45 protein-coding genes and 1 pseudogene (1 of these 46 cut by a window edge) are annotated in these 42682 nt (G+C 42.5%); 4 read left to right on the forward strand and 42 right to left on the reverse strand.

What is annotated here, in order from left to right:
• The 26 genes and pseudogenes from PGU50_RS00760 to eno form a co-directional block, all read right to left on the reverse strand.
• Positions 1-80 carry the start of a hypothetical protein gene (locus tag PGU50_RS00760; protein WP_270245963.1) on the reverse strand. It extends 103 nt beyond the left edge of the window, so the window shows 80 of its 183 coding nt (coding positions 1-80); the start codon lies at positions 78-80; its stop codon lies beyond the left edge, outside the window.
• Between the two features lie 204 nt (positions 81-284).
• Positions 285-2159, reverse strand: a complete 1875-nt coding sequence (locus tag PGU50_RS00765) for an AAA family ATPase (RefSeq protein WP_270245964.1) — start codon at positions 2157-2159, stop codon at positions 285-287.
• 38 nt (positions 2160-2197) lie between these two features.
• Entirely contained in the window at positions 2198-3925 is a 1728-nt protein-coding gene (mobQ, locus tag PGU50_RS00770; protein ID WP_270245965.1) for a MobQ family relaxase, read from the reverse strand.
• Positions 3925-4290, reverse strand: coding sequence for a DUF3847 domain-containing protein (locus tag PGU50_RS00775; protein ID WP_270245966.1), 366 nt, complete (start codon positions 4288-4290; stop codon positions 3925-3927). Before PGU50_RS00775 ends, mobQ begins: the two co-directional genes overlap by 1 nt.
• Before the next feature lie 151 nt (positions 4291-4441).
• Entirely contained in the window at positions 4442-7900 is a 3459-nt protein-coding gene (locus tag PGU50_RS00780) for an ATP-binding protein (protein ID WP_270245967.1), read from the reverse strand.
• A gap of 322 nt (positions 7901-8222) precedes the next feature.
• Positions 8223-11024, reverse strand: a complete 2802-nt coding sequence (locus PGU50_RS00785; protein ID WP_270245968.1) for a DNA methyltransferase — start codon at positions 11022-11024, stop codon at positions 8223-8225.
• A gap of 15 nt (positions 11025-11039) precedes the next feature.
• The gene (locus PGU50_RS00790) at positions 11040-11246 is read right to left on the reverse strand and encodes a helix-turn-helix domain-containing protein (protein ID WP_005341250.1); all 207 of its coding nucleotides are present in this window, start codon (positions 11244-11246) and stop codon (positions 11040-11042) included.
• A 146-nt stretch (positions 11247-11392) separates the two neighbouring features.
• Positions 11393-11803 (reverse strand): single-stranded DNA-binding protein, encoded by a 411-nt coding sequence (locus PGU50_RS00795; protein WP_270245969.1) that lies wholly within the window; start codon positions 11801-11803, stop codon positions 11393-11395.
• A gap of 23 nt (positions 11804-11826) precedes the next feature.
• On the reverse strand, positions 11827-12126 hold the full coding sequence (locus tag PGU50_RS00800; protein ID WP_270245970.1) for a hypothetical protein: 300 nt from the start codon (positions 12124-12126) through the stop codon (positions 11827-11829).
• A 687-nt stretch (positions 12127-12813) separates the two neighbouring features.
• Positions 12814-13095 carry a hypothetical protein gene (locus PGU50_RS00805; RefSeq protein ID WP_270245971.1) on the reverse strand — a complete coding sequence of 94 codons (282 nt, stop codon included), beginning with the start codon at positions 13093-13095 and terminating at the stop codon, positions 12814-12816.
• Positions 13096-13109: 14 nt separating this feature from the next.
• Positions 13110-13457 (reverse strand): TnpV protein, encoded by a 348-nt coding sequence (locus tag PGU50_RS00810; RefSeq protein WP_270245972.1) that lies wholly within the window; start codon positions 13455-13457, stop codon positions 13110-13112.
• 73 nt (positions 13458-13530) lie between these two features.
• Positions 13531-13692, reverse strand: coding sequence for a Maff2 family mobile element protein (locus PGU50_RS00815; RefSeq protein WP_055298248.1), 162 nt, complete (start codon positions 13690-13692; stop codon positions 13531-13533).
• A 121-nt stretch (positions 13693-13813) separates the two neighbouring features.
• Positions 13814-15673, reverse strand: coding sequence for a VirD4-like conjugal transfer protein, CD1115 family (locus PGU50_RS00820; protein WP_330672427.1), 1860 nt, complete (start codon positions 15671-15673; stop codon positions 13814-13816).
• A gap of 23 nt (positions 15674-15696) precedes the next feature.
• On the reverse strand, positions 15697-16188 hold the full coding sequence (locus tag PGU50_RS00825; protein WP_055057305.1) for a PcfB family protein: 492 nt from the start codon (positions 16186-16188) through the stop codon (positions 15697-15699).
• Positions 16189-16270: 82 nt separating this feature from the next.
• Entirely contained in the window at positions 16271-17065 is a 795-nt protein-coding gene (locus PGU50_RS00830; protein WP_270245974.1) for an ATP-binding protein, read from the reverse strand.
• Entirely contained in the window at positions 17065-17883 is an 819-nt protein-coding gene (locus PGU50_RS00835) for a replication initiator protein A (RefSeq protein WP_270245975.1), read from the reverse strand. The genes PGU50_RS00830 and PGU50_RS00835 overlap by 1 nt, the downstream gene beginning before the upstream one ends.
• Before the next feature lie 9 nt (positions 17884-17892).
• Positions 17893-18771 carry a replication initiator protein A gene (locus tag PGU50_RS00840; protein ID WP_117579928.1) on the reverse strand — a complete coding sequence of 293 codons (879 nt, stop codon included), beginning with the start codon at positions 18769-18771 and terminating at the stop codon, positions 17893-17895.
• Positions 18764-19156: a hypothetical protein gene (locus PGU50_RS00845; RefSeq protein WP_055060295.1), complete on the reverse strand. Its 393-nt coding sequence runs from the start codon at positions 19154-19156 to the stop codon at positions 18764-18766. Before PGU50_RS00845 ends, PGU50_RS00840 begins: the two co-directional genes overlap by 8 nt.
• 13 nt (positions 19157-19169) lie before the next feature.
• Positions 19170-19568 (reverse strand): single-stranded DNA-binding protein, encoded by a 399-nt coding sequence (locus PGU50_RS00850; protein ID WP_005344165.1) that lies wholly within the window; start codon positions 19566-19568, stop codon positions 19170-19172.
• A 13-nt stretch (positions 19569-19581) separates the two neighbouring features.
• On the reverse strand, positions 19582-19980 hold the full coding sequence (locus tag PGU50_RS00855; RefSeq protein WP_044921493.1) for a hypothetical protein: 399 nt from the start codon (positions 19978-19980) through the stop codon (positions 19582-19584).
• A 129-nt stretch (positions 19981-20109) separates the two neighbouring features.
• Complete coding sequence (locus tag PGU50_RS00860) at positions 20110-20421, reverse strand: DUF6050 family protein (protein ID WP_022068206.1); 312 nt, start codon at positions 20419-20421, stop codon at positions 20110-20112.
• The gene (locus tag PGU50_RS00865; protein WP_165853758.1) at positions 20411-20578 is read right to left on the reverse strand and encodes a hypothetical protein; all 168 of its coding nucleotides are present in this window, start codon (positions 20576-20578) and stop codon (positions 20411-20413) included. The genes PGU50_RS00860 and PGU50_RS00865 overlap by 11 nt, the downstream gene beginning before the upstream one ends.
• A 4-nt stretch (positions 20579-20582) precedes the next feature.
• Positions 20583-20717 carry a hypothetical protein gene (locus tag PGU50_RS00870; RefSeq protein WP_015524546.1) on the reverse strand — a complete coding sequence of 45 codons (135 nt, stop codon included), beginning with the start codon at positions 20715-20717 and terminating at the stop codon, positions 20583-20585.
• Entirely contained in the window at positions 20714-21619 is a 906-nt protein-coding gene (locus PGU50_RS00875; RefSeq protein WP_270245976.1) for a ParB/RepB/Spo0J family partition protein, read from the reverse strand. The genes PGU50_RS00870 and PGU50_RS00875 overlap by 4 nt, the downstream gene beginning before the upstream one ends.
• Positions 21609-22394 carry a ParA family protein gene (locus tag PGU50_RS00880; protein ID WP_118142723.1) on the reverse strand — a complete coding sequence of 262 codons (786 nt, stop codon included), beginning with the start codon at positions 22392-22394 and terminating at the stop codon, positions 21609-21611. Before PGU50_RS00880 ends, PGU50_RS00875 begins: the two co-directional genes overlap by 11 nt.
• A 295-nt stretch (positions 22395-22689) precedes the next feature.
• Positions 22690-23157, reverse strand: a pseudogene (eno, locus tag PGU50_RS00885) (phosphopyruvate hydratase); the annotation flags it as partial.
• Between the two features lie 218 nt (positions 23158-23375).
• Here eno and PGU50_RS00890 point away from each other — a divergent pair.
• Positions 23376-24218, forward strand: a complete 843-nt coding sequence (locus PGU50_RS00890) for a YitT family protein (RefSeq protein ID WP_270245977.1) — start codon at positions 23376-23378, stop codon at positions 24216-24218.
• A gap of 103 nt (positions 24219-24321) precedes the next feature.
• Positions 24322-25035, forward strand: coding sequence for a GTP pyrophosphokinase (locus PGU50_RS00895; protein WP_243006456.1), 714 nt, complete (start codon positions 24322-24324; stop codon positions 25033-25035).
• Between the two features lie 77 nt (positions 25036-25112).
• Here the strand turns inward: PGU50_RS00895 and PGU50_RS00900 are convergent, their stop codons facing one another.
• Both PGU50_RS00900 and PGU50_RS00905 read right to left on the reverse strand, forming a co-directional pair.
• Positions 25113-26114, reverse strand: coding sequence for an asparaginase (locus PGU50_RS00900; protein WP_022220814.1), 1002 nt, complete (start codon positions 26112-26114; stop codon positions 25113-25115).
• Between the two features lie 29 nt (positions 26115-26143).
• Entirely contained in the window at positions 26144-26680 is a 537-nt protein-coding gene (locus PGU50_RS00905; RefSeq protein WP_008371469.1) for an HD domain-containing protein, read from the reverse strand.
• 156 nt (positions 26681-26836) lie between these two features.
• Here PGU50_RS00905 and ymfI point away from each other — a divergent pair, with 156 nt between their 5' ends.
• Positions 26837-27571, forward strand: a complete 735-nt coding sequence (gene ymfI / locus PGU50_RS00910; protein ID WP_270245978.1) for an elongation factor P 5-aminopentanone reductase — start codon at positions 26837-26839, stop codon at positions 27569-27571.
• Positions 27572-27574: 3 nt separating this feature from the next.
• On the opposite strand, the gene PGU50_RS00915 is transcribed toward ymfI, so the two are convergent.
• From PGU50_RS00915 to PGU50_RS00955, 9 genes are all read right to left on the reverse strand, one after another.
• Positions 27575-28330 carry a hypothetical protein gene (locus PGU50_RS00915; RefSeq protein WP_270245979.1) on the reverse strand — a complete coding sequence of 252 codons (756 nt, stop codon included), beginning with the start codon at positions 28328-28330 and terminating at the stop codon, positions 27575-27577.
• Between the two features lie 205 nt (positions 28331-28535).
• The gene (locus PGU50_RS00920; RefSeq protein ID WP_022220816.1) at positions 28536-29288 is read right to left on the reverse strand and encodes an exodeoxyribonuclease III; all 753 of its coding nucleotides are present in this window, start codon (positions 29286-29288) and stop codon (positions 28536-28538) included.
• A 29-nt stretch (positions 29289-29317) separates the two neighbouring features.
• Positions 29318-30097 carry a tRNA pseudouridine(38-40) synthase TruA gene (gene truA, locus PGU50_RS00925; protein ID WP_117557148.1) on the reverse strand — a complete coding sequence of 260 codons (780 nt, stop codon included), beginning with the start codon at positions 30095-30097 and terminating at the stop codon, positions 29318-29320.
• Between the two features lie 54 nt (positions 30098-30151).
• Complete coding sequence (locus tag PGU50_RS00930; RefSeq protein WP_008371460.1) at positions 30152-30916, reverse strand: type III pantothenate kinase; 765 nt, start codon at positions 30914-30916, stop codon at positions 30152-30154.
• A 3-nt stretch (positions 30917-30919) separates the two neighbouring features.
• The gene (locus PGU50_RS00935; protein WP_270245980.1) at positions 30920-31585 is read right to left on the reverse strand and encodes an ECF transporter S component; all 666 of its coding nucleotides are present in this window, start codon (positions 31583-31585) and stop codon (positions 30920-30922) included.
• A 55-nt stretch (positions 31586-31640) separates the two neighbouring features.
• On the reverse strand, positions 31641-32840 hold the full coding sequence (gene coaBC / locus PGU50_RS00940) for a bifunctional phosphopantothenoylcysteine decarboxylase/phosphopantothenate--cysteine ligase CoaBC (protein WP_270245981.1): 1200 nt from the start codon (positions 32838-32840) through the stop codon (positions 31641-31643).
• A gap of 14 nt (positions 32841-32854) precedes the next feature.
• Positions 32855-33304 (reverse strand): transcriptional regulator NrdR, encoded by a 450-nt coding sequence (gene nrdR / locus PGU50_RS00945; protein WP_270245982.1) that lies wholly within the window; start codon positions 33302-33304, stop codon positions 32855-32857.
• A gap of 118 nt (positions 33305-33422) precedes the next feature.
• On the reverse strand, positions 33423-34118 hold the full coding sequence (locus PGU50_RS00950) for an NUDIX hydrolase (protein WP_270245983.1): 696 nt from the start codon (positions 34116-34118) through the stop codon (positions 33423-33425).
• An 81-nt stretch (positions 34119-34199) separates the two neighbouring features.
• Positions 34200-34457: a PRC-barrel domain-containing protein gene (locus tag PGU50_RS00955; protein ID WP_270245990.1), complete on the reverse strand. Its 258-nt coding sequence runs from the start codon at positions 34455-34457 to the stop codon at positions 34200-34202.
• Positions 34458-34735: 278 nt separating this feature from the next.
• Here PGU50_RS00955 and arcC point away from each other — a divergent pair, with 278 nt between their 5' ends.
• Positions 34736-35665, forward strand: coding sequence for a carbamate kinase (arcC, locus tag PGU50_RS00960; protein WP_022220819.1), 930 nt, complete (start codon positions 34736-34738; stop codon positions 35663-35665).
• A gap of 649 nt (positions 35666-36314) precedes the next feature.
• Here arcC and PGU50_RS00965 read toward each other — a convergent pair.
• The 5 genes from PGU50_RS00965 to PGU50_RS00985 form a co-directional block, all read right to left on the reverse strand.
• Positions 36315-37448, reverse strand: coding sequence for a toxic anion resistance protein (locus PGU50_RS00965; protein ID WP_055262143.1), 1134 nt, complete (start codon positions 37446-37448; stop codon positions 36315-36317).
• Between the two features lie 21 nt (positions 37449-37469).
• A complete protein-coding gene (locus tag PGU50_RS00970) occupies positions 37470-38846 on the reverse strand; it encodes a 5-bromo-4-chloroindolyl phosphate hydrolysis family protein (protein WP_242999970.1) in 1377 nt (458 codons plus the stop codon).
• Positions 38847-38860: 14 nt separating this feature from the next.
• Positions 38861-39412: a hypothetical protein gene (locus tag PGU50_RS00975; RefSeq protein ID WP_055156041.1), complete on the reverse strand. Its 552-nt coding sequence runs from the start codon at positions 39410-39412 to the stop codon at positions 38861-38863.
• A gap of 217 nt (positions 39413-39629) precedes the next feature.
• A complete protein-coding gene (locus PGU50_RS00980) occupies positions 39630-41594 on the reverse strand; it encodes an ABC transporter permease (protein ID WP_270245984.1) in 1965 nt (654 codons plus the stop codon).
• The gene (locus PGU50_RS00985) at positions 41587-42354 is read right to left on the reverse strand and encodes an ABC transporter ATP-binding protein (RefSeq protein WP_055262162.1); all 768 of its coding nucleotides are present in this window, start codon (positions 42352-42354) and stop codon (positions 41587-41589) included. Before PGU50_RS00985 ends, PGU50_RS00980 begins: the two co-directional genes overlap by 8 nt.
• Between the last annotated feature and the right edge of the window lie 328 nt (positions 42355-42682).

Here is a 42682-nt window from a genome sequence, read left to right on the forward strand (position 1 = left end):
ACCTCGGCAAATACTTCTTTTGCGTCCTGATCACCGTCAAAATACACTTTGATATTGATGATTTTCTTCTTCGCTGCCATTGTAAAACCTCCATTTTTCGCAAAAAAGAGCAGCTAATCCATTTTTTAGATTAACTGCCCAGACTGTTGGTTGCATTTTTTAATTTTCGTATGGATACCTACTGTTTTCGTTCGGTTGCCTTGCACTGGCAGACGGCAGGCGGCAGACAGGGTATCTATAACATCTGCCATCCGGATTTAAAATCCTGCCGCCACACACCCTTTTTATCCTTTCAACCGGATGGTATTTTCCTGTTTTTCATTCATCTGATAATCCAGTTCTTCTTTCATCCGGCTTCTTACTTCACGCATGCTTCTCTGGGAGATTCCCTGTGCCTTTGCTTTTTCATCCACTTCCCGGATGGTGATCGTATTTCCGTCTGCAAGCAATTCATAGATCAGTTTCGTTCCCCGTTGCAGCTTTGTTTCTGTCGGTTTTCCTTCCTTTCCATCCAGAAGATCATCTGCGGAAATCTCATAAGCTCCCACCCATCGGAAACCTTCTTCATCTCCAAGTTTAAATGCCATCGTCTCACCCGGAGGTGCAAGGGAACTTTTCTCATGAATCAGCACTCTTGTTGTCGGGTCTTTCTTTACTTTCCCGATAAAAAGAAGACTTCTCACTGCCGCCATGATATCTATGGAACCAAGTCCACGGTAAGTACTCTGTGTACCCGAAGATTTGTTCAGATGCCCGATCAGTACAATGGCACAGCCTGTCTGCTCCGCAATCATTCCAAGTTTTCGGAATACCGGACGGACTTCATTTGCCCGGTTCATATCCACATCTGCACCAATAAAAGCCTGTACCGGATCAATGATTAAAAGTCTGACCTGATTCTGACGGATAGCCTTTTCAATACGGTCATCGGATAATGTCAGTGCTTCCTCTGTATCATCAATGACCATCACCCGGCTCAGGTCGGCACCTGCTTCTAGCAGTCTCGGCTTGATCGTATCTCCCATGCCATCTTCGGCGGTCTGATAGATCACATTGAAAGGTTCAATTTCTTCCATATTCGGGAAAGTCTTCCTGTTCGTGCAGGCTGCGGTCAGCATCATGGCAAAATAAGTTTTTCCCTCGCCTGGATTGCCCTGGATAATCGTCAGTTTTCCAAATGGCAAATATGGAAACCACAGCCATTCTACGCTGGTCTGCTCAATGTCTTCATAACACAGCATTGGCACCAGTTCTTCCTTCTCCGGTGCTTTCATTGTAACTGTTTCAATGATTGCTTTCTTCCTGTCTGCATTTTTATCGCAGAGGATTTCATTCCAGTCCTTTCGGGACGGTTTCAGACGGATGACACTGTATCCGTCCGGAATTTCTTCTGCCAGTTTCTCACAGGCTTCATTCCCTGCCTGATCATTATCCAGACACAGGAATACAGAAGTAATCTGAGGGCGTTCAGAAAGAAAAGCCATCAGTGCCGCACTGGAAATGCCACCCAGACTCAGGTAGCTCCGCTTTTTCCAGTCTTTGGGAAATAATTGGATAAAAGAAAGCAGATCAATGGCTGCTTCAAACACAAACAACTGATTATCCGTCCCTCTGTGACAGAATCCGCAAGATTTGTCAGATCCAGCCACATCTCCCCGGTATTTTATCTCACCTGTTCCCCTGCAATGGGCATATCTAGGAATACCGTCTGCATCTCTGCCAACAAACACCACATTATGGTGCTTCTTTTCTTCATAAATATCCCCACTGCTGCTCCATTCTTCCACCAGATTCTTTTCAATCCCTCTGTTTTCTGTCAGATATCTGATGATTCTATCATTATTTTCCTCTTTCTCTGGTAAACGAAAGTCAGGGGACGGGGCGGGGCAGGTACTGTTCCTGCCTTCGCCTTCCTCCCCGATCAACTTTTTAACTGCTTCCGGAAATGTAGCGTTGTAAAATTCCATCACAAAATCCACCGGATAGCCGCCCCTGCCCTGACTGTGCCGATACCACCGGTTTCCGGATACCGTTACACTGTCATGCCTTTTCCAGCGATATTCCCTGCCACTTTTCACCAACTGTTCCCCCTGTGCGTTCAGAAAAGAAACAAGATTGGTTTGGTTAGCTCTTGTAATCTGTTCTTCTGTATACTGCATTTTCCTCATCCTTTCCCATCTGTCCTGCTGACAGACTGTTATAAACTTATCTCACGGTTCCGTTTTTTCTTCACTGCCTGTTGTTTTGCATCACGCTCTGCACATTCTTTCTTCTTTTCATCCAGCTTTCTCAGAAGAGAAGTTTTCTTTTCTGGCTTCTGCTCCGACTGCTTCACCGGCTGTTGCTCTGCTTTCCCATTTCCTTCAAAAATATCTTCCGTCTGAACTCCATGAAATACCGGGAATTTCGCCTGCTTCTCTCTTTTTTCTTCTGAACGCCCGGAAGTATCTGCTTCTGCCATTTCCCGGTCACGTCTGGCAATGTCCGCACAGCTCTGTACCTTTTTTACAAATGCAAGTTCCTCCTGATACGGCTGATTATCTGCTTTCAGCTCTTCAATCACCGCCTGGAGTTCTTCTTTCTCCCGTTTCCATCTGGCAGTAGGCACCTTTCCATTTTTATCCAGATACTGTTTTAGTTCCCGTTCACATTTGCGGTAATAATTGATTTCTTTTTTATGCTGCTGATAATATTTCTCCCGTCTTTTCTGAAAATAGAAACGATTATACTCATCAATCAATGGCTGGTTTGTTTTAATCACCTCTGCCATCTTTTCCAGATTCTCCAGTTCCTTTAACTGTTTCCGCTTTTCAGAAATTTCTTTTTTGCTGACAGAAACAACACCGTTCAGTTCCTCAATCCGTTCCTGCAAGTCATCCATCGTCTCTATCTGATGGGTCTGAAGATAATTGATGGATTTTGAAAACTCCTGTAAATTGGAGAGATTCTTCCCTCTTCGTTTCATTTCCTCATAGAAATTTGGAAGTGACGGTCTGCCCTGTGTCTTTTTATCATAATAATCCTGCAAACTCTCCAGAAGTGTAGGGTTCTGCCTACGATCCAGCTCTGCTTTCATTTCCTCATAAGCTGTCTTCATCCACTGAATGGATTCTTTCAGGGAAATGAACATCTGGTTGAACTGCCGGATTGCCCGGTTCAATTCTCCAATAACTGTTTTGATCCCCTTTTTCTCCATTGCCCGGACTTCATACCCCTCATGGATAGTCGGGATCAGATCAATCCCCTGTTCTTTGTAGGAACGGTGGTCGATTCTGGCTGCCATGTGGCACTCTCGAAATTTCCCATTTACTTTCTCTGTCCATGCCCGCCGCCATTCTTTTAATAGTTCGGGATTATTCCAACCGGTAGTAGAAACAGCATTGAACATATCTTTTCCTTTTGCATCCTTCACCCGGTTTCCATCCTCATCAAAAATATATTCCCGTCTCTGTTTATTGCCCCAGATTCCTTTCTCTGTAAAAGGACGGATTGGGGCAAGCACATGGAAATGGGGATTATCCGGCTCTTCTTCATTTTCCGATTTTCCCTCATGGACTGCCAGATCCACGATCATGCCACGTGCCACAAACTGCTCCTGACAGAACTCTTTCGCCAGTCTTATATTTTCCTCAAGTGTCAGTTCATTCTGCAGGGCAATGTCAAATGAATAAGCAAGCTGCGCCTTGTTGTTCCTTTCTACATGCTCCACCTCGTTCCAGAGTGTTTCCCTGTCAGTCAGACGCTCCGGCACATACTCCGGTGTCAGAATTTCTGTAAATACCACACCCGACTTGCTTGTATAATCGTGTATCTTATTGTAATAACCGTCATAAATCCTCTGCCCGGAAATATAGGCAGCGGAAGCAACCACCATCTGCCCTTTCCCTCTGGATACATGTCTTACTGAAAAATGATACAATGCCATTAACTGTCATCTCCCTTCTCTGTTTTTTTAACCGCTTCTGCAATCTGTTGTCGGTCTTTTTGTGACGCAGAGATATAAGTCTGCCGCACAATACTCTTGTTGTAACTGCTGTTCTGCAGCTGGTTCATTACATTCTGAACATCTCCCTGTTCCAGATCTTTGGACAACGGAAACGCTTTCTCAAACTCTGCCCCTTTGACGATCAGCCGATGGGAGCGTTCTCGCCGTTCAGCAAGCTTCTTTCTCTGCTCAAGGATATTTTTGTTGTGAATTGCCTGCTCCAGTTCCTTTTTGCTCTTTTCCATGTTTGCTTTCAATTCCTCCAGCGACATGGATTCATACTTTGGATTTTTGGCTCTGCTCATTGTCTTCATCTCCTTCTTTTTTCTGTAAACAAAAAGAACCGGCTATCTCAAAAATGCCAGTTCTCTGATATAAAAAACTGAGGTTGCTGTTCTCATACAGAAGAACTGCTAACCCCAGTTTTGGTTGAAATATTTAATTGTCAGTAAAAACTTACAGCGTGACTCCAGTCAATTTCGTAGCATTATTACAGAGTCCATCTATAGTATTTAATAAATTGGGGATCTCTATAGGTTTTGATATATGTGCATTCATTCCTGCCTCTTTTGACCGTTTCCTGTCATCGTCAAAAGCATTAGCAGTCATCGCAATAATTGGAATTATTTTAGCATCTGCTCTTTCACAGCTTCTAATTGCATTTGTCGCCTGATATCCATCCATGACCGGCATCATAATATCCATCAATACAATATCAAAAAAGCCTTCCGGATGATTCATGAAGATTTTTACTGCCTGCCTACCATCCATCGCTTCTGTGACAGACATTCCGGCATCTTCAAGAATAAAAACTGCTATTTCCCGGTTCAGTTCATTATCTTCTGCCAGGAGAACTCTTTTTCCTTTCAAATTATTCTGTACTGTTTTCTCCGTTTGCTCTTCTCCGACATTCTGACTTATTTCAAAAGGAATGATTACATTTACAGAAGTTCCCACTCCTTCCTCACTGTCAATCTGGATCGTGCCTCCCATTTTATCCAGGAGATTCTTTACGATTGACATCCCAAGACCTGTTCCCATATACTTGGTTCTGGCACCTGTATTCGCCTGTACAAATGGTTTGAAAATATCCTTAATAAATTCATCTGACATTCCAATCCCGGTATCTTTTATGGTAAAATCCAGTTCCAATTTGGTATCAGATATAATCTTCTCTTTCAAATAACAAAATACAGAACCTTTGCTCTGATTGTACTTAATACTGTTGCCTATGAGATTCAATAGTATTTGTTTGACACTCAATGAACTGCCTATCAGATACGGATATTCGAAATGGCCGATTTCATTTATCCAAATCACAGAGATTCCATTTTCATCTCCTTTTAGCTTACAGATCGTTTCCACATCGTGGAGCAAAGATGGCAGATTAAATACATCCTTCATCAATGGCCGGTCACTTTCTTCCAGTCTGCTGAGTTCCAGCGTATCATTAATCAGAGAAAGCAGATGATCTGCTGCAACTCTTGCTTTTATTCTGCTGGAATCGACCAGCTCCCTGTCATCCGGATGGCTTCTGCATATATCAAGCAGCCCGATAATCCCATTCAACGGTGTACGCATATCATGAGACATTCTGGCGAGAAAATCTGATTTGCTTTGATTCGCCCTTTTCTCACTCTCCAGCTCAATTGTCTTTTCTACAAATTCATGCTTATCTAAAATCAGATTCCAGTGCTCAATCAGCCCCTCCGGTTTGCAGATTTTTCGCCCATGATCCTCAATATATTTATAGGATCCATCTTTGCATCTCATTCGATAAGTAATCTCATAATGGTCAGCTTTCTTATACTGTGCAAGTGCTTCCGCAATCCCCGTCTCAAGATCATCCGGATGAGCAATTCCTGCAATCGAGCCGTCACATGCTTCCATCAGTTCCTCTGGGGTATCGTATCCGAGCATGTTTGCAAACTGTTCCGATACATACTTGAAAGAGTATTGTGGATCATCATTACTTATCTTTACTCCTCCCGGCAATGCAGATGCAATCATATCCAACTCGCTCTGAAGTGCCTGATTTGCATTGCTAAGGGCTTCTTTATAAAAACGTTCCTGATTCACGATTTCATCAATACTGCGGAAACCAAGAACTGCATAGTGTTCCTCTCCATCATATTCCTTTACTATATGAGCCTGAAAATGACTCAGTCCGGCTTCATTTGGTACTGTTTCAAAGGAAAAATGATAATCATCTTCCTGATGAAACCGTTTCCTGATGTTAGCAGCACTTAGTTCTTTTTTCATTGCTTCCTTAAAATCAGACAGCGTATATTTTCTTACATATTCATCCACATACTCCGAAAAACCTGCAATGTTCTGCCTGATCTGTGCATGATTCGTTGTCTGTGTGAATACGATCCTGTATTCATCTGTATCGAGATTAAGCACAAATACAATCGTATAATCCAGACTTAATCCGGACATAACACGATTGTGTTCGAGTACTTCCTGCTTGTACTTAATTTCCAGTTCTTTTTCCTTGTCTATCTGACGAACCACATAGAGCACATTGGTCACTTTTCCTGCTGTGTTTCGTTTCTTAACGATAAATCTCGCCAGATGCCAGGAACCACTGGTTGTCCGGTATTCCATAGCTGTACTGTCAGCTTCTTTCAGTCTGTCCGCCAGAGTACCGGTATCAAGAAATTTTTTCATTGCATTCTGATATTCAAAGGATACGATCGTCTTGCTTGCTTCCTTAAAAGCTTCCTCTGTATGGCCTTTCTTTCCTGTCAAACGATACATTTCCTGACCTGCCGAAATTTCTTCATACGTTCCTTCGACCAGATCCATATGATAAATGAGCCAGTAGAGCTTACTTATTGAACTTACAATTTCACTATTGAGCGTCGCACTTTCCAGAGCCTGCTCCAGTTCATATTTCTGTTTTTTCTGTTCCTCGATAATATCATCTATATAGCGGTAACCCATAACCACCTGAAATCCCTTAGTCTCTTTCATCCTGGCAATCTGTACCTCAAAGTGCTTCTGCCCTGCAGGACTTGGCAGACATCGGAATCTGTAGGCAAAACGATCATGATATGCCAGATATTCCATCAGATAATCTGCACTCATTTTTTCGAGGAAGTCCGGTGCTGATTCCTTTACCACAAAGTAATCATAATAATATCGGATACGTTCAGAATAAGAATGGCATTCGCATCCGAGCTGTTCCTTTACCAGAATCGCATTTGTATTTTCGGATAATTTTACCGGATACATCCTATCCTTCAAAAGGTCACAAGTGTATATGGATGTGTAATCAATACTCAACACATCCAGTATATTTTTCTCCTTCTGCAATTCCACCAGACTCTGCTCAAGGCTTGCATGTTCTTCTTCCAGTTTTTTTCTCATCCGCATATTTTCACGTACACTCTGCAGATGTCCACCCATATCTGTCAATAAGCATGCAAAAAGATGTGCAAACTCCATATCCGGATTATCCACACCAATGAAACCGATCAGCTTTTGATTTTCAAAAAATGGTACTGCGATCAGCGAATGGATCTCCTGCGGTTTTAATATTTCATATTCTGTCGGCATTTCTTCTGCAATATCTTCCAGATCATAAATAACAATATTTTCTTTTGCCAAAAACTTCTCTGTCCATCTTGGTACAAAATCACCGGGAATATTCTGAAGATTTTGGATCTGAGGATTTACCCCGGTCGCACACCATTCAAAGGTATTTGTAATCCTTTCTCTTTTTCCGGTAATCCAGTCAAAAATGTAGACACGATCCGCATTTGCATATTTCCCTATCGCTTTTAGTATAAATGGAATGACCGCATCCAGTTGCTTTTCATTTACTGCACGATCCATACAGGAAATCTGATGAAGGATTTCATCCACACTTTTTAATTTTTGTTCACGCATTTCCCTGTAATTTTCCATTCTGGTCTCCTCTACCCTTGCTTGCTTGCTTGCTTGCTTGCTTGCTTGCTTGCTTGCTTGCTTGCTTGCTTGCTTGCTTGCTTGCGAATTATATTTTTCTTTCATCTCTTTGTCAATCTCCAATTCTTACGTCAGTGATAGGCACCTGTGCCGCAAGGGAATCCATTCCCTTGTACGAAATCTCTGATTTCGCTTAATTCCCGGATTGAGATTTTCCCAAATCAGGGATAGCACCGCAGGTCGCACGATACAGGCAAATGTAATTGCCTGTATAGAAGTGCGCTCTTAGCTTTGCTAAGAGATTTATGCCGTATCCGGCGTGTTATCTTTTTTCGATTTCTTCTACCTTCTTCTGATAAAGTTTCATCAGTTCTGCAACACAGGCTGCTTCGCTTTTATAGGCTTCGCTGCCTTTTGTAAATCCGTATGCCTGCATGACAGCCATATCGTTCTGGTGATGTGCTTTTCGCAACTCCGGCGGCATGGTCAGTTCATCATAAAGATCTGCAAGGCTACTGTCTGGATATAATGCTCTCGCATCAAGAATTGCCTGTGCAGTCTGTTCGATTTTTTTCCGTTGCTGAGCGGTCGGCTCAGGCCATGGGAAGTTATTATAAACAATATTAGCAGAATACCTATAATCACTTTTCATTCTACCACAAACAGCTCGCATCCATGCCATATGAATATTTGACGTTAATATTGCAAATTGATACATCGTTGCTTCTGGTATGATAAAGTTAAGATCTGTTGAGATTGTATTATAATCTAAAAATCCCATTGGTACATATCTTCTTCTCTCAGAACTTACTTTTGGCACAAGAATAAATGATGCAGGATTATTCAATTCCCTGAATAGCGTAGGTGTTTCTGCAAGTTTTCTTCTTCCTGCATCTGGCGAATTTTCTCTGTCCTGTTTACAAGCTTCTACCCGCTTAAGTACAAGCGGCATTTTTCTTAACTCTGCTGGTTTAACATCTACCAGCCATAAGCACCACCGCTCTTTATTGTTGATGAACTCAGTTGAACCAACTAATTTTTTAATATAAGGTTTGGCTTGTGGTTCTTTTCTTATAAATTCTTCATAGTCTTCTTTTTCAATAATCAGATTACCGCCATCTGCTGGTCTGTTTCCCGTCGTCATTTGTGGAACATTCCATAATGGCTTGCTGCGATTGCAGATAAATTCATTAGGTGCGTCCAACAAATACGCATTGACATTATTTACTTCTTTAAATCTTCCATCAACATAGATTCTGCGTTTTGCTTGATTTGGTGCAATGCTGAATCCAACAATCACACAATGTACATGCGCTTTCATATTGGCTTCGCTGTCCCAGATAAATGTCCGGTGTGCAAAATCTATATGGATCCCAAATCGGTCATATAAAGGTTTCCAGACACCTGCCACCTGTTCTCCCTGCGTAATGGAATTAGTTGATACAAATGCTGTCCGTATAGTTGTTCCCTGCATAAACTGCGCAGCTTTAAAATACCAGCCCGCAACATAATCAATTTTCCCTGCAGTCTTATATGGCTTTCCTTTTTCATCCACGTAAACCGATAAAATATCATTTTTCTGTTCTTTGCTCTGTAGTGAATAACCCACAAACGGAGGATTTCCCATAATATACGAAACCTGATATTTTGGTACAACGCTCTCCCAGTCAATCTGTAAAGAATTACCTTCTACAATAAACGCATTTGTCGTCAACGGCAGAAAATCCAGATTCATGTGAACGATGTCTTCCGTCTCTTTCATCATCTGTGATTCCGCAATCCATAACGCTGTCTTTGCAACTGTGACAGCAAAATCATTGATCTCAATTCCATAAAACTGATCAATAGAAACATGGATTGGTGAGGATTCATCAAATCCAAAAGTAATCTGTCCTCTCTGCAATTCTTTTATGACTTCATTCTCCAATCGACGGATACTGATATATGTCTCTGTAAGAAAGTTTCCACTTCCCGATGCCGGATCAAGCCACCGGAGATTTGCCAGCTTCGTCTGGAAATCCCTCAGTTTTTTATCTTTTGTTCTCTGAACCGTTATCTGCTGAATTTCTTTCAATTCATTTTTCAGTTCATCCAGAAACAGCGGATCAATGACTTTATGAATATTTTCAATGCTGGTGTAGTGCATACCGCCGGAGCGTCTTGTCTCAGGATTCAGTGTACTCTCAAATACCGCACCAAATATAGTCGGACTAATTTCTGACCAGTCAAAATCTGCTGAGGCTTTTTCCAGTAAAAGGTTTCTGATTTCATCTGTAAACTGTGGAATTTCAATATCCTCATTTGCAAACAGCCCACCATTTACATATGGGAACTGTGCCAGAGATTCTTCCATGTATAGATCTCTGTCTTCTGGTTTTGTATCAAGCACCTGGAACAGCTCAATCACGGCTCTTCTCATGTGCCTTGTATCAAATTCTTCCAGATAGTCATGGAACATGCCATGCTGTCCAAAAATACCGGCATCCTCTGCATACAGGCAGAATACGATTCTGACACAAAGGATATTCAGACTTTTCATTGCCCGCTCTGTTGTCGAATCAACATATTGTTTTGCCAGTGCATCATACAAAAGCCCTACAATTTCACCTGCGGCAATGGAAACTTCCATTTCTCTCTGAAGATTTGTGTTTCCCTCGTCCACAAGGAACTGTAACCGATAATATTCTTTTTCCAGATCTTCCAACTGGATAATCTCCGGATCGCCACCCGGCTTTTCCATATCGTAAATATAAAATGACTGGAAATTACTGGTTACGATCCATCTTGGTCTTTTTGAATATGGCAATTCGGAAGAATATCTTTTTGCCTGTTCAAATGGTGTCAGCATAGAGCCGTCGGACTGCCGGATAGCAGCCGTCAGGCTCTTATTTATACTTTTCTGTTCAATCATGACATGGGTTTTCTCAATATACCCATCAATAAAACTGGTGTGGTCAAGGTGTACCTGATCCTCAAAAGAAATAAACTGTGATATTTCCGTTACACCAAATACCGTTGTCAGAAGCTCCACCCAAAAGATCTGACTGTCGCCTTTTTCATATCCACGGTCTTTCCAGTTTTTTGCAAATGCTTTCGCCGCTGCTCTTTGCTGTGTATCTGTCATTGCAGCAACCTCCTGTTATTCATCATCTGTAAATTCCATCATCTCATCAACAGTACAGTCCAGCTTCTTGCAGATCTTCTCAATCGTCTCCATTGATACATACTGGTTTTTTCCCATCCGGGCAAGAATATTACCACTGATCCCGGTGAGGTACTGCATCTCTATCCGCTTCATATTTTTATCTATGAGCATTTTCCATAATCTGTTATAACTTACGCCCATAAGCTGCCTCCATATTTCTCATTCAAACATATTTTGATTATATCACGTTTTCGTTAGGTTGAATACCTGTAATTTTTGATTTCCTCTTTAAAATGGAAAAGAGAATGCCCCGGCAAAGAGTGGCCTCTCCAACCATTTATTCCGGTTTAATCAAATGGAATCTCACCTTCCGGTGCTTCCATAAATCCGTCCTTATCTGTTTTCTGTGTTTCTGACAAATCTGCACCGGCACCGTTATCCTTGTTCTGAGCAAATTCATGTTCTTCGACGATCACATCTGTGGTGTAAATTGTTTTCCCGTCCTTATCCTTATAATTACCGGTGCTGATACGACCGCCGATCACAATTCTCGTTCCCTTGTGAAGATATTTCTGTGCAAACTCTGCACTCTTTCCAAATGTGACACAGGAGATAAAATCTGCTTCCTGTTCTCCGTCACGTTTATATCTTCTATTTACCGCAAGTGTATATCTTGCTACTGCCATATCATTATCTTTTCCGGCATATTTGATTTCCGGGTTCTTTGTCAGTCTTCCCATTAAAATCACTTTATTCATAATCGTTATCGTCCTTTCCGCAGCTACGCTGCCATTGCATATTCTTCATCATCTGGTTCATTGTCTGGCATAAACATTGCACATGCTTCCGGTGGATTGGTATCATCCGGCGAAAACATTTTCTGAATCATTTCATATATGATCGGATACCGATATGCAATTTCTTCTCTTGCGAGGAATCTACATACCTTGTAAAGATTCTTTTTCATCTCTGCATCCGTTGCAAGCATAGCAGCCAGATGGATTCTCTCCCTTGTACAGTTCAGATTCGGGCATCCAAACCAGTGGATTATCTGCATTTCTTTCATTTTCAGTTCTGTCATAAACTGCTCCTTTCCAGGCATTTCGCCCTGTAAACATTGTTATCATTTTCATTCGTCCGGCGGTCTGGCGTGCATTTTCCTGTCATCTGCAGTCGTCTCAGACTGCCTCTGCCTGCATCAGCAGGTCACTGACCATAAGGCTTTGGTCAGCCGCCCATCATCGGGAGTGTCATTATGATTCCGCTCACTCTCTGAAAAAGAAAGGTCATGGCAGAACTCCTGGTAGACTTTCAGGATGCACTTATCGGTTGTCAAGGTTCAACGAAGGAACATTCCAAAACGTCCTCTGATTACTAAAGTCAAATGACTTGGCATGATGCAAAAAATTCGTGATATTTTTTTGCATTTTTATCATTTTTTCTTTTACTTTTGTTAGTCCCTTCACTTACTCTGTATTGGGAGAGATAAAAGCGGACATGATTTTGAAAAATTATGAAAAAATTTTGTCCCTCTACCTATAAAGCTTTTGAAAAGATATTTACCAACCCCCTTTTGCAAGTTTTTTTCGCAAAAATGAACTATTCCCTCACTAATTGCAAGTTTCAGAGTATCTTTGGACGGTACTTTCGCAGAAAAATTTATTTTTCTTACTAATCACACGTGGGGACTTGAAGAATGTCAGATGATTTTTTAAAAAATCAAAAAAGAAGCACCGACCGTTACAGTCAGTGCTTGTAAGATGAATATTTAAATTTTACAGTCCTTTTCACACACCAGCCTTTCATAATCCAGAAATCCTCGGATATACATTTCTTTTGCCACAATCCCTTCCATGGCATTTTTCGCTGAAATAATTCTGTCCAATGTCTGCCACATCTCCTGTCCGGCATCTCTGAGGACTGGTTCCAGTATATCTATGTAATGATGAATTTCTGCTTCCAGAGAAATCATCTCTGGATCAGATTCAAGAAATCTTTCCAATTCCCGCTGGTATTCTTCATAATAACTTTCAATCAATTCTCTTCTCATATCTGGAATCCCCCTTATATATAAATCAGTTCCTGCTTGATGATTTCAGCAGCCCGGTTGCGGATATTGTTGCAGTGGCGTACCCATTCCATAGAATTCTGTCTCTTCAGTTCCTCGGTAACTCCCCCCGCACTTCGCATTTGAGCTTCAATCAGCTCAAAGCGTTCCTGTGCCTGTTCATTCAGATCTGCCAGATAGCTGTCCAATCTGGCGGTCAGAAGAAGATATGTATAAGTTCCAGATTTATGTTCTTTCAGATATTCCTTCCGAAGCATTCCCCAGAATCCAATCGGTCTGGTTTCCTCCGGATAGTAAAGATTCGGTAAATAATAGTCTCCCACTTTTGTGTATTCGATTTTCATGGTGTTTCCTTTCGCTTTGCATGAAATTGTCATGTTATCTGCGTAGGATGTGCATTTTTCCTTTAAAATCTTTTCACATAGAAGACATTAAGTGTTTGATGCCCTGGCTCTTAGCGCCGGGATTGTCATTTCCATATCCTTCCAGAAGGTTTACGACACCCCACACGCCAAGACCTGCGCCGATTGCGACTACAAGAGTTTTTAAAGTTGTAATTGCACTGCTAAAAAATGCCATATACATTCACCAAAACTGACTTCTTTCAGGTGTTTACGGGAATGAAAAAACACCGACTAAAAAGCCGGCGCACCTAATGTCAGTTATTCCTTTCCTCATTATTTTTCGTTCATTCCCATGGTTACTCCGACAGCTCCACCTGAATTACCTCCACCTCTTCTTCGGGTTTCGGTGTGTACTGCGGATTTAACTCTTTTTCTACTTTGTATCGGTTTTTCTCATTTTCATCTGCAAGAAACCGATAATTTTTGTGTTTCGTGATATCATATTTGTCTGAGAAAAATGGTCTGGCACCACGAATCTGCAGGATACATTTTCCTCCATCCATGACTGCAATCTCATCTTCTGTCATCAGCTGTTTGCCTGTTTTCTGGTAATTCAATCCAAAGGACTTCTGATTGCTCCTCGTTTCCGAAGTGTTATACAGATCAATGGTTTCCTTACCCAGAAGTTCACTCATTTCCTTTAAGGTAGTTTTCTCTTTTCCACCAAGAAATAGTGTAGTATCACAGTTACCCAGAATGGTATCTGCACTATCCTTGTACATTGCCTTTAGCTGACTCTGTGACTGCAAAATAATAGAAGCAGAGATTTCCCTGCTTCGGATAGTTGCAATCAGCTTGTCAAACTGAGGAATTTGCCCGATGTTGGCAAACTCATCAGCGATGACACGCACATGCACCGGAAGTCTTCCACCATATTCATCATCTGCCTTATCGCAAAGCAGATTGAAAAGCTGTGACTGTAACATGGCAATCACAAAGTTAAAGGTTGTATCTGTATCTGACATAATCAAAAACAAGGCTGTTTTCCTGTCCCCAATCTTATCCAGTTCCATTTCATCATAAGACATGATCTCACGAAGTTCTGCGATATCAAATGGTGCCAGCCTCGCACCACAGGAAATAAGAATACTTTTGGCAGTTTTGCCAGCCGCCATTTTGTATTTTTTATACTGTCTGACCGCAAAGTGCTGCGGATCTCTTTCTTCCAGTTCCTGGAACATCATATCCACTGGATTCTGGTAAGTTTCATCCTCTTCACGGGTTTCGCTTTCATTCAAAAGATCCAGAAGGGTATTCAGATTTTTTTCCTCTTCATCACCTTCATACCAGATAAAAGCAATCAGTGCTGTGTAGAGCAATTTCTCTGCTTTCACCCAAAAATCTTCGGAAGCTTTTTCCCCTTCACCTTTGGTATTCACAATGATTGTTGTCACCAGCTTCAGGATATCCTTTTCAGACCGTATATAAGCAAATGGATTGTAATGAAGGGACTTGGAAAAATTGATGGTATTCAGAACCTTAATCACATATGGCTCATGTACCACTTTTCCAGATTTATCTTTCATGATATTTCCATTCTTATCTTTCTTAGGTGGTCCCTTTGCTAACATCTTCCCGCACTCTTCAATCAAAGTGCCTTTCGGATCTGTAATGACCATGGAACAGTTCATCTGCATGACCGATGGTTTTACGAAAAAACGTGTCTTACCGGAACCACTGCCGCCGATGACCACTATATTTTTATTTCTTGCATACTTCGGCTGCTTCGGTCTGCTCTCCATGGTCAGTGCTTCTGTTGCTGTCAATGGAATGTTCATCCATGTATCTTCCGACATATAAGGCTTGATATCCTCTGCGGTTCCCCATCTGGCTGAACCATACTCGATGCCTTTCCGTAATTTCTTTGCATCTGCCTGTTTCTGCCAGACCAACACTTTCAGAACGACTGCAACAACAATACCTGCTAACAGATCTTTCCCGTTATTGCTTAACACAAAACCTGCAAAAATCCGGTCTGCGTGTTCCATTGCATATAATAGTTTGTTCCCCATATCTTCTCCCGGACTGTTCCGGTAAAGAAAAAATGCCCGGTCTGCATAGAAAGCAGCCAGAGCATAAGGGATATTTGTAAGAACCAGTTTCTTTTTATCCAGGGCGGACAGCTTACCCCCGATTTTATTCTTCCACTTCTGCATCAGAGTTTTGCCGCTTTTCTTTTTCATCGACTCTGCTCCTGATGCCGGTTCTTTACTTTGTCCTTCGTCTTCTTTGGCATCATTGCCCGGTAAGCTGCAAGACGCTTATGAATGGAAGGTTTATTCGCTTTTTGAATCTGTTTCTGGGAAAACTCACGGAAAGCAGCATTGAGTGCATCCTGATCACGTCCCTTGAAGAATACCAGATAAACCGGAGGCTCCTTGCTCTTGTCTTTTTTCAGAGCATAATTGATCCCGTATTTTCTGGCATACCGTTCAAAGGACTTGATATTCTTATTTGTGATCTCGATATTGACCATCCCGGCATTCTGTTTTGCCAGCTCTTTTACCGTGACCTTTCCCTGTTTCGGCTGATTTTTCTGTGCTTTCTTCTCTACTGATTTCTGCTTCTGATGACGCAGATACGCAACAAGAACCTTTTTCAACAGGTCTGCCGTAATCTTAGTAGCCCGAATACAGAACGTGACCGTTTTCTGAGTTACCTCTTCCTGCATGACTTTTCCCTCCTTTCAGCGATTCAACTGCTGTCCAGATCTGTAATCATGGCAATCACCCCCTTTAATGAAAAAAGACAGATTAACCGGTAATCAGGTTCTGCACCTGTACGAGTTTTTCTGTCCCTTCTTCTTTTCTCTTATCTTCTCCACCACAATAGATGGGAACACACATTTCAAGTATTCTACTGTAAATACGCTGATGGGCAGTATCCAAATCTGTGGATTTCATTTCATTCAGTCCCAGATTCGTTGTTACGATCAGCGGAAGCATTTTACAATAGCGGCTGTCTATCACATTATAGACCTGCTCCAGGGCAAACTCGGAATTTCGTTCTATTCCCAAGTCATCAATAATCAGCAACGGATAATCCACAAGATTTTGTATAATCTGGTTCCTATCTGCCTGATAGCTGGTCATTTCATTTAAGATTCTGGAAAAATTTGTCATCATGACACGTTCTCCCTGTTCCAAAAGTGCATTTGCAATACAGCCTGCAAAGAAACTTTTCCCGGTTCCAACTGATCCCATCAAAAGCAATCCTACATTTTTTCTCTTCATATCTGTCCAGTTTTCTACATACTGCCTGGCAATTAGTATCTTCTGGTTACTTCCGTTGTCATTTTCAAATTTCCATTCCCAGAATCTTCTTTCCCGAAGTCCGACGGATTTTCTCTGATAAAGCTGCCGCTGTGCTTCTTCCCACTGCATCTTCTCATCCAGTTCCTGCCTGGCTTTTACCTCGCATTCGCACAAACAGGACACTACATGCTCAAATCCCATCAGACTGACTTTCATCTGTTTTCTTTTTCCACAGGTGCCACAATGAAGACATCCCTCTTCGTCCAGATAATCTGCTGTTACTTTATTTTCCATCACAGGCTTTCTCCTTCCTGAAATTCATATTTATCCATTCCTGTCCTGGTTCCATCCCTTTCTGCCCAAAGACAGATTGTTGCAAAATGGTTCTGATACTCTTTTCCACTGGATTTCATATAAACAGAAAGATGATCAATCCGTTTCTGGTAATCCCATGGAAATAGCGTCATCAGCTCCTGCAGTTCAGCTTCCGACAGAACAACATTTTTAAATCTACCATACTGACTGAATTTTTCTTCCAAAGTGGGAGTATTGCCCTTACTCTTATCAGTATGATTCTTTTCAGTCTTATTTATCTTAGTATTACTTCCATCCAGATTCTTGCAGTCCGGACTTCTATTTTTTTGCGTTCCGGACTTCCAGTTTCTTGCAATCCGGATTTCCAATTCCTTGCAGTCTGGAGTTCCAGTTTCTGGCATTCCAGAAGAAAAGTATCTTACTGGCTTTCCTCTACTCCGTTTTACAAAATTTTTCACATATATGACAGAAGGACGATTATTCCCCTGCCGATACCGTTCGATCAATCCAATTCCATGCACACTGTCAAGCTCATAAAGAAGCTTTGTTACTGTTGTATGCGACATTCGCAACAGCTCCTGCAATTCTGCAATCGTGTAAATGATATAGACATAACCATCACTGTCAATCCAGCCATTTTTCTTGGATAGACTGATTCGATCAAGCAGAATTCCGTAAAGAAGCTTTGCGTCTGTGGACAGGCTTGCAAACTCTTTTTCTGTGAACAGAGCTTTTGGTATCCGAAAGAAAGAAAACTGGTCAGATTCTTCTGCTCTGAAATATTCAAAATCTGCCATAATATTTTCCTACTCTTCTACATCAAAATCACAATTTGCAGCACTGCCTGTACCATGACATAATTCATCAAGCACATAATTGAATGCATTCATCGCTTCTTCCAAATAGATTTTCCTAGCCTCTTTATCACACGCATACATATCGGCAATAAATCCTTCATCATTTCCTATTGCGTGTACCAGAGTCTCCAGAACTTTCATAAATTTCTTTTTTGAACACTTTTTATTCTGCCTGTTCACATATTGCTGAATATCCAGTACTCTATCAGCATTTTCCTCATTCTCTTCAAGAATTCCAAACGCCAGATCCATGCCAAATTCATAGCCATCACAGGAAATCTGATCAACATCAAGCTGTCCCAGCTCATCTCGATAATTTCTTTCTTCCATTGAAGTCAGTGGTGTCTCATATTCATCCAGATATCCCATATCTGCAATTGTTTCCAGAATATCTCTGGATGCTTTCACCATTTTGTCCATAATGATTTCTCTTTCTTCCATCGGCATATTTGCCATAATGCTGTCTAATGTCATCATTGATTCTTCCTCCATCTCATTTTCATAAATATCGTTGATATAAAAGTGGTTTGCCTTTCCATTGTTCGGAATGATACGCACCAGATTTCCAACATCCACCAGTTCCTGTACTGCCTGATCTACCCCATATCTAGTTGTATTCAGGTCTTTCTTCATTTCACTTTTTGGATAGATTACATACAAATCCCCCTTACCATCTACCCAATCATTCTGCACCGCAAATTTCAAACGATCCAGAAATAAGCTGTATAAAATCTTTGCTGTATTTGACAGATTTTTGTATTTTTCCATCTGGAACAGCACCTTCGGCACCTGCAGACAATCTACCGGCATATACTCCATCTTACTCATTGATTGTTTCCTCCTTCTGTTTGTACAGCACTTCAGCTGAATTGATATTGATTTCCAACATCCCTACAAATACCTGATAGTACAGAAGGCATATCTGTTCATCCTCTCTTGCCAGATACAATCCTTCCAGTTCATCGGACGGATGTTTCATTCCATATACTGCCTGACAGATATCATGGATTTTCTCACATTCCACACTTCTAAGATGCTGCTCCAAGGTGTGGTTAAATCTCTGCCAGTCCTCCAGTTTCTGATTTACTGACATCATGCACTGGAACAGTTCCGCTGCTTCACATGCTGCTGACAGCACTACATTTTTGTTATTGATACTTCCATCGGCATTTTTCATATGCCCTACCATATACGCCTGATCTACTGAAACCATCTTTTATCCTCCTCTATCTAAACGGCATTTCTTCTTCCATGCCCTCTGGGATCTCTAAGAACCCTTCCGCATCTTCTGGAAACGGTGGTCTGTCAACCATTTTTGCACCTGCGAATTCAATCCGGTTTGCATACACTTCGGTGGTATAAATTTTTTTCCCGGTATCCTTATCTTCATAATTACCTGTGACAATCTCGCCTTCCACCATGACCTTCGTGCCCTGCATCAGATAATCTCTGGCAAATTCTGCTTTCTTTGCAAAAGCCTTTACCGGAATGAAACTGACTTCATCGGAATAATTTCTTCTGACTGCCAGAACAAACTTGGCAATCTTATGAAGTCCTTTTTCATTCTCCACTTCGTTGTATCCGGGATTTCTTACCAATCGCCCGGAAATAACTGTTGTATTCATTGGCTTAACCCTCCTATGCTTTCATTGATTTGTAACAGATGCCGATACATGGTCCACATTTTCCATAGGCACATCCGTAACATTCATCTTTTTCCAACTCTTCTTGCTTCATTTCATCGGCAAACATTCCTAACAGTGTTGTATAAATCTTTTTCATTGCAAGGAACTTTTCTTCTGCTTTTTCCATCTTCTCTTTGTAAAATGGGATCAGTTCACGAAGAACTGGATGGAAACGTTCATTTTCATCATCCCAGGCACAGGTTTTCATCATACAACGTGGCTGTTTCTCATAATTGCCCAGATAATACGGGCAGAACGTACAGCCTCTTTCTTTAACAATTTCCACCGGAATTACTGGCATCTGACTTTTGATTTCCTTAGTTACATGCTTACTTTCAATTCGCTCTCTCATATTAAAAATCCTCCAAGAATATATATTTGCAAAAGGGACTTCCCCTGAATTGCCTGGTTTTAAGCACAAAAAAAGAGGCAGACTTACGATTTTTGTTTTCGCAAGCCTGCCTCTTATCAATCTAATATTCTATTTTCCAATGACATACCGTATAAACACGTATATCGCTCTAATCACATACACTGGAATCATGATACTTCCAATCAATGCTCCAATGATGACACTTAATGCAGCCATCCCAAGTGTTGCTGTGGTATCCATTCCTCTCGGAATCAGAATCAACCGCATTTTATGTATTCCAAATGGAAGTCCAGCAATAAATACCCACCAGAACCAATCCGTCTGTCCACTGACCTTCATAATTGTTTTTGTCATCCAAAACCAGAATACCATAAATGCCAGTGGCAGAATCGATTTTTTAATTACATCTTCAATCGTCATCTTTTTTCTCCCTCTGTCTGATTCCTTCCGCCACCTCCCGATTAAGGTTTGCCAATATTTCTCTAACCACAGGAGAATCCAATCGAAAGGTTTCCAGATCTTTCTCCGTAAGCTCCCTTCCGTTCGCATCATATCTTCGTACAATTTTTAAAGCCATACTTTCACTTCCTTCCTGCTGATAATCCTAATGTTTTCAACAAATGTTTAAACTTCTCTCTTTTTATCCGTTTAACACGTATCTTTTCTATCTTTTTCAGATAGACTTGTATTCTACTTGCCATATCTTCATTGCTCATTCTTTACCCTCTCTTTCTGCCCACGATGCCAGAAGCATAAATATAATTTCTTCCATCTGAGTCTTTGTATATGTATCTGGAAAATATTGTTTCAATTTCTTCGCCGGAATCTGCACCTGAACTTTTTCAGTACTATCATTCATGCAAATCTGGTCAATTTCTGAATACGTCAACATCCGCTCTTTTGAAATCTGCTTCAATTCCTTTGCCTGCTTCATGGAAGGTACCATATTGTGATTACTCATATACTGAAATAATATCTGCTGCTCTTCAGTTCTCAAATAAGAAAGTTCAACAGCTGTGTTAAAGGGAAGCTTCTTCTCGTCTGCCAATTCTAATAGCTCTGCTACTAACTCTGTCAGATGAATATATCGAAGAATCTGTCTGGAACTATCTCCTGTATTCTGACTGACTTCTTCTGCCGCCAACTTCTTGCCAACTTGGCAAGAAGTTAAATCAGATCGTTTTCCCTGACGCTTTAACGCCTCATATTTCATTTTATAAGCAAATGCCTTTTCGCTGATCAGCAGCTCTTCTCGTTGAATGTTGGAATCTACCATAATCACCGTCGCTTCATCATCTGTTAGATCTTTGATGATAACCGGCATTTTCTCTAGTCCAGCAAGTTCACATGCTCGTTTTCGCCGATGACCAGCTACCAGCTCATAACCACCGGATTCTCTCAACCGCACAATACCAGGAACCAACACGCCATATTGTGTAATACTTTCCGCTAATTCTTCCATTTTCTTATCATCTCTTACTTGAAACGGGTGATTCGTAAATGGATGAAGACTTCCTATTGCTATCTCACTAATTCCATTGGTTGTCTCTTCGTTTGTTCCAAACAATGCATCAAGCGGCTGTAAGGAAACGGGAGTTGCTCTTTTTTTAGATGGCATCTTTCAGCACCTCCTCCGTCACTCTCCGATAAGCTTCTGTAGCTTTGCCTTTCGGATCATAAGAGAAAATACTCTGTCCTTCTCTGACTGCTTCCTTCATTCTTACAGAAAATGGAATATAATTATCGAAGATATGAATTTGACTTCCATATACATTTCTGAGAAGTTCCATATTATTCCTGGCATCATTCGTATGAGCATCGACCATCGTAAACAGAATTCCACCGACTTGCAGCTTCGGATTGATTTGCTTACGGACCTTACCGATTGTTTTTAATAACTGCTGCAATCCTTTGATTGGCAGGTAAGACGCTTCAACCGGAATTAGTACTTCATCTGATGCAGCCAGTGCATTGATTGTGATCATTCCCAATGATGGCATACAATCAATGATAATTGCATCATATTGATCCTTGATACCATATAAAATCTGTTTCAATACATATTCCCTGCTCATTGCATTTACCAACTGTACTTCCGTACCTGCCAGTCCAATGTTAGAACAGATAATGTCTATTCCTTCTGCCTGATGCCTGATATAACAGTCTGAAGGAATATCTTCATCTTTCATTACTGTATCCATAAGAGCTGTAAGTGTTTCATTACTTTCATCACAATCACGATATCCAAATCCTGCGGATACATCAGACTGTGGATCGGCATCAACGATTAACACTTTCATATTCTTTTGTGCTAATCCTACTGCTAAATTAGCTGTACATGCTGATTTTCCCGTTCCCCCTTTTTGGTTTACAATAGAAATTACTTTTGCCATAATCTTTCCCTTCTTTCTTGTTAAATAAAAAGACTGAATCAGACAGCTGAGATATAAATCTCATGCGAGCTAATTCAGTCCAAAATATATTTTTATTCAATTATCACCGCTTTCGTGGTATAGTAAATACATCTCAGCAGAGTTCTGAAATTCTATTACTTCTGTACTGTGTTATTTATAAAAGAGAGGCCTTTCCTTCATAAATTCGTTGATTGGTTACGAAATTTATTTAGGACTAAATCGCTAGAGCCCTTGTATTATAAGGGGTTCTGCCTTGTGTCATTATAATAACACAAGCACCCCCATTTAGGATATTCATCATCGGAACCGGCATCTGCTTTGCATTTACACCGCCAAGATACTGATACAACGGAATCCCCAGCGCATCTGCTGCTGCCCTTGCTGCTGCAAGAGACACTCCAAGCATTGCATTTGCTCCCAGATTGATCTTATTGTCTGTCCCGTCAAGCTCCAGAAGCATCCGGTCGAGCTTCGCCTGCTCCAGCACGTTCATTCCCAGAATTTCCCGGATGATCCGGTCATTCACATGCTCCACGGCGCGTCTGACACCAAGTCCCTGATAGCGGTGTTTCCCGTCTCTTAACTCAATTGCTTCATATTTTCCTGTCGATGCCCCGGAAGGAACCATCGCCCTTCCTGTAAAATGACTCCCTGCAAGTACCTCTACTTCTACAGTCGGGTTCCCGCGCGAGTCCAGAATTTCCCGCGCAATAATATCTGTAACCGGTATATATTGGTCCATAATCCATCCTCCTTTTTTGTCTTTTAGTATGTCCTTTCGGGCGCTGAATCATGCACGAAAATCCCCGTATTTTCGTATCATCGTATACATTACGAAAATGCTCTAAAACGGTTGACTTCATACATTTTCGGCGTTACAATACCAACGGAAATCGGGTGATATTTTTTCAGTATTTCATTCGTTTTCTAAAACTTTATGAATCAATCGGGGAATATAAAATGAGAGAAAAAATCGAAAATTTTATTGCAATGAGCGGAGCAACTCTGCTGATCGCAGTAGGAACTTATTTTTTTAAGTTTCCAAACAACTTCACATTTGGCGGAATCACCGGTCTTGCCGTACTGATTGCCAAAACCGGACTTATTTCTGCTGCCGACTTTTCATTCGTTGCCAACATGTCACTTCTGATTCTTGGCGCAGTGATCCTCGGTAAAAAATTCGTTGCAAAGACAGCCTACTGCAGTGTCCTGCTTTCTGTTGCGCTTTCTTTATTTGAACGAATCTTTCCAATGAACCAGCCATTTACCAATCAGCCTATGCTTGAGGTAATGTTTGCGATTGCACTCCCGGCACTCGGTTCTGCAATCCTCTTCAATATCGGATCTTCCAGTGGCGGTACAGATATTATTGCCATGATCCTGAAAAAATTTACAAGTGTTGACATCGGACGTGCACTGGTTTGCTCAGACGTTGCGATCACCGTTGCAGGTTTCTTTATCTTCGACATAAAAACAGGACTTTATTCCTGTTTCGGACTGATCATCCGTTCCTTCCTTGTAGACAGCTTTATCGAAAGTCTGAACCTTTCCAAATATTTCAACGTTGTCTGCAGTAATCCGGAACCGATCTGTGATTACATCGTCCACTCACTTGGCCGAGGCGCCACAATCTGTGAAGCACACGGAGCCTTTACCGGTGAACATAAATACATTATTTTTACAGCGCTGAACCGTCAGCAGGCAATCAAACTCCGTAATTTTATCAAGACAAATGATCCTTCTTCCTTTATTCTGATTTCCAACACCAGCGAGATCATCGGAAAAGGATTCCATAGCATTTAAAAGATTGTTATTTTTAAAACAATTTCCGTACTCTGTATGCTATGCACCTTACCATAGATATGCTATAATAATATAAGCAACCAGAATAAAGAGGAGTAATCATATGGAGACACAACTTAACCTGATTCCGGCTTCTGAGCATCCCACTGCGCTGGAATCACAGTGGCTAAATGCGATTAGTCCGGCTGATTTTATCAATAATAATAAGAACTTTGATGTTCTGATGATGAAGTATCGCTGTGCGATCCGCGAGATCCAGACAAAGCTGGAAGTCCTTGATGATGAGTTTTCAGCAGTAAACAGACGCAATCCAATCTCATCTATCAAATCACGTGTAAAAAGTCCTGCCAGCATCTATGAAAAGCTGCGCAGACGTGATCTGCCATTTACAGAGGAGAGTATTGTCAAGAATTTGGACGATGTCGCCGGAATCCGGGTGATCTGCCCGTTTATCAGTGACATTTATACAATTGCCAACCTGATCACTTCACAGGATGACATTACCGTTCTTAAGATCAAAGACTACATAAAAGCACCAAAGCCAAACGGTTATCGAAGCTATCATATGATCGTTGAGATCCCGGTTTTCTTTACAGAGGGAAAAGTTCCAATGCGCGCCGAAATCCAGATCCGCACGATCGGAATGGATTTTTGGGCAAGTGTAGATCATCAACTTCGTTACAAAAAAACAATCGGTGCTGACAAAGATATCGAGGCCATCGAAGCCGAACTTTTGAAATGTGCACAAACCGTAAGCGAGACGGACTGCCACATGGAAGAGATCAAAGACATGATCGGCGACTTTGAAAAAATCTAACCGGATAAAATTAAATATTCAAAAAGAGGAAGGTGTTCCATTCATCCGGAACCCTTCCTCTTTTATTTGCACCTGCTTTATCCTCTCTTTGTAAAAAGGATATCGTGATTGATCTGCGTGTAAAATGCTTTCTGCATATCCTGTTCTTCTCTTCCCATCAGCCACATCAGCTTTGTGATCACTGCTTCCAGCGTCATATCATAGGCTTCGATCATATTGAAATCCTGCTTAACTTTTTTCCCGACTTCATAGACCGTCATATTACTTCCCTCGTTGGCAACCTGTGTTGTCATCACGACAAATTTGCCCTTGCCTGACCATTTTTCCATCTCCTGATAGAATTCCTGAACAAGCGTCTGCGGAATACCACCTACGCCAAAGCTTTCAATTACCAGACAGTCATAGTGTTCAAACAGATAGGACAGAATATCCGGCTTCATTCCCGGGATCAGCTTTAATACATATACACTGTCTTTCATATCATAATAAAACTTAACTGCATGGCGGCACGGGATCTCCGGAATATACCGGACCAGGATACCATCCTGAATAACTGCAAGATACGGAAAATTGATACTCGAAAATGCATTGTAACTCTTTGCATGCTCTTTTTTTGCACGTGTTCCGACAATTACCTTTCCGTCAAATACAAGGTTGACCCCCTGGGAATCATCATCCGCCGCATAAATAAAGCTGTCCAGCAGATTTGTCTTCGCATCTGTCACATCCATATTGATCGGCTTCTGCGCTCCTGTAACAACAATCGGCTTGGCTGAATTCTGTATCATATAAGAAAGTGCCGCCGCTGTATATGCAAGCGTATCCGTGCCGTGGCAGATTACAAACCCATCATAATATGCATAATTGTCTTCCACTGCTTTTACCATCATTTTCCAGTGTTCCGGTGTTACATTCGTGCTATCAAGATTACACACCTGCTTTGTCTGAACCTCACATACATTTTTTACAGCCGGAATATAAGATAAAATATCCTCCGGTGTCAGTCCCGGTGCCAGTCCATCCTTTGTCTGACGGGATGCGATCGTCCCACCTGTACCTAACATCAAAATCTTCTTCATCTTTTATTGTCCTCTCTTCTACCTCATTATTATCCAAAATTTTTGTCAATCAGACTACAGTATTCTGCAAATGCTTCTGTCTCTGCAAATGCTTCCCGTAATGCTTCTCTGACGCCTTTATAATACCATCCGATCGTTGCTTTGTCTTTCATTCGGAATCTGTTCCACAATTCCTCTCCACATACAGGATAATCCCGATCAATATCCCGCATATTCGACAGCTTGTCCGCAAGTCCGATCATCTGAACCTCAATTGGTGCTGTCTTAAGCCTTTCTATGGTTGCACTTTTTCTTTCCATCCAGGTCTTGGATTTATCTTCGCTTTCCTGTGATACGATTCCCGCAACTCTTGCTGAAAACATCTCTTTTAACACATTTGCATCCACACCCTCACAGTCCTCGATCGTATCATGCAGGATTGCTGCACTGATGATCTCCTCATCCTGTGTCATCGTGGATACTATCTTTCCTACTTCCATCGGATGTACAATATACGGTCTGTCGGTCCCCTTCCGATACTGACCTTCATGTACTTTGGTGGCAAAATCAATGGCTTTCTGTACCATGTTTTTCCTCCTTGCATCTGTATGACATTTTTTCAATATTTATCATAACACCAGCGTCTTTAAATCACAAGAAAATCAGTGTATAATATTGTCTGATTATGTAGAAAAAAACAACTGTAAAGTAATTCTTATAAATAGCAAAAGGAGTTTTTATAAATGAACAGAAAACAGATTCTTGTCACCGGCGCTTCCCGTGGAATCGGAAAAGCCTGCGCTATCCACTTTGCAAAAGAGGGATGGCATGTATTTTTAAACTGCCGCAAATCCATCAGTGAATTGCAGGCTACTGCTGATTTTATCACAAAGGAAACCTCCGGTTCCTGCGAAATCCTCCCAGGAGATGTAGGTGTTCCATCCGAAGTCGGACGTATCTTTGACCAGATTGAAATGTCCGGCTCCGGTCTTGACGTACTCATCAACAATGCCGGAATCGCATGGATGGGACTTCTGACGGATATGAGCATTGAAGAATGGAACCGAATGATTTCCACTAACCTTTCTTCCGCATTTTACTGCTGCCGCGCAGCACTTCCTTACATGATCCATCAGAAAGCGGGACGTATCATCAATATTTCTTCGATGTGGGGAACTGTCGGTGCTTCCTGCGAAGTCGCTTATTCTGCCGCCAAATCCGGTCTGAACGGTCTTACCCGCGCACTTGCAAAGGAACTTGCGCCAAGCAATATCCAGGTCAATGCGATCGCCTGTGGTGTCATCGATACCGTAATGAACGATCTTCTGGATGCGGAAGAAAAAGCTGCCCTCGCAGAAGAAATCCCTGCCGGACGTTTCGGGACACCAGAAGAAGTCGCGCTTCTCGCATGGCAGCTTGCAAATGCCCCTGCCTATTTTACCGGGCAGATACTGGGTATGGACGGAGGATATATCTAACTCCTACTCCCAGATCTTGTCCCACTTCGCGTAAAGTGTAATACTGGATGCCGGGTATCTTTCGGATTCCCGGTTTTCCAGAAGCTTTGTCTGCTCCGTATATTTCTCATTCAGCTCATCTTCAAGGGTCCCATACTGCTCCTGTTTTGCAAGCTCTGCCAGTTCTTTTTCCTGCACAACTCCGGCATCAGTCCACGCATACCATCCTTCAAATCGATATCCGTCTTTCACTGCCGTTGGCATACATCCTTCACTTAACCGAAGGCTCTGCCCATACACAGTATAGTCTGCCGCAAATTTTCTTTTGTTCTTTCCTTTATTCTGCCCGGCTTCAAGCTCTTCACCATTTCCCCTTGTCGCAAACATCCTTCTTCCGCCTGCTGTTGCCGTACCGTAATTCTCGATCTCACCACCTGCAGCGTCATAATAAATAACCGTATAAGGTGCCCAGACATATGCCGTACCAAACTTTTCTGTCTCTGGCCCTGTCCCATTTCTGTCAAACCGGAATCCGTAATGGTATTCTTTTCCTTCATAAAAATAAGTGAAAAATCCTGGTATTCCTGCCGGGATCCCAACCTCCTGATTTACCGACTTGTGAAAATCAAACCGGATCAGCTCTGCTCCATCCGGTGTCTCCCCATCATCTGCGTAAACCGATATTCCTGCACTATTGCACACCCAGACAATCACTCCACCAAACATCACCAGCAGCAAATACCGAACTATCATCGTCCAGATACTTCCAATCCGTTCCATACATGTCCCTCCTCATCCCAAAAGCTAAATTACCCATGTATATTTATATGCAGGCAGAATTTTATATATTCCCTCAAACAGAATCATCCACTATCCCTGAACGAAAAATTTCAAAAAAATAAACTGATCAGATTCCATCGCACAAAAGTGAATCTGATCAGTTTATTTTTTTACAATTTGATGTCGCAGCTTATCGATCTCACCCCTACTTAAAATCCAGTTCCACCGGACAGTGGTCAGACCCAAATACATTTGTCAGAATCTTCGCATCTTCCAACCTGCTTTCCAGTGCTTTTGATGTACAGAAGTAATCGATACGCCAACCTGCATTCTTTTCTCTTGCCTTAAACCGGTAGGACCACCAGGAGTAAATTCCTTCTTTATCCGGATAGAAATAGCGGTAAGTATCAATGAATCCCGCATCCAGAAGTGCTGAGAATTTTGCTCGCTCTTCATCTGTAAATCCGGCATTCTTCCGGTTGGTCTTTGGATTTTTCAGATCAATTTCTTTGTGTGCCACATTCAAATCTCCACAGAAGATCACCGGTTTTGTCTCTTCCAGCTTCTTAAGATAAGCAAGAAACGCATCTTCCCAGGTCATACGGTAGTCAAGTCTTGCCAGTTCGCTCTGGGAGTTCGGTGTATACACGGTAATAAAATAAAAATCCTCAAATTCCAGTGTGATCACGCGCCCTTCCTGATCATGTTCTTCTATCCCAAGTCCGTAAGTAACCGATAACGGCTCTTTCTTTGTAAAAATTGCAGTCCCTGAGTATCCTTTTTTCACAGCCGAGTTCCAGTACTGGTGATATTCCGGCAGATCAAGTACAAGCTGCCCTTCCTGCATCTTTGTCTCCTGCAGACAGAAAATATCCGCATCTGCCTCTTTAAAAAAATCCATAAATCCTTTCTGCACACATGCACGGATTCCATTTACATTCCATGAAATAAACTTCATCTCTTCTCTTTCCTCCATTTCTTTGGTTTTTATTTTTCGCTGATCTTCTGTACCGCTTTTTTAAGCTCCGCTTCTGTATAAAAAACACGACCTAAAAACAGTCCCTTCGCCGGTGCCGGAAAACCAGATTTCTTCCGGTCTTTCGCTTTCAGAATCTCCGGTATCTCTTCCGCTTTTATTTTCCCGATTCCCACATCCAGAAGCGTTCCGGTAAGTATCCGGACCATATGATATAAAAATCCATCTCCGATCCACGATAACGTAAGTGTATCCTTTTCATACACGATCCCAACCGCATAAATCGTCCGTACCGTATCTTTGTCCTCTTTCAAATCCGTAAAGGCGGAAAAATCGTGGGTTCCCATCAGATACTCTGCTGCTTTTTCCATCGCAGCGATATCGACCGGATGTGGAAAATGAAACCGGTATTTCCGATGAAATACTTCCATCTTGTCACGCAGATCGATCTGATACTCATAGCATTTCCCGACCGCACTCTTTCTTGCATGAAAATCCCGTTTTTCTCTGCTGATATCCAACACTCTGATATCTTCCGGGAGAAGTGCATTTAACTGCTTCTTAAAACTGTCCATATCAATTTCTTGTTCCAGATACAGACTGCACTCCTGCCCTAACGCATGTACACCACTATCCGTTCTTCCTGAACCACTGACCACCATCTTTTTCCCTACAATTTCTGAAATCCGCCGTTCCAGAATTCCCTGTACAGTAAGTTCCGTATTCTCCTGTCTCTGCCATCCACGATACGCCGTTCCATCATAGGCAACTGTTATCCGGTAAGTATTCATCCTTTTATAAAAGGGGCGAAAACTTTATAAGTCCTCGTCCCTGTCACCTTTCTGTTATCTGTTTTTCCGGTAAATGATCAGAAGTCCTTTCAGGAGCAGATCGTCATCCAGTATGACCTCTCTCTTGCAGTACGGAACAATCTTCTTGGAAAGTCCTCCTGTTGCGATTGCAGTCATCGGCTGTCCAATCGCTTCCTCAATCCGGTCAATAATTCCATCGATTGCCGCTGCACTGGAATAGAGAACACCACTCTTCATACATTCAATCGTATTCTTTCCGACAATCCGCTTCGGTGCTTCCAGACCGATTCCCTGAAGCTGGGATGCATTTTCCGTCAGGGCGTTCAGTGAAATATTCACTCCCGGATAGATCATGCCTCCGATATAATTTTTCTTTTCATCGATCACACTGACTGTTGTCGCCGTTCCCAGATCGAAAATCATCATCGGTGCTTTGTATTCTGCAATTCCGGCAACTGCATTTGCCACCAGATCACTTCCGAGCTGTGCCGGATTATCCATCAGGATATTGAGTCCGTTCTTCACGCCAGGTCCGATGACCAGTGTCTCTTTTTTCAGAATCTTTTCTGCCGCCTCTTTTACGACATATGTAATCTGCGGAACTACCGAGCTGATGATCGCTCCTTCCAGCTTCTCCGGTTTGATTCCGTGAATATCCAAAACCATCTTGATATCAATCGCATATTCCAGTTCCATCTTTGTCTTGATCGTGGAAAGTCTTTCGATAAAATAGGTTTTGTTGTCATCCACACATCCAAGTACAATATTTGTATTTCCTATATCAATCGCAAGTATCATTTTTTACACTCCTAATCTTTCCTGTACCCCTTTTTTCATCAGTGTTTTCCCAAGTACCAGCGTGATCACCGCCGCTACGATCGCCTCCGGAATCCCATTGATTCCGATAATGCTCAGAATAAATCCATATACCGCCTTTACGGTAATACCATTGGCTGCCGCATAATCATTTCTGAAAAATACAAAAATAAGATTCATGACAAGAAGCGTATTGGTCAGTGCTCCGGAAAGTCCTGCCGCAATCAGTCCAACAGAGGATACTCCGTTGTTCTTAGAAAGCTTCTTGATCAAACGGTAAACATAAAACGGTACTACACCAATCAGAATACGCGGCACAAAACAGATGATCAGACTTCCGATCCCTCCACTGTATTCACCCAGACTGTAAAATGGAGTAAATACGAATGATGTCAATGTCGGATTTATCGTATTATTGATAAAACTTGTAAGACCAAATACACCTCCAAGTGCTGCGCCCTTCTTCGGTCCAAGCATCAGAGATCCCATGATCACCGGGATATGGATGATCGTTGCCCTTGTAAATCCCAATGGGATATATCCGATAAACGGGGTGAATGCCAGCACTACAATAAGTGCCGCAAAGATTGCCATCTGTACGAGTCCCTTTGTTTTGGACATAGATGTAGTACGTTCATTGCCTTGATTCATTTTTCTTTTCCTCCTGTTACTATTCTCTTTATGAGATACAATACATTTTGGCTTTTTATTTATTCATACACTCCAGAATCTTGTCCAGAATACAAGCTGCTGTCTCTTCCTTGCTGATCAGTGGAAGTGCAGTCTCATCTTCCTTCGTGATCAGTGTCATCTGATTTGTATCGCCCTGAAATCCTGCTCCGGCAACTTTAAGATTATTTGCCGCGATCATATCCAGATTCTTCCTTTCAAGCTTCTTTCTGGAATTTTCAACCATATTCTCGGTTTCCATTGAAAATCCGCACAGAAACTGTCCGTCTTTTCTGTGTTCTCCGAGATATTTCAGAATATCGTCCGTCTTTTCCAGATCCAGACTCATCTCACTGTCTGACTTTTTCACCTTTTCATCCGCAATATGCTTTGGCCGGTAATCTGCGACCGCTGCTGCCTTACACACAATGTCTGCATCTGCCGCTTCTTCCTTTACCGCCTCGAACATTTCCTTTGCGGTCGTGACCGGAACAATCTTCACAAACATCGGCTTTTTGATCTCTGTCGGTCCGGTGACAAGCGTAACATCCGCTCCTCTTGCCGCAGCAACGCGTGCAAGGGCATATCCCATCTTACCGGATGAGTGATTCGTAATGTAGCGCACCGGGTCGATTGCTTCTCTTGTCGGTCCTGCTGTGACAAGAATTTTCTTTCCGGTCAGATCTTTCTCATAAGCAGTATCCCGGTAAATATATTCATACAAAGTCTCCGCTTCCGGCATCTTCCCGGCTCCGTTATCTCCGCATGCCAGATGTCCGCTTGCCGGCTGGATCACTTCATATCCATAATGCTCCAGAAGCTTTAAATTATCCTGTACGACCGGATTCTCATACATCCTTGTGTTCATCGCCGGTGCAAGGATCTTCTTACATTCGGCACATGCCATCACAGTCGTAGTCAGCATATCATCTGCAATCCCGTGTGCCAGCTTACCGATCACATTCGCTGTAGCCGGTGCGATCATCACAATATCCGCCCATTTTGCCAGTGTCACATGTTCCACACTGTACTCAAAATTGCGGTCAAATGTATCGATCAGGCACTTATGCTGTGTCAGTGTCTCAAATACCAGCGGATTGATAAAATTCGTTGCATTCTGTGTCATCACAACTTTTACATCGTATCCTGTCTTTACCAGCATACTTGCCAGTGTTGCAATCTTGTACGCCGCAATACCGCCGGTCACGCAGAGCAATACTGTCTTTTTCCGTTCCATTTGTCTTTCCCCTTTTATTCTAGTATTTTCTTCAGTTCATCCATGAAGGTATTCACGTCTTTAAATTCCCTGTATACCGATGCAAAACGTACATAAGCAACCGGATCCAGCTTTTTCAGGCTTTCCATAACAATCTCACCGATCTGGCTGCTCGGAATTTCTTTCTCTTCCCGGCTGAAAATCGCTGTCTCGATCGAGTCGATCGTTTCCTGAATATCTGCTGCTGATACCGGACGTTTGTAGCACGCCCGGAGTACTCCGCCTTCCAGTTTAGTGCGGTCATACTGCTCCCGGTTGTTGTCCTTCTTGATCACGATCAGCGGTATGGTCTCCACCTTCTCATAGGTTGTAAAACGCTTGTTGCACGCATCACAGGATCTTCTCCTTCTGATCGTTGTTCCGTCATCTGCCGGTCTTGAGTCGATGACTCTTGTATCAATGTTACCACAATATGGGCACTTCATCTTTTTTCCTCCTGCCTGGTTCTTGATTGATTCTACTGCAGAATCACACACATTTTTAATGTCTATAGTATAAATCCTGTATACAAGGTTGTCAACAAATTCGCACTTTATCAAAAAGCTATGCCAGCCGGCTCTCCATCAGCTTCCATGCCTGTACGATCAGTGCCGCATGGTCACAGGCAATCCGGTCCGATTCTTTTACCTTATAATAGTTTTCTCTTACCAGACCGCTTCTTTCTCTCTTCTCAACAACTGCTGAAATTGTAAGATCTGTTTCCTTATTTTCCAATGTCAGGCGATAAATGCTTTCTTTCCATTCTCCGTCCTCCTTCATCGATTCTGTCCGGCAATGAAGCTGCATCCATTTTGCATCCGCCGCATCGTCGCCGGCCCGCACCTTTACCTGCCCTTCATTTACAACCGAAAGATATGCTGAAGTGATGATCCGTGCTCTTGGATCACGGTCCACATTTCCATAGACTGCAAATTGCTCCATCGGAAGATCCGCCACGCCGGTCTCTTCAGTCAGTTCTCTTCTTGCCGTATCTTCCAGATTCTCATGAAGTTCAATAAACCCACCCGGAAGCGCCCACCAGCCAATGCTCGGATGATTCCGTCTTTTAACCATCAGAACTTTCCATTCTCCGTCTGCTTCCTTTCTTTTGCAGGAAAATATAACTGCATCCGTTGTCACACAAGGATTCTTATATTTATAAGGATCATACTCCTCCAGAAATTCTTCCAGCGTCTGTCCTTTTTCATTTTCGTTTCCGTTTCCCCGGAATGGCTCGATTTCATTAAAAAATGCTGTCATTTTTCTTCTCTCCTTTGTCTTTTTACTTGTTCTCATTTATTTTACTGAGCAGTCTGTACTCTTCTTCCTCTTTTACTATTCTTATTTACAGGGCTTCAGACATTTGTCCTCTTTAATTTCCACAAGAATAATATCCTCTCCAATCCTGCGGATACACTCAAACGGAATAATATACTCCGCATCATACCCAAGAAATCCACAGATTCTTCCCGGTCCCGGTACGATCAATGCTTCCACACACCCTGAACAGATATTGATCAGCAGATCGGCAACATAACCAAGCCGTTTGCAGTCACACATATTAATGACCTCCCGCTCTTTTAATCCGCAAAATCGAATCCGTTCCTCTTTCATACTGCACCATCCACCGGACTTCTTATTATATTATATGAACATCTCCCCTTGTTGTCAGCATGTTTTCTAAAAATCTCCGTCCTTGTGGCATTTAGCTTCTGTCCACCAGTAATTCCTTTTTATACTGTGCATTTTTGCCAACTAATGATTGCAATTTCCATAAAAAAATACTATAATTTTTATATATTTTTTATCGCCGTTGTCTGCGTCATATGTTTTTCATACGCAGACAATTCAAATTCTGAGAAACAGAGGGATGTAATATGAAGAAAAAAGTTGTTGTTGCATTAGGACACCGCGCACTCGGAACCACACTTCCGGAGCAGAAGGTTGCCGTTAAAAAAACTGCAGTTTCCATTGCAGATCTTGTTGAAGAAGGATACCAGGTAGTAATCACACACAGTAATGGGCCTCAGGTTGGTATGATCCATACTGCTATGAACGAATTCAGCACCAATCATCCGGATTATACCGCTTCTCCGATGTCAGTCTGCTCTGCTATGTCGCAGGGTTACATCGGATACGACCTGCAGAATGCGATTCGCGAAGAACTGATCGGACGCGGCATCTATCGCAGCGTATGCACCGTTATCACACAGGTAACTGTTGATCCATATGACGAAGCATTCTATACACCAACCAAGATTGTCGGACGTATCATGAACGCAGAAGACGCTGCCGCTGAACGTAAAAAGGGCAATTATGTAGTAGAAGTTCCTGGTCAGGGCTTCCGCCGTGTCGTTGCTTCTCCAAACCCGGTTGATATCGTAGAAGTTGATGCCATCCGCACCCTTACCGATGCAGGACATATCGTAATCGCCTGCGGTGGTGGCGGAATCCCGGTGCTCCAGCAGAACAATCACCTCAAAGGTGCCAGCGGAGTCATCGAAAAAGACCTTACTGCCGGCAAGCTTGCTGAACAGATTGATGCTGATGAACTCATCATCCTGACCAGTGTGGAAAAGGTATGCTTAAACCACGGAAAAGAAGATGAAGAAGAACTCGATACTATCTCCGTAGAACAGGCTAAGCAGTATATGGATGAAGGACACTTCGGAATCTACAACATGCTTCCAAAATTCCAGGCATCCGTAGGATTCATAGAAAAGAAAGAAGGAAGAAGTGCTCTGATTACTTCTTTTGATACTCTGAAAGATGCTCTGAAGGGTAAAACCGGAACTGTTATTGAATAACTGTACAAAAGGGACGACATAAAGGACTCCGTTTTCTGTGGGTAGAAATGGTGAAGAGTCCGTAGAGAAAAAATGCACCAGTAATTTGGATACCGGGCTGATTCGCGGAATAATCCTGATGATTATTCCACTCAGCAGCCCTCTGGATTTCGTGCTTGTAGCACGAAACCAGATCCGAATTACTGGTGCATTTTTTCTAACGAACTCTAGCACCGTTTCTAATCACAGAAAACGGAGTCCTTTATGTCTGTGCGCTGGCAAACTTTTAGTTTCATAAGCATTCACACTAAGCACTTTATTCCTACCACCTGCCATCTCCTCTACTCGCCCCACCACATACCGGGGGCAGCCTCCAGGCGTCCCCCCGTGGAATACAGCAAGGCAGGGACAAGTAGATTCTGTTTTTTTATGTTAGAAAGCGGCGATTAGGGTCCGTTGTAAAAAGGCAGCCGGTAATTTGGATCTGGTTTCGTGTTTCATACACGAAATCCAGAGGACTGCTGAGCCGAATAATCATCAAGATTATTCAGCGAATCAGTCCGGTATCCAAAATTACCGGCTGCCTTTTTACCTACGGACTCTTCGCCGCTTTCTCCTCATAAAAAAACAGAATCTACTTGTTCCGGCCTGTATGTCATCCACCAAACGCTTACCCCTGAACCTGTAACAGCTTCGCTTTCAGTTCAGCTTCGATGCGCTGCATTTCCACCTCTGCCTGCTGACGTTTCTGGCGGCCTTCCTGTTGGATCTGCATGACTTCATCGAAGGTTGCGATCAGCGATTCATTGGTTGCTTTTAAGGTTTCAATATCTACGATTCCACGCTCGGATTCTTTGGCAGTCTCTACAGTAGCAATCTTCAGCTTTTCTGCGTTCTTGCGCAGGAGTTCATTGGTCATATCGTTGACCTCTCTCTGGGCTGCGGCTGCCTGTGCGGAATGTTCTACACCAAGGGCGAGTACCATCTGGCTTTTCCAGAGTGGGATCGTATTGACGAGTGTAGACTGGATTTTTTCTGCCATCATTGTGTCGTTTCCCTGTACCAGACGGATCTGTGGTGCGGTCTGCATGGCGATTGTCTTGGTCAGTTCCAGATCATGCAGCTTTTTCTCAAAACGTTCACATCTGGAATCCAGATCTTTTGCTGCCTGTGCATCCTCGGCAAGTCCACTTGCCATCGCTTTATTCTTCAGTTCCTGTAGCTCGCCGTTTCTTGTCTCGGCAAGCTTCTGCTTTCCGGCAAGCACATACATGGCCAATTCTTTATAATATGTCAGGTTCACTTCATACATCTTGTCCAGAAGCGCAATGTCTTTCATAAGCTGCACTTCGTGAGATTCCAGTGCTTTGACAATATTGTTTACATTGGTTTCTGCTTTTGCATATTTGGCTTTCATTGCCTGGATCTTGTTTCCGCCTTTTTTGAAGATTCCGAGGAATCCTTTTTCCTCTTCCTCATCAAATCCTTTCAGTTCTGTCACCACATCACTCAACAGTGTGCCAACCTCTCCAAGATCTTTTGTTTTTACATTTTCCAGTGCTTTTTCTGAAAAATCTGCGATCTTCTTCTGGGTTCCGGCTCCGTACTGAAGAATCATGTTCGAATTGGCGAGATCAATTTTTTCTGCAAATGCACTGACCATATTCTTTTCTTCCGGTGTCAGGACGATCTCCGGTGTTTCCGGTTCTGCCTCCTGATAAATCTGCGGAGTCTCTTTTTTTTCTTCCTGGAACGGATCCAGCGTCAGCTCCGGTGTCACATTAAATTCTTCAAAATCGTTCATACTCTTCTTCCTCCTGAGACTTTATTTTTTCATTCCGTCCTCTTTCAGACCTTCCTGTGCAAGCATGGTATTCAATACGGAAATATCCGATGAGACATCCCACATGGTATCCTGAAACAGGTCATCCAAAAGCTTCTCAAACGCCGTATTTAAAGTATCGAGCGTTGCCTCAATCTCACGTTTTGCAGTCTGGATATTTTCTCCATCAACCGGCTGTCTGTCAAGCTGTTCATATGCTTCCAGAAGCTTGATCGTCGTCGGAAGATAATATTCCATCAACTTACGGATATCCGAAACTGACTGTGGATTTTCTTCCACCCGGTCGAAGATCCGGTCTACCAGCATCTCCATCCGGCTGATCTTTGCGGAAATCTCTTCTCCCGGAATGGCTTCATTACACTCGTGGATCTTTCTGATAAAAGCATCCCCCTGGTCAATGATCTTCTGCACCTCCGGTGCCAGCTTTTCATTCTTTGCTTCTTTTTCTTTTGTATTTTCCTGTGTCTTCTCTTCTTTCTTTACCGGCTCTTCCGCTTTCGACTGCTGTCTGCGAGTTTCGATCTGTAAATATTCTTCGTAAGCACGGTTTGACAGGATCAGGCATTTCTTCTCACCATCCATGTGCCCCTGACGGAACCAGCCTTTAGAAATCATTCTTTCCAGATCCTTTGTCACAAATTTTATGGATTTTCCGGAATTGCTTCCGATCTCCGAAATATTGCAATACTCTCTGCCTGCAATCCTGCGGCTGTAGTTCTTGAATCTTCCAACCTGTTTCAGAAGCTTAATGCCCCATCCTGTGATCATGCCACTTGCTGCCGTAAACAGTCCAAATACCGCACGCATGATCCATAAAGCCCCCGGACTTTCCGGCAAAGAAGCAATACAAGATGCAAGGAACAGAATCAGAAATATAAGTGCTATGCTTCCGCCTACTGCGATCATGACAATTCCGCCTGCCTTTGTTCCCGTCGTCGATCCATACAAGACAGGTGACTGCTGTGCATTGCTGTATCCATACCGGCTGCTGCCCTGTGATTCCGCCTTATAGTCCTGCATATCCGGATTCCATGCTCTTCCATTTCCATCCGTTCCGCTCCACCTGTAAGTTCCAAACGGAGGTACACCTCCTCCAGGCGTTCTTCCCCATCTGTCAGTCCCGCCCATCTGTCCATATCTTCCACGCGGTCCTCCCGGACCTCTTCCCATATTTCTCGTTGCCTGATCAAACGCATTTCCAAAAGAACGCATGCCCTGTTCCGCGCCATTTACCGCACCATTCACTGCCCGGTTGATCGTATCTGTGATCGTCTGGTTCAGCTTCCGGTAATCCTGCGAGTCTACAGCATCCTGCACGGTTCGTCTGATCTCTTCTCCAAATCTTTCCCAATCCTGCATTTTCAGCTTCTCCTTTATTTTGAAAACTTGATCCTGTCATCAATTCCGTGCGAAAGAACATAATCAAAAACGGTCTTTGGCACCAGATCATCCCACTTTTCATCTGCCAGGATCCTCTGCCGGATCTGGGAACCTGATACCCCTTTTTCCTCTTTAGTCCTTCTCCAGAGAACTTCCACCGGAATTCCAAGCTTCTCAAAACGCTTCTCATTGTTCGCAGTCCATTCATCACAGATACTCATAAAGCAGACCGCACCCTCCGGCAGATACTGCCCCAGATATTCCACTCTGTCAATCGGAAATGGGATGATCTCAAACTCTTCTCTCGGCACTCCGAAACTGAGCAACGTATCACGAAGCATCTCATAACGCTCAATATAAGTCAGAGGATTAGCGCTCCGTCTTACCCGGTAATTGTCTTCCTCACCCCCTGATACGTGCAGATCATCCGACATAGTGATTCCTATATAAAGCCTTTTGCAGCGCATCTTTGCTGCCAGAATATATTCCACATGTTTGAGATGCAGAATCTGAAATCTTCCATATACCAGCCCTTTTTCTATCATTTATACGTCCCTTGCTTTCTGTAATTTTATCTTTTCAATGATGTTGAGGTCAAAAGGTATTTTAACCCTTTTGATACCAGATTGCTACGTGCTTTGCACTCTCGCAATCCTTTTCAATTAGTCTATCTGTATTCTACTACAGAACGGTCGTTCTTAGCAAGAAATACCTCTGTATACGACAAAAAGATGACTTTCGTCACCTTTTTGTCTTTTTCTTCTATTCAACGATTTTATAATATTCTTTTGCTGTTATCACAAATATGATCACATAAAAGACTGCAAAAATTCCCACTGTACCGGCAGTGCATCCGAAGAACAGCTTTGTATTTTTCAGATAAAATATGGCTAAAAGCTTTGTGATCACCGGAAATGCAACTGCAATATGGATGATTGCCATCGCAAGCGGCAGGAAGAATACCATCATGATCTGGCTGCGGATCGAGCTTTTGACTTCGCGTTTGCTCATTCCTACCTTCTGCATGATCTGATAGCGTTCTCTGTCATCAAAGCCTTCGGAAATCTGTTTGTAATAAATGATCAGCACCGTTGCCATCAGGAACAGGCTTCCAAGATACATTCCAATAAAAAACACACCGCCATACAGACCAAAGAAAGTCTCTTTTTCAAGATATCTTCCCTGTACGCCAGTATGTTCAAATTCACTTTCTGCCTGTGCTTTCAGCTCTTTGACAGCTTTCAGCTTCTGATCTTCGCTGCCCCTTAAATTGAATGACTCCCTCCATTTTACCGGTTTGTCCTCTGCCTCGAGCTGGTATTTTTCCAGATAATCTTTCATAAACTCTTTTTCATCACTGACGATCATATAATATACATTTTCTGTATTAGAATCACTCTTCTTTCCAAAAGGTGCAGTATCCAGTTCCTTCTTGACCATCCATGTTTCCTCATCAATCCTGATCTTATCCTTTCCGTAATTTTCCCCATTTGTAAAAAGAATAGCTTCCTTATCCCCAAGCTCCATCCTTTCGCCGGTCAGCTGATTATAATCTGCCAACCTAATCACATCAAAAAACACTATATCAGATGACGAATTATCCTTTATCATAGCAGAAGTATATTCTTCTCCGTTTTTTATCTTAACAAGCTCTGCCATATGCCAGCTCTTCTCATCTGTGATCTCTACCTGATTATCCCGGCAGATCTTTTCCACCATGTCATGCAGCTTCTTATTTTCCACATCATCAGATACCGAATTTGTGATATACACTTCCTGCGGATACCTTGTTCTTAAGACATCCTCCTTTCCAATGTACAAAGATACGGTAGACGAAATGATCACCAGAACCATAGTACTGAGTACACAGATATTTGACAGCCCGACTGCATTCTGCTTCATTCGGTAAAGCATGCCGGATACGGATGTAAAATGCTTTGTTTTATAATAGAAATTTTTGTTTTTCCGAAGCAGCTTTAAAAAAGCAATACTTCCTGCTGTAAAAAGCGCATAGGTTCCGATAATGACACAGATTACTGCGACAAAGAAAAGTTGAAGCGCCTTAAGTGGTTCTTTTGTCGTAATCGCAATGTAATAACCGATTCCAAGGAAAATGATTCCAGCCATAGTCAGGAACCATTTGGTTTTTGGCTCGCGCTCGCCCTGACTTCCCGCATGCAGAAGATCGATTGGATTGGCAAGCCGGATCTGCAAAAGATTATAGATCAGAGTCAATGCAAAGATCAGTGTGAAAAAGAGAACGGTATTTCCGGCAATCTCCCATGACATCCGAAATGCCAGTTTATCGTCATAATGAATCATTCTTTTCAAAAGTGCATACATCAGCTTTGCAAGCGCAGTTCCGAAAAAGATTCCACCCAGGATACTGACCGCACCGGTTACAACCGTCTCGATCACCAGCATTTTCGCAAGCTGCGGTTTCCCCATTCCGAGAATATGATACACTCCGATTTCTCTTTTCCTTCTTTTGATCAGAAAACTGTTGGTGTAAAACAGAAAGATCAGTGCAAATATTTCAATTACATGAACACTCAGACTTAAAATAATCTGTAATGCTTCCTGGTTCATTGGCGAATTTGCCGCCAGATTCGCCATCATATAATACATCATCACCGTTAAAATGGCAGTCAGTACATAGGGAATATATGTCTTCCGGTTATTTTTCAGATTGGAAATGGCAAGCTTTGTATAAATCGATCTATTCACGGTGCTCACCTCCTGTAGTGAGAACCGTCAAGGTGTCGGTGATCTTCTGGTACATCTCGTCACTGGTCAGATTGCCACGGTAAAGCTGATGAAAAACTTCCCCATCCTTGATGAAGAGGACTCTCTTTGCCGTGCTCGCTGCTTTGACACTGTGCGTTACCATGACAATCGTCTGCCCGTTATCGTTGATCGCATTAAAGAGTCCCAGAAGCTCATCCGTCGATCTGGAATCAAGCGCACCGCTCGGTTCATCGGCAAGGATCAGCTGCGGTTGTGTGATCAGAGCACGTGCAATGGCTGCTCTCTGCTTCTGTCCACCGGATACTTCATATGGATATTTGTTCAGAAGCTTACTGATTCCCAACTGCTCTGCGATCGGCGCGATCCGACTCTCCATTTCCGTGTATTTCTTTCCAGACAAAACCAGCGGAAGGAAAATATTATCCTTCAGGGTTAGTGTATCCAAAAGGTTGAAATCCTGAAAGACGAATCCAAGATTCTGCCGCCGGAATGCTGCCATCTCTTTTTCTCGGATCTTGCTGAGATCATTCCCTTTTAAGTAAACCTTTCCACCAGTCGGCTTATCAAGTGCAGCCAGGATATTCAGAAGTGTAGTTTTGCCACTTCCGCTTTCTCCCATAATTGCTACATATTCGCCTGCTTCTACGGAAAAGCTGACGTTATGCAGCGCCTCTACCTGATTTCCTCCGAAACGGGTTGTGTATATCTTTTTTACGTTCTTTACGTCAAGTAATGCCATGGTTTTTATGACCTGCCCTTCTTTTTTATTTGATAAAGTCATTATAAAAAAGTAAGGGATTTCCTTCCATCGAAGTAAATGACAATTTGTGTGGGGTTTCTTACATTTTTGTAAGGATCGGGTTGGAAAAGACTCATTTGGTGAAAGAGACGCCGCCAGAAAAAATAAATATTCCAAATTCCTTTGTGCAAACCATTCCGATGAACCACTTAGGACGGGAATCATGTTCGGCAATGGCCTCCATGATTCCTGTGTTTCATCTCCATTGCACAGTCGAGTAGACTAAGACCTCTCAATCTTAGCCCCTCACAGATCCGTACGTGCGGCT

It is taken from the genome of Coprococcus sp. AM11-30B (assembly GCF_027674365.1).
GTDB lineage: Bacteria > Bacillota > Clostridia > Lachnospirales > Lachnospiraceae > Allocoprococcus > Allocoprococcus comes.

What these genes read in the sequence shown, in the direction of transcription:
- PGU50_RS00765 (WP_270245964.1), bottom strand. Translation starts at nt 2,159, where the DNA reads ATGCAGTATACAGAAGAACAGATTACAAGAGCTAACCAAACCAATCTT.
- mobQ (WP_270245965.1), bottom strand. Translation starts at nt 3,925, where the DNA reads ATGGCATTGTATCATTTTTCAGTAAGACATGTATCCAGAGGGAAAGGG.
- PGU50_RS00775 (WP_270245966.1), bottom strand. Translation starts at nt 4,290, where the DNA reads ATGAGCAGAGCCAAAAATCCAAAGTATGAATCCATGTCGCTGGAGGAA.
- PGU50_RS00780 (WP_270245967.1), bottom strand. Translation starts at nt 7,900, where the DNA reads ATGGAAAATTACAGGGAAATGCGTGAACAAAAATTAAAAAGTGTGGAT.
- PGU50_RS00785 (WP_270245968.1), bottom strand. Translation starts at nt 11,024, where the DNA reads ATGACAGATACACAGCAAAGAGCAGCGGCGAAAGCATTTGCAAAAAAC.
- PGU50_RS00790 (WP_005341250.1), bottom strand. Translation starts at nt 11,246, where the DNA reads ATGGGCGTAAGTTATAACAGATTATGGAAAATGCTCATAGATAAAAAT.
- PGU50_RS00795 (WP_270245969.1), bottom strand. Translation starts at nt 11,803, where the DNA reads ATGAATAAAGTGATTTTAATGGGAAGACTGACAAAGAACCCGGAAATC.
- PGU50_RS00800 (WP_270245970.1), bottom strand. Translation starts at nt 12,126, where the DNA reads ATGACAGAACTGAAAATGAAAGAAATGCAGATAATCCACTGGTTTGGA.
- PGU50_RS00805 (WP_270245971.1), bottom strand. Translation starts at nt 13,095, where the DNA reads ATGAGAAGAGAATTGATTGAAAGTTATTATGAAGAATACCAGCGGGAA.
- PGU50_RS00810 (WP_270245972.1), bottom strand. Translation starts at nt 13,457, where the DNA reads ATGAAAATCGAATACACAAAAGTGGGAGACTATTATTTACCGAATCTT.
- PGU50_RS00815 (WP_055298248.1), bottom strand. Translation starts at nt 13,692, where the DNA reads ATGGCATTTTTTAGCAGTGCAATTACAACTTTAAAAACTCTTGTAGTC.
- PGU50_RS00820 (WP_330672427.1), bottom strand. Translation starts at nt 15,673, where the DNA reads ATGCAGAAGTGGAAGAATAAAATCGGGGGTAAGCTGTCCGCCCTGGAT.
- PGU50_RS00825 (WP_055057305.1), bottom strand. Translation starts at nt 16,188, where the DNA reads ATGCAGGAAGAGGTAACTCAGAAAACGGTCACGTTCTGTATTCGGGCT.
- PGU50_RS00830 (WP_270245974.1), bottom strand. Translation starts at nt 17,065, where the DNA reads ATGGAAAATAAAGTAACAGCAGATTATCTGGACGAAGAGGGATGTCTT.
- PGU50_RS00835 (WP_270245975.1), bottom strand. Translation starts at nt 17,883, where the DNA reads ATGGCAGATTTTGAATATTTCAGAGCAGAAGAATCTGACCAGTTTTCT.
- PGU50_RS00840 (WP_117579928.1), bottom strand. Translation starts at nt 18,771, where the DNA reads ATGAGTAAGATGGAGTATATGCCGGTAGATTGTCTGCAGGTGCCGAAG.
- PGU50_RS00845 (WP_055060295.1), bottom strand. Translation starts at nt 19,156, where the DNA reads ATGGTTTCAGTAGATCAGGCGTATATGGTAGGGCATATGAAAAATGCC.
- PGU50_RS00850 (WP_005344165.1), bottom strand. Translation starts at nt 19,568, where the DNA reads ATGAATACAACAGTTATTTCCGGGCGATTGGTAAGAAATCCCGGATAC.
- PGU50_RS00855 (WP_044921493.1), bottom strand. Translation starts at nt 19,980, where the DNA reads ATGAGAGAGCGAATTGAAAGTAAGCATGTAACTAAGGAAATCAAAAGT.
- PGU50_RS00860 (WP_022068206.1), bottom strand. Translation starts at nt 20,421, where the DNA reads ATGACGATTGAAGATGTAATTAAAAAATCGATTCTGCCACTGGCATTT.
- PGU50_RS00865 (WP_165853758.1), bottom strand. Translation starts at nt 20,578, where the DNA reads ATGGCTTTAAAAATTGTACGAAGATATGATGCGAACGGAAGGGAGCTT.
- PGU50_RS00870 (WP_015524546.1), bottom strand. Translation starts at nt 20,717, where the DNA reads ATGAGCAATGAAGATATGGCAAGTAGAATACAAGTCTATCTGAAAAAG.
- PGU50_RS00875 (WP_270245976.1), bottom strand. Translation starts at nt 21,619, where the DNA reads ATGCCATCTAAAAAAAGAGCAACTCCCGTTTCCTTACAGCCGCTTGAT.
- PGU50_RS00880 (WP_118142723.1), bottom strand. Translation starts at nt 22,394, where the DNA reads ATGGCAAAAGTAATTTCTATTGTAAACCAAAAAGGGGGAACGGGAAAA.
- PGU50_RS00890 (WP_270245977.1), top strand. Translation starts at nt 23,376, where the DNA reads ATGAGAGAAAAAATCGAAAATTTTATTGCAATGAGCGGAGCAACTCTG.
- PGU50_RS00895 (WP_243006456.1), top strand. Translation starts at nt 24,322, where the DNA reads ATGGAGACACAACTTAACCTGATTCCGGCTTCTGAGCATCCCACTGCG.
- PGU50_RS00900 (WP_022220814.1), bottom strand. Translation starts at nt 26,114, where the DNA reads ATGAAGAAGATTTTGATGTTAGGTACAGGTGGGACGATCGCATCCCGT.
- PGU50_RS00905 (WP_008371469.1), bottom strand. Translation starts at nt 26,680, where the DNA reads ATGGTACAGAAAGCCATTGATTTTGCCACCAAAGTACATGAAGGTCAG.
- ymfI (WP_270245978.1), top strand. Translation starts at nt 26,837, where the DNA reads ATGAACAGAAAACAGATTCTTGTCACCGGCGCTTCCCGTGGAATCGGA.
- PGU50_RS00915 (WP_270245979.1), bottom strand. Translation starts at nt 28,330, where the DNA reads ATGGAACGGATTGGAAGTATCTGGACGATGATAGTTCGGTATTTGCTG.
- PGU50_RS00920 (WP_022220816.1), bottom strand. Translation starts at nt 29,288, where the DNA reads ATGAAGTTTATTTCATGGAATGTAAATGGAATCCGTGCATGTGTGCAG.
- truA (WP_117557148.1), bottom strand. Translation starts at nt 30,097, where the DNA reads ATGAATACTTACCGGATAACAGTTGCCTATGATGGAACGGCGTATCGT.
- PGU50_RS00930 (WP_008371460.1), bottom strand. Translation starts at nt 30,916, where the DNA reads ATGATACTTGCGATTGATATAGGAAATACAAATATTGTACTTGGATGT.
- PGU50_RS00935 (WP_270245980.1), bottom strand. Translation starts at nt 31,585, where the DNA reads ATGAATCAAGGCAATGAACGTACTACATCTATGTCCAAAACAAAGGGA.
- coaBC (WP_270245981.1), bottom strand. Translation starts at nt 32,840, where the DNA reads ATGGAACGGAAAAAGACAGTATTGCTCTGCGTGACCGGCGGTATTGCG.
- nrdR (WP_270245982.1), bottom strand. Translation starts at nt 33,304, where the DNA reads ATGAAGTGCCCATATTGTGGTAACATTGATACAAGAGTCATCGACTCA.
- PGU50_RS00950 (WP_270245983.1), bottom strand. Translation starts at nt 34,118, where the DNA reads ATGACAGCATTTTTTAATGAAATCGAGCCATTCCGGGGAAACGGAAAC.
- arcC (WP_022220819.1), top strand. Translation starts at nt 34,736, where the DNA reads ATGAAGAAAAAAGTTGTTGTTGCATTAGGACACCGCGCACTCGGAACC.
- PGU50_RS00965 (WP_055262143.1), bottom strand. Translation starts at nt 37,448, where the DNA reads ATGAACGATTTTGAAGAATTTAATGTGACACCGGAGCTGACGCTGGAT.
- PGU50_RS00970 (WP_242999970.1), bottom strand. Translation starts at nt 38,846, where the DNA reads ATGCAGGATTGGGAAAGATTTGGAGAAGAGATCAGACGAACCGTGCAG.
- PGU50_RS00975 (WP_055156041.1), bottom strand. Translation starts at nt 39,412, where the DNA reads ATGATAGAAAAAGGGCTGGTATATGGAAGATTTCAGATTCTGCATCTC.
- PGU50_RS00985 (WP_055262162.1), bottom strand. Translation starts at nt 42,354, where the DNA reads ATGGCATTACTTGACGTAAAGAACGTAAAAAAGATATACACAACCCGT.